Below are 53,993 nucleotides of genomic sequence, written 5' to 3'. Positions count from 1 at the left end.
GCGCATCCTGCCGGACGCGAACCTCGCCATCGTGATGCCGACCAACGGCGGGCCACGGGAGAGCTTCTACCAGAAGATCTTCACCGAGGCCTACGCGCGGCCCGGCACCGAGTTCCAGGTGAGAGCCGAGGACGGCGGGCTGCACCTCACCCTGACGCTGGACCCAAAGCAGGCGCGGTTCCTCGGCCGGCCGGAGCGGCTGCGATACGAACTGCTCCCGATCAGCGAGACGCACTTCCTGATGCCCGCCACCCATCCCCTCGAAGACCCGCAGACCGTCGCGATCTACGACTCCCACCACGGACGCGCCCAATACCTGCACACCAACTGCCGCGTCCACCCCCGAACCCCGGATGGTCTCTGACCCGGAACACCGTCATGCCCTCCCCTGAAGAACCCCGGCGCCTTAGCCTGGAGCTGCGACGCTCGGGGAGGGCAGGACAGATGGGCGAGGGCAGCGCGGCGGCTTTCGGTGATCGGCTGCGACTTCACCGCGAACGCGCGGGGATGAGCCGGCCGGTCCTCGGTGAACTGTGCGGACGTTCCGCGGAATGGGTCAAGGCCCTGGAACGCGGGCGGCTGCTGATGCCACGGATGCCGCTCCTGATCCGCATCGCCGAGATCCTCCAGATCGACGATCTCGCCGAGCTGACCGGCGAGCAGAAGCTGAGCACCGCCACCCACACCAAGAACCGGCACGACAAGGCCGAGCACATCGCCAAGGCGCTGATCACCTACCCGTTCGCCACCGACGACGGAGCCGTGGGCACCGCGGGCGAACTCGCCGCGGCCGTCGCCCAGGCGTGGCTGGTCTGGCACGGATCCTCGCACCAGCGCAGCGCGATAGCGGTCATCCTGCCCCGGCTGCTGGACGACGCCCGCACCGCCGCGCGCCGGCTCGAAGGCGCGGAACGGCGCCGGGCGCTCGTCTCGCTCGCGCAGGTCTACCACCTCGCCCAGCTTTACCTCTCCTTCCAGCCGGTGCCCGAACTGGTGCTGCTCACCGGAGACCGGGCGATGCAGGCCGCGCAGGACGCCGACGACCCGCACGCCATGGCGGCTGCGGCCTGGTACCTCAACCACGTCTTCCGCGACGCCGGCGAGCAGGCCGAGGCCCGGATCGAGATCGCTCGCCAGGCGGCACGACTTCTGCGTCCGGAGGAAAGCGAGCAGGACCGCAGGCTGTGGGGCCTGCAGCACCTGGCCATGGCGCTGTCGTACGCGAAGACCGGGCGCCGGGGTGACGCGGAGCGGCACTGGGACCAGGCCGACCGGGCCGCCCGGTCTGTCGACGGGCACCATCCGTGGCTGCTGTTCGGCCGCGCCATGGTCGACGCCTACGCCGTGACCATGTACGCCGACCTCACCGACGGACACGAGGCGGTCCGGCACGCCGACCGGATCAGTCTCGACATGCCATCGGCGACCAGGCGATCGTTCCACCTGATCGAGCAGGCACGGGCCTACCACCTGAAGCGCGAACCGCTGGCCGCCGTCCATCTGCTCGGCAAGGCGTATCAGATCAGCCCGGACACCATCGCCTACAACCTGTTCACCAGGTCGGCGGTGCTGGAGTTGACGGCGAGCGCGAACGTGACCGTCCGCGACGACGCGCGGGACCTGGCACACCGGTTGCGCCTTCTCGCGGTGGCCTGATCGACAGGTACAAGCCGTACCTCTCGATGTAGAGGCACGTCCTGTACCCCCGAACCCGCCGGCCTCCGCCTACGGTCACAGGCATGGATCACGTGGCGTCTATGATTCGTCACGCAACGGATACGGAAGGTCCGACCATGCCGCACCTGAATCCCATCGCCTGGCGCGTCTTCCGCAGCGACCACGGAAGGCTGTGGGCCACGCGCGAGCGAGTCTTCACCGGCGCCGCCCAGTTCGAGGGAGCGGCACGCACGGTCGACGGTGATGACCACCTCGCTCTCGCGCGGGCGATCGCCGAGCAGGAGAGCATCGCCACCCTGGTCGGGTGTGCTCCATGACCGCGAGGGTCACCGAGGGCTATGCCTACCACGGCCCTCATGTCCTCCCGGCCGGCGCCACCGCCGAGCGCGTCCAATGGCGGCCGCTCCGGCCGCGTGGCGAGCGTCACCGGGTGCTGCGCTGGACGTGCCGGTGCCGGTCGACCGTCTACTACCTGGTGGCCGGCGGCGGCCAGATGCACATCCGGCGGACCGGTCCGGGCGGCCGGGTCGAGACCGACCGGATGCGCCACGTCCATGCCCTGGAGCTGTGGCGACGCCTGCTGCTCGGCGACGCCGTCTAGCGCCTCTCCGACCCCCGGCCGGAGGCGACTCTCCACCCGTCCTCCGGCCGGGCCGGCGCCCTCTCATGGGGTGCCTCCCATGCCCGGCGGCCACCGCCGGGCCCGACAGAAGGGAGTCCTGATGGACCTTTACCAGCACGACCTGACCGGTACCGACTTCCGGCGCCGCTGCGGCGGCAACAACGGCACCGAGGGCGGCGAGGCGTGCGTCGAGCTCGCGCCGATCCCGGGCGTCGCCGACGCCTTCGCGCTGCGCGACGGCAAGCGGCCCGACGCGGGCGTCCTGCGGTTCACCGGTGACGAGCTGCGCGCCGCCGGGATGACCGTCTAGCCGATCCGGCCCGAGATGGGCGGCCCCTGCCCGCTAGCGACAGGCAGGGACCGCCCGTCCACTGTACGAGGAACGACCATGCACCTGCACTGCTACCGCTGGACCGGACGCGGCGCCGACCGCGCCCGGGAGAGCGAGCGGCGCCCGCCGCATCCGGCCTTTCCGGCGTCGCCGCTGCCGCCGATGCGGACCTGCGACTGGCTGCTGAAGCCGCGCACCCGGATCGACGCCTCGCCGGCCACCGTGGCCGAGGCGGTGGCCTGGCTGACCCGCCGGTACCGCTCGGCGGCGGAGTCGTTCCTGCATCCGGACGGCGAGGCCCGCATCGGTCTGGACCTGCGGCTCCACCTCGCCGAGGAGCACCTGGCCGGCGGGGTGGACGTGCAGTGGGGCATCTGGCTCCGCGGCGGCGACTTCATCACCGCCGCCGTCATCTGCTGCTCCCCGAACCGGCACGCCCCGCACCCCTGCCCGGCCGCGTCGTAGCCCGCCCGGCGGGCGTGAAGTTCAGCGGTGCCCCGGTCGCCGCGACACCTGCTGCCGGCTCGACGCCCGATCCGTCATCCGGGAGGCGTCCGTCGTTGCCGGGCGTAGTGGCGGGCGGCGCGGGCGCGGTTGCCGCAGCCGAGCGAGCACCACTCGCGGCGGGCGGTGTCGCGGATGAAGTGGAGCACGCAGCCGGGGCCCTGGCAGGCGCGCAGCTCGTGGCGCAGCGGTCCGCCGAACAGCTCGACGGCCTCCTCGGCGAGGGCGGCGAGCGCGGCGGAGACCGGTCGCCCCGCGGCGCGCAGCCGCGTATGCGGCTCAGGGAGGGCTCGCAGTTCCCGCCAGCGCGGATCGCGGGCGGCGTGGTGATTGAGCGTGGCCACCGCGTCCTGGTCGAGTGCCCGGCCGTCCACGGTGGCGGCGGCGAGGGCCAGGACGGTGTCGCGGAGCTCCCTGGCCGCCGCCAGATCGCCTTCGGTCACGCCGCGCAGGTCGGTGTCGGTGAGCGGGACCGCCAGGCGGGGACGCAGGTCACGCAGCCAGGCGGCCAGATGCTCGACGCTCAGCAGGCCGTCCATCGGCCGGCCGCGCGCCGCGTAGCGGGTGTTGCTCAGCTCGATCGGCGGCGGTTCGCCCAGGATCGGGGCACCGCCGCCCGCCAGGTCTGCCACATCCACGTTCTAACGATACCGCCCGCTTGACAGCGTTAGGAAAGGCGCGGCATTCTAACGATGGCAGCCACAATTGACCGTTAGGTCTCGGCCTTCGAGTGATGCCTTCTCGTCCGATCGCGAACTGGAGTCCTTGATGAGCACACCCACCCTGAGCACCGGGCACGTCGGCTTGAACGTGACCGATCTCGCGCGTTCGACGGCGTTCTACCGGCAGGTCTTCGACTTCGAGGTGCTCGGCGAGCAGGCCGAGGGCGATCGCGCCTACGCCTTCCTCGGCCGGGACGGCAGGCTCCTGGTGACGCTGTGGCAGCAGAGCGGCGGGGAGTTCGCCACCGACCGGCCCGGCCTGCACCATCTGTCGTTCCAGGTGGCGGACATGACGGCGGTCCGCCAGGCGGAGGCGGCCCTGCGCGAGCTCGGCGTGACGCTGTTCTACGACGGGATCGTCCCGCACGGCGAGGGCGCGTCCTCCGGCGGCGTCTTCTTCACCGACCCCGACGGCATCCGGCTGGAGATCTACGCCCCCGCCGGCGCCGAGACGGCCGCGGCGCCGACCCCGGGGGCGCCGACGTGCGGTTTCTTCTGACAGGGCCACCCGGCGGCCTGGCCGTCCGGGCCGGAGCCGGAGAGAGGACATCATGATCCATCAGGGTGAACGGCTGGTCCAGCGCCGGGCCGGTGTCATCGCCGACGACTACGGATCGGCCCGCGTGCGCGCGGCCGTCCCGCCGGTCGCCGCGGAGTTCCTGGGCAGGCAGCGCCTGGCGGTGATCGCGGCCACCGACGGCGCGGGGGCGGTCTGGGCGAGCGTGCTCACCGGCCCGCCGGGGTTCCTCGCCGCACCGGACGATCGGACGCTCATCGCCGAGCGGGTGCCGGGCACCGGTGATCCGCTCGCCGGGCGGTTCGACACCGAGCACCCGATCGGCATGCTCATGATCGAACCGGCCACCCGGCGGAGAATGCGGGTCAACGGCCGCGCCCGCCGGCATGGTGACCGGCTGGTGGTGCGCACCGACCAGGTGTACTCGAACTGTCCCAAGTACCTGCAGACCCGCACCTACCTGGAAGATCGTCCCTCGGTACGCCGGGTGGCGGCGGTCACCGACACCCTGACCGCCGAGCAGCAGGAGTGGATCGCCGGGGCGGACACGTTCGTCGTCGGGACCGCCGCCGCCGGCCTGGGCGCCGACGCGTCGCATCGCGGTGGCAACCCCGGCTTCGTCTCGGTCACCGATGGCCGGCGGCTGGCCTGGCCCGACTACGCCGGCAACTCGATGTACATGACGCTGGGCAATCTCGAACTCGACCCTCGCTGCGGCCTACTGTTCGTGGACTGGGAGAACGGGCGCACCCTGCACCTGACCGGGCGGGCCCGCACCGACTGGAACCCGGCCCGGGCCGCCACGGTCCCCGGCGCGCAGCGGCTGGTCGACTTCGACCTCGACCAGGTCGTCGAGATCGACGGCGGGCTTCCGCAACGCTGGTCGTTCGACGGCTACTCCCGATTCAACCCCACCGCGGCGCCGGCACCCGACAGAAGGCCATGACCTGAAGATCACCGCCGGGCTGCGGCGTATCTTCGGCCCTCGCCCGGAGACCGATCGCGCCTGGCCGCTCCCGCTCGCCTGATCGGTTGATCAATGTCAGCATGGGGGTGCTGATGATCGACGATCCAAGGCAGGCACTCTCGGCATGGAATTCTTCTGCTACCACCGTGACCGGTCCGACTCCGGGGCGCTGCGCAATGAGCTGGTGGAGGCGCACTGGTCCTACATGGACCGGTTCGCGGCGGGGATGATCGCCCGGGGTCCGGTCCTCGACCGCGCGGGCGACGCGGCCACCGGCAGCGTGCACATCGTCGACCTGCCGGACCTCGCCACCGCGCGGGCGTTCGTCTTCGACGAGCCCAACTACCAGGCCGGCGTCTACCGGGACGTGATGCTGCGCCGGTGGCGCAACCTGCTGGGGCGCACCATGTGGGACTTCCCCGGCGGCCGCGACGGCGGCAACCGCTATCTGGTACTGGGCCTCGGCTCCGGGGAGCCCGCCGACCTCGACCTGCCGCGGGACCGGGACGAGCTGATCGCGTACGGGCCGCTGCTGTCCGACGACGGCACCACCTGGCTGGGCACCGTCCTGCTGGTCCGCGCGCCGGACCCCGAGGCGGCAGGCGCCCTGCTGACCAAGGACCGCTACGCCGAAATCGAGGTCCACGACTGGGCATTCGGCGGCCGGCGCTAGGCGCCGCGCCTGGTTCTTGCTTGTGGTTCGGCGGTTCCGGCCGGAGTGGTCGGCCGGTCCGGGAGGGAGGGGCGCCGGCGGCGGCGTAGCCGGGCCAGGGCGGCGGTTGCCAGCAGGACGACCAGGATCGCCGCGAGGACGCCCGGGCCGGTGTCGTCCAGCAGGGTGGCCAGCCGGCGCTGGACGGCGGCGGCGGCGTCGATGATCGGGTCGCCGGTCGTGGCACCGCGCAGGATACGGATCTCGTACCAGCCGTACCAGGCCACGTAGCCGCCGGCGACCACCAGGACCGCGCCGCCGAGCCGGGAGAGCAGCGGTGCCGCGCGGCGCAGCCGGCGGAGCAGCCCGTCGCGGGCCAGCGCGACGGCCAGCGCGGCGACCATGACGATCAGCCCCATGCCGGCGGCGTACGCGACGAACAGCCCGATCCCGGCGACGATCGAGCCGGCCCGGAAGCTGGTCACCACGATCGCCAGGAACGGGGCGATCGTGCACGACAGCGACGCCGCGGCGTAGGCGGCACCGAACGCCGCCATCGACGGCAGCGACCGGCGCACCGCCGGGGCGCGCGAGACCACCGGCCGCAGCCCGGGAAGCCCGCGACCGGCCAGCAGCCAGCCGCCCGTCCCGACCAGCAGCACGCCCAGCACGACGGTGACCCATGGCAGGTGGCGCTGGACCGAGCCCGCCACCGGCGCCACGACCAGCCCGAACAGGCCGAAGACCGCGACGAACCCGGCGGTCATCGCGGCGCCGGCGGCCAGGGCCCGGGCCACGGCGGCACCACGTCCGGCCGAGCCGTCCCCGGCCACCAGCAGCGACAGGTAGGCGGGCAGCAGCGCGAACCCACACGGATTGACGGTGGCGAGCATGCCGGCGGCCACCGCCAGGCCCAGCGGTGCCTCGCCCATCTCAGCCGGCCAGCAGCGGGTCGAGTACCTCGGGCAGCTTGTCGACGTCGGCGTGCCCGCGCGCCACGATCTTGCCCGCCCGGTCGAGCACTACGAAGGTGCTCTGTTCGGTCATCTTGAACCGCTTCCAGACCACGCCCTGCTCGTCGGCCAGCTGCGGGAAGCCTTTCAGCTTGGCCATCCGCACGAAGTCGTGCATCGCCGGCACCTCGCCCAGCCCGGCCACCCCGACCGTGGTGATCCTGCCCTGGTACCTGGCCGCCAGTTCGGTGACCGGCCGCGCCTGCTGCAGGCAGGTGGGACACCAGGGCGCCCAGAACCACAGCAGCGCCGGCCTGCCGGCCAGGCTCCGGCCGTCGAAGCGGCCGCCGTCCAGGGTGGCGGTGGTGAAGTCGTAGCTGCCCGCCCCCGCGTCGGCAGATACCTTCGTGCCGGGTGCCTTCGTATCAGCAGGTGCCGCCGTCTCAACGGGTGCCGTCATGCCGGTGGGTGCGGTCGCCGGGCTCGCCGGCGCGCCCGCCGCCTGGTCGCCCGTGCCGTTCCCGCAGCCGGTCAGGAGCAGTGCCCCGGCCGCCGCCAGGGCGACGAGTGCCCGCCGTGCCTTCATCGGTGCTCCATTCGTCCGGCTCGGATGGTGTGATCTCCGCGGCGCGCGCCCATGGTCCGCTGCGACCGAAGGGGAGGCCGGTCGCGGTCAGGGGGTGCCGACCGGACGGTCATGGCCTCGCATCACGGATGAGGTCGCCTGCCCGGTACCTCGACCCTAGAAGATCGCGAAGTGTCACTGAAGTGGATAAATATGACGAGTCGCGAACGTACCGACCGGTAACTTCAGGTGGGCGTGCCGGCGTCCGCGGGCGCCCCTCCCGTGACCCCTACGCCGGCCCGGTACCGCGGTGACCCCGGCGATCGGATGGGCCGGTCGGCCGCCGCGCCGCGCCGATCACCTCGTCCACCACCTCGTCCACCGCCCGGGACGCATCGATGATCGTCGCGCCGAGGTCTTCGTAGATCGCTCGCGTCAGCGGATTCCACTTCAGGGCCGCGGCGAGCTCTTCGGGGTGCCGGCCGAACGGGTTCGTGGTGCGGGTCGCGAGGCGGTGGCGGAGGGTGTCCTCCTCGATCACCAGGCACACGATGAGATCGAAAAGGTCGCGGACTTCTTCCTCGTTCTCCACCGACCCGCACAAGAAGGCGGTTCGGTGGCGGGACTCCTCGGCGAGGGCCTCGACCCGCTCGCGGACGATCATCCACCCGTACCGATCCAGCCAGCCGGCGGGCACCGGATACGGCGGATCCGTCACGACCTCGCCGGTGGTCCGGTCGATCCAGCGGCTGAAGCCGTCATCGTCGGCGTCGAGCGCGAGATGGCCACGCCCCCGCAACGTTCCGCAGACCGTGGATTTACCCGCACCCGAATTGCCCGTCACCCACACCAGCGTCACGCCGCCATCGTAGGCGGGTAAGGCGACGTCCCAATGGCAGGCGCCCACTCCGATCCCTGAGCGGACCGGTGAACCCTGGACCGGTGATCCGGCGGCGTTGCCGTCGATCGATGGATCGAGGGTTGCATCCGGTACCCGGGTACAGGCCTACCGTCGGGATATGACACAAGATATACGCCTTGACCAGGCGTGGGTGCCGTCGGCGTGCACGTTGCCCACGGCCGAGCGGCCGCTGCGGGTGGCCGAATTCGACGCGCTGTTCGCCGAGGCGGTCCAGGCGGTCCGGCGCGCGGAGCCCGGCCGGCTGCGGCTGGACCTCGTCTTCACCTCCGGGAACGCGGCGCGGGCGGCCGAGCTGGCGGCCCGGGAGAACGGCTGCTGCTCGTTCTTCACCTTCACCCTCACCATCGCCGCCGGCGGCCTGGCGCTGGAGGTGACGGTCCCGCCCGAGCACATCGAGGTGCTGGACGCGCTGCAGGCCCGGGCCGGCGCGGCGCCGACGTCCGCCTGACCGGCCGGAGCCGGCGCTCGGGCGGCCGCCCGGTGCCCGCGACGGGCCCGAGCCGCGGCGGCCGGTAGCGTCGAAGCCGAATCCGCCGCCGTGACCGGCCAGATCGCGTCCCGCGCCGGTGGAGAGGCGCCGCGGGTGCCGTTCATCCGCACGAGACGAACGAAGGAACCCGGGAGTCATGAGCCGAGCCGTGGAGTGGTGGGACGAGCACCAGGTCCCGCTGTACCTGGCCGCGATCGCCTCCGGTGCGGTCATCGGGCTGGCCGCTCCCCGGTTCGCCCCCGCCCTGGAGCGGACGATCAACCCGGTGCTGGCGCTGCTGCTGTTCGCCACCTTTCTCGCCGTGCCGATGGTCGAGCTCGGCCGGGCCTTTCGCGACGTGCGTTTCCTCGCCACGGTGCTGGTGACGAACTTCGCCGTCGTGCCGGTGATCGTCTACGTCCTCTCCCGGTTCGTCGCCGACGACCGCGGCCTGATGCTCGGGGTGCTGCTGGTGCTGCTCACCCCGTGCATCGACTACGTGATCGTGTTCACCGGCCTGGCCGGGGGAGCCCGCGCCCGCCTGCTGGCGGCGGCGCCGCTGCTGATGCCGGCCCAGATGCTGCTGCTGCCCGGCTACCTGCTGCTCTTCGCCGGCTCCGACGTGCTCGCCGTGGTGGCGGTCGCCCCGTTCGTCGCGGCGTTCCTGATGCTCATCGCCGTCCCGCTGGCCGCGGCGGCGATCGTCCAGTCGCTCGCGCGCCGCCACCGGGCCGGCCGGAACATCGAGCACGTCATGGCCGGTGCCATGGTGCCGCTGATGATGGCCACCCTCGCCGTCGTCGTCGGCTCCCAGATCGCCGCGGTCGGCTCCCAGGTACTGGCGTTGGCCCGGGTGATTCCGCTCTACGCCGGCTTCGTGGTGCTCGCGGTGGCCGCGGGCAGGCTGGCCGCCCGATGGGCCCGACTGGATTTCGCGGCCACCCGGGCGGTGATGTTCTCCACCGCCACCCGCAACTCCCTGGTCGTCCTCCCCCTCGCCCTGGCGCTGCCCGCCACCCTCGACATCGCGCCGCTGGCGGTGGTCACCCAGACCCTGGTTGAGCTGGTGGCGATGGTGATCCTCGTCCGCCTCGTCCCCAGGCTCGCCCGCGAGCCGGCCGGCGCGTCCCCCGCGGCCGCGGCCCGCTGACCCGCCGTTGATCTCTCGCGCCTCTTGCCCCGCCCCCGCGATCGGGTGAGGCTGCGAGCGTGCACTCAGACGAGCGGGCGGCGCGGGCCGTCGAGGAGTTGAGCCGCCGGATCCACGCGGCGTCGCTGGATGGCGGCCTGGACGCCGAACCCGTCGTCGAGCTGGCCTGCCTGCTGTACGAACGGGGCGTTCACACGTCCGCCGTCCAGGAGCTGCTGGAACGTCCCGCCGCCGGCCTGGCCGCCCACGAGTTGATCCGGCTGGGTGAGGAAGTGCTCCGGGACGTCGGCTCTGAGGTGGGGGCGAGGTGGTGGGCGGCCCTGGAGCAGGCCCTGACGGTGGTGGCGCGCGACCTCGAGGCCGCCGGGATCGCCGGGACGCTCCGGCTGGTCATCCCGGACTGGGACGACAGCGGTCAGGCGTGGGTGGAGTTCCAGGGCGTCCATCACGGTAACGGCATTCGCCTCAGCGCCGGGAGCGACCCCCGGTGGGCGCTCGCGAGCGTGGCCGGCGCCACCCAGGAAGTGGTCATGGAGACGATCTGGCGCGTCTGGCCGGTCTGCGCCGAGCACGGTCTGGGCCTGCACGTCGAGCCGGCCGATGAGGTGGCCGACGAGGGAGTCGTCTGGCGCTGCGCGGGGGCTGGGGCGCACGTCGTCGCGCCGGTGGGCGAGTTACCGGTCGATCATCGAGCCGATCCGGCCCGGGTGACGAACAGGTCGGCGCGGCGACCCCGCGCCGACCGACCCGGCGGACGACGTTGACCCGCGGCCGCCTCCGCCGCGGACCGGGCCTTATGACCCCGGCCCCGGCGGCATGCCAACTTTTCCACCGAATGGCGCGTCTCACCGTTATGGGAACATCGCTGCGCGGCGCCGCGGCAGCCGTCGCCATTCTCGTCGCCGCCGGGCCGTCCACCTTCTTCGTCACCGCCGGGCCGGCCGCCGCCGGCGCCGAGGCATCGGCCGGTCAGTGGAGTATCGTCCGGAACGACCGCCGCGACTCCTACGACGCGGTGACGGTGACGCCGGGCGGGGCGGTCTGGGTCGCCGGCACCAGGCGCCCGAGCGGCGGGGCCGGTCGCGCCGAGTCGCTGCTGTTGAAGGGCGGCCGGTCCGCCTTCAAGCGGGTCACCGGCCCGGGATTCCGGGTGAAGCGGCTGGCCTCGGCGTCCGACACCAGGGTGTGGGCGTTCGGCGCGTCGCGGTACGCCCGGTGGAGCGGCAAGCGCTGGCAGGTCGAGCCCTGGCGCCACGGCCGGGTGGACCGGGCGTACTCCATCGGCGAGAACCTGTGGGTCATCGAGAACGCCAACGCGTTCCCCTCGGCCGGCAGGGCCGGGTGGCGGGCGCGGTCCACCCTGCGGCGCCTGGTCGGATCGAAGTGGCACAAGGTAGGCACGCCGATCGTGGTCAAGGGACTCGACGGCAAGTGGGCCGCGGGCTCGGTGCGAGGCAGGGCGGCCATGGCCCGCTGGAGCGGCAAGGCCTGGCGCGCGGTCGAGTTGCCCGCGGTGCCGGCGGCGCATCCGGGCCAGCTCTCGGAGCTGACGGACGTCGCGATGGACGGCGAGACCGGCCGGATCATGGCCGTCGGCTGGGTCGCCTGGCCGTGCGGCGGTGATAAGCGCCCCTTCTGCGGCCAGACGCTGCTGCTGTCCGGTTACCCCGGCAGCTGGAACTTCGAGGTCCGGGCCGAACCGGGCATCCAGCCGCGCGCCCAGGCCGAGCCGGACGGCAGAGGCGGGGCCTGGGTCGTCTACGACACCAAGGGCGGCAGCAGGTACCTGCACATCGGCCCGGAAAGTGTCGACGCGGGCGCCTTCCCGGCGCCGTCCGGCCAGACGGCGTCCGTCCGGGACCTCGCCCTCCAGCTAGAGAGCGGTTCGATCTGGGCGGCCGGCGCGGCGTCTCCGGGCCGCGGCGGGCTGATCTGGACCTACCGCCGCTGAACCGCTCCGGCGCGCGCCGGGTGGATCTCGAACTCGGCGAGACCCGCACCTTCGGCTCCAGAGTCGTGTTCTCCGTTGCCGCGTGCCGCGCTAGGCCGTGTCCTGAGGCGCGGGCGCCATGGCTCACCGGCCGCTGATCTCACGGTCGCAACGCCAGCTTGCCGGTGGTCGCCCGGGCCTCCAGTTCGGCGAGCGCCTTCGGACCGTCGGCTAGGTCGTACACCGTGGGGTCGGTCGGGCGGATCACCCCGGTGGCGATCAGGGTGAACAGCTCCCGCATGACCTCACCGAAGACGTGCGGGGCGGCCTGGATCAGGATGCCGAGGTTGAAGCCGATGACATGGACCTGGTGACGGTAGACCAGGTCCCGGTTGGTGACCGCCGCGTCGCCGCCGGCGGCGCCGAAGACCACGACCCGGCCGGTGACCCGCTTCGCCGACGCCAGGCTCGCCTCGAAGGTGGCGCCGCCGCCGATTCCAGCACCAGGTCGGCGCCGGCGCCGCCGGTCAGCCGCAGGACCTCGGCGGCGATGTCGGCGCTCCGCGCGTCCAGCACGTGGTCGGCGGCCCGCAGCAGCGCGTGCTTCTCCGGCGAGGCGGTCGCGATCACCGTCGCGCCGTAGTGCTTGGCCATCGTCACCGCCGCCTGGCCGGTCGCGCCCGCGGCCGCGTGGATGAGTACCGTCTGCCCGGCGGTGAGCCCGCCCAGCGGCCGCAGCGCGGCCAGCGCGGTGGGGTGGTTGACCGCCAGTCCCAGAGCCTGCTCGTCCGACCAGCCCGCCGGTACCGGCAGCGCCGCGGCGGCCGGCAGGACCATGGCCCCGGCGAAGGCGCCCAGGCCGGTGACGTTCGTCCCCACCACGTGGGCACCGGCCGCCAGGCCGGTCACCCCGTCACCCGTCGCGGTGACCTCGCCGGCCGCCTCCAAGCCCGCCAGGTAGGGCGGCCGCGGACCGTGCGCGAACGTGCCGCGTGCCTGCGAGATGTCGGCGAAGTTGACCCCGGCGGCGGTGACCCGGATGAGCACCTCGCCCGGTCCGGGGCTGGGCGTCGGGGCGTCGGTGACGAGCCGCAGGTCCGCGGGGCCGTTGAGCGAGGTCTGTCGTAGGGCGCGCATGTGGGACGGGTCCCTTCCAGGATTATTTGTCGAACGACAAAGAAATCGTTGCACGCCCCTCCGGGCCGGTCAAGCTATTCTGGATCGAACGACCAAGAATGGGAGGACGACGGATGGCCGCTCGTGGCAGGCCGCGCGGCTTCGACCCGGACGTGGCCCTGCGCAAGGCGCTGGAGGTGTTCTGGGAGCGGGGCTACGAGGGGACCTCGCTGAGCGACCTGGCCACCGCCATGGGAATCGCCTCGGCCAGCATCTATGCCTGCTTCGGCAGCAAGGAGGCACTGTTCCGCCAGGCCGTGACGCTCTACGGGACGCTCTCGGGGGAGGCGCCCCGCAGCGCGTTGCGCGGGCATCCGACCGCGCGCGCCGCCGTCGAGGCGATGCTCCGCGCCACCGCCGACGAGATCACCCGCCCGGACGCGCCGCCCGGCTGCATGCTCGTCCTGGCCGCGCCCACCGGCGCGGTGGAGAACCACGAGGTGCGGGAGTTCCTCGCCGAGCGGCGGCGCGGCCAGTTCGAGGCCATCCGCGCGCGGCTGGCCGCCGAACCGGCCGTGGCGGCGAGCGACCTGGACGCCATAGCGCGGTTCTACACCACCGTGGTGCAGGGGATGTCCATCCAGGCGCGGGACGGCGCCGGCCGCGCCGAACTCGAGGCGGTCATCACGTGCGCGATGGCCGGCTGGGAGACGCTCGTCGGCGGACAAGGCCCGCCGGCTTCATCGGAGCGTCCCATGACCGTCCGGCCTGGTGCATGTTCCGCAGGAATCACACCAATCCGCTCCGGTCCGGGCGACGAACACGTCATATGAGCCGTGATGCGGTCAGCCTGGCAGAAGTGATCATCAAGTACGGTCGTCGCTGGGACATCAGCGACTCGGCCGGCGGCGGCTGGATGGCGGTCCGCCGGCACGGCGTGTCGGGGCGGGCGCTCGATCGCGGCCTGTCCAACATCCGGTGCGCGGCCACCCTCGAACAGCTGGCCGGCTACCTGGCCGCCGAGACGGCGATCGAGGACGGCCGGACCATATCGGGCCTGCGTCGTCTCCGGTCCAGAGGAAGCTCGGCACCCGCCCGCTAGCGATCAGCGGACCGTGGACCGCAGCGGGCCACCGGACCGCGGCGGCACGGCGACGATCCCGTCCGGGCGTGACCGGATGGCGGTCGACCCGGCCGGAGCGGGACCCCACTAGCCGATGTCGACCACCCGTGCCCAGCCGGGCGGCGTGTCCGGCACGTACTCGGGGTCGCCCTCGCGGACTCGCCTGGGCCGGGCGAACAGCCCCACCACCATGCGGGCCGCCGGCCGTTCCCGCGGCCACGGGGTCTGCCCGTCGGTCAGCACCACGACGGCGTCCGGCCGCGGGCGCGCCCGCAGCGCCGCGGCGATGCCCGCACGCAGGTCGGTGCCGCCGCCGCCCACCAGCGTCAGCCCCTCGGCCCGGCACAGCGGGCCCGCGACCCGGGCCGCCGCGTCGCAGGACACGACGCTCACCAGGTCGCGCCGGCCGCCCACCGACCGGAGGATCGCGGCGACCTCCAGCAGCGCGCTCCCCAGCTCGGCGTCGCTGACCGACCCGGAGGTGTCGATGACGACGCCGACCCGCGGCGGCCGGCGCCGCAGGCTCGGCAGGACGACACCCGGCAGGCCGGCCGAGCGCCGCGACGGCCGGCCGTAGGTGTAGTCCTCGCCCACGCCGGGGCCGGACGCCGCCGAGCGGATGGCCGCGCCGAGTAGTTCCCGCCACGGCTGCGGCGGGTGGAAGGCCTCCTCCGCCCACCGCCGCCAGCCGTTCGGCGCGTTCCCCGGCCGGGCGTTGATGCCCTGCGCCACCCGGAACCGGACCGCCTCGCGCTCGTGGTCGTCCAGCCCGTTCGCGCCCGCCGGCCCGAGGTCCCACTCCCGGTCGAGCCCGTCGGCGCCGCTGCCGCAGTCCAGCCAGGCCAGCGCCTGCGTGTACGGCCCGAGCCCGAACCCGAGGTAGTCCTCCATCAGCTCGCCTTCGGGCAGCCCCAGCGTCTTCGGCTGGACGGCGCCCTCCGGCCAGGCCAGCCCGTCACCGTAGGTGTCGTCGTTGATCTCGAGGTCGGCGGCGATGTTCATCCGCAGCCGGTCGCCCGGTCCGGTGAGCCCGCGCCGCCGGGCGATCCGGTCGCTGCGGCCGTGATGGTCGCGCAGCAGGTGGGAGACCTCGTGCACCCACACGCTCGCCAGCTCCTCGACCGGGGTCCCGGCGACGAACGCCGGCGAGACGTAACACCGCCAGTGCCGGTCCACGGCCATCGTGGGCACGGACCGTGACTCCACCGGGTGCAGCGCGAACAGCGCCGTCGCGAGATACGGCCGGGCCCGCGCGGCGTACAGCCGGGCGGTGAGCAGCTTCTCCAGGTCCATCAGCGCGCCACCCGTGCCGCGACCTCGTCCGCCTTCCGGCCCAGGGAGATCACGCCGGCGAACCTCTCGATCGAGGCCGGGACCTGCCAGTCGGCGCGGCGCAGCGCGGCGAGCGTGGTGGCGGGCACGACCACCAGGTCCGGTGGGCCGGTCTCCAGCGCTCGCACCAGCAGGCGCCACGCGGCGTCCCACCTGCGCTGCTCCGGCCGCCGCCGGACGGCCGCGACCACCCCGTCCAGTACGGCCTGGCGCAGGTCACCGCGCTCGGGCAGCTCGGCCGCCGCCGGGTCGGCCAGCAGCGTCTCGGGGTCGGGGAGGTCCAGCCGATCCATGGCGGCGAGCAGCTCCAGCCCGGGCCCGTCGCCGACCGCCCCCCTGACCAGCATGGACAGCACTTCCTTGGCCGTTCCGGCCGCGGTGGCGAAGGCGGTCAGGCGCAACGCCATCTCCCAGCTGCGCGGCGAGGGCCACGGCCCGCCCCGGTGCGCCTCGCTGTTCGGCAGCCGGTGCACCAGGTCGGGGCGGGCGGTGAGCAGCCCGCACACCGCCCGCCGGGCGAACGTCACCGCCTCCGGCAGCCGCTCCGGGTCCAGCCACGGCAGGTTCGCCCGCGGCCAGGTCCCGCCGAGGCCGCGTACCACGACCTCGTGATCGTGGCGCCACTGCAGGTGGACGAACCGGTTCGCGAGCGGCGGGCTCAACTCCCAGCCGTCGGCGGCGGAGGAACGCGGGTTGGCGGCCGCCACGATCCGGACGCCCGCCGGGAGCCGCAGCGCGCCCACCTGCCGCTCCAGGACCAGCCGGAGCAGCGCGGCCTGGACGGCGGGCGGCGCGGTGGACAGCTCGTCCAGGAAGAGCAGCCCCTTACCCGTGCGCGCCAGGCGCACCGCCCAGTCCGGCGGCGCCATCGGGACACCCTGTCCGGCCGGGTCGTCGCCGACCACCGGCAGGCCGGAGAAGTCGGACGGCTCGTGCACGCTGGCGATCACCGTGGTGAGCGGCAGGTCGAGCGCCTCGGCGAGTCGCCGGAGCGCCGCGGTCTTGCCGATCCCCGGCTCGCCCCACAGCAGGACGGGCAGGTCGGCCGCGACCGCCAGTGTCAGCGCCTCCAGCTGCGGGTCGGTACGTGGCTCGGTGGTGGTGTCGCCGAGCAGGGACAGCAGATCGCCGGCGACGTCGAGGCGCGCGGCATGAACAGCAGAAAGCATGATGAATCACCTTGGGGTTCGAGAAGGAGGTCAGCGGTAGGTGGCGTGGCGGGGGCGTGCCCGCTCCTTGCGGGAGCGGCGGTCCGGCCGCTCGCCCGGCCCTCGCCCCGCCCCGAGCCCGGCGCGGAACAGGCCGTGGTCGATCAGCCGCCGTCCCTCGCCGTCCAGCACGTCGCGCAGCGGGCCGTCGGGCAACCGCGCGGCACGGCCGAGAAGGGCGTCGACGGTGGCCCGAGCACCGGCGGCGTCGCCGTGCTCCAGCCGCGCGCGGACCTCGGAGAGGCACTCCGGGGAGCGGTGGGCCTCCCCGATCAGCCGCAGGCAGGGCAGCGGGGTGCCGGTCAGTTCGGCCAGCAGCTCCTCGCGCCGGATCTCGGCCGGGTCGTGATCCAGTGCGACCAGCACGCCGTCCACCAGCGCGATCCGGTGCCGGGCACCGCGACACTCGACCAGTCGCAGGCCGTTCTCGCTTGGCTCGGCGCCCGGCTCGGCGCCCGGTGGACGGCCGGGGACCAGTGCCGCGGCGACGAGCGGGTGCAGCCGGCCGGCCCCGATCAGCCCGGCCCGCAGCAACGCCAGGTCGGGCAGCACCCAGGTCGCCGCGTCGGGCAGGATCGGCGGCGGCGCGGGCCCTTCCCCGCCGCCGCCGGCCGCCTCCACCTGGACGATCACCTGGCGCCGCCCGCCGACCCGGACGGCGACCCTGCGGTCGTCCCGTCCGTCGGCGTCGAGAAGCGCCCGGGCCTCGGCCGGCCACCGATCGACGGCCCAGCCCCGGGCGTGCGGCGCCGTCTCCGAACGCGCGCGCAGCTCGCCGGCCCGGCGCGCGTCCCACAGGTGGCGATGCAGATCGAGGCGGAAGCGCCGATTCGGATGGGGATGCGGGTGCGGCGGCCCGGCCCGGGAACCGTCCCAGAGCGCCAGGCTGAACCGCTGGCCGGCATCCGCCCAGGCCGGCGGGGTCCTGGCCACCAGGTGGACGGGGCTGCCGCCATCGCCGTACCGGGCCAGCGAGATGGTCAGGCCCGGGCGCAGCAGGCCGCCGGGCGCGATCCTCGGCAGGTGCCAGCGCAGCAGGTCAGGGGCCAGATGACGGAGGTCGGCCCGCAGGTGGGTGACCAGTTCCCGGCCGTGGCGGCGCGCCGTGCGGCGCAGGTCGAGATCGACGTCCACGTGTGCGGCGGCGCACGCCGCCGCCCAGTCGCCGGCAGTACGGCGGGCGGTCGCTGACTCGATCATCGGGGGTGGCACGGCGAACTCGCGCACGTGCGACCACATGAGCAGGCGGGCATCCTCGTTCGAGGGCGAGTGCGGCATCAGCACTCACCTTGCGTGAACGGGGCCCCCAATCTGATCTCAGAGAGATTCATCGTGATCAGCTTAGCGCCTCCCGGCCGGCGCGAGAAGAGCGACGGCCGGACGGGCCGGGCCGGCGTCAGATCGTGGCGTCGTTGGCGAGCAGGGCGATCTGCACGCGGTTGTTCAGGCCGAGCTTGACCAGGATCCGGGAGACGTGCGCCTTGACGGTCGGCATGCCCATGAACAGCTCGGCGCAGATCTCGGCGTTGGATCTGCCCTGTCCCACGGCGTAGGCCACCTCGCGTTCCCGGTCGGTGAGCAGGGACAGGGTCTGCCGGGCCCGGGCCCGGCGGTCGTCCGCGCCGGAGCCGGCGACATAGGTGATGAGGGACCGGGTCACCGACGGCGACAGCACCGGTTCGCCGGCGGCGACCGCCAGTACCGCGGTCACGATCTGTGCGGGCGGGGTGGCCTTCAGCAGGAAACCGCTCGCACCCGCCCGCAAGGCTCGCAACACGGTCTCGTCCGCCTGAAAGGTGGTCAGAATGAGCATCTCCGGCGGGTCGGGCAGGCTGCGGGCGCGTACGGTCGCCTCGATGCCGTCCATCCGCGGCATCCGGATGTCCATCAGCACCACCCGGGGCGAGAGCGTGCCGACCGCGCCGACCACCTCCGCGCCGTCGGCCACCTCGCCGACGACCTCGATGTCCGGCACCCCGCCGAAGATCATCTTGAGTCCGGATCGGACCAGCGCGTCGTCGTCGGCGATGAGCAGCCGCACCGGACCGGTCGTACCGCTCACCGATGCCACGGAAGCCACGCCTCCAGCCGGAATCCGCGGTCGGCGGTGGGCGCGTGGGTCAACCTCCCACCGGCCAGCCGGACCCGCTCGTCCAGACCGAGCAGGCCCATGCCCGAGCCGGGTGGGACAGGCACGGGTGCCGGGGTGATGCCGGGACCGCTGATCACCTCGACCCGGATCCCCTGCGCCTCGTCGCCGCCCACCGTCACCATGACCTCCGCGCCGGGCGCGTGCCTGCGAGCATTCGTCAGTCCCTCCTGGACGATCCGGTAGATGTCGCGCCCGGTCGTCGCGGGCATCGCGGCCGTCTCCGGCAGCCGGTTCGCCAGCCGCACCGGCATACCGGCGCGGCGGCACTCCTCCACCAGCGCGGGAAGGTCGGCCGGTGCCGGCTGCGGGCGGGCCGGCTCCACAGGCGGCCGGTCGCCGGGCGACTCGGCCGACTCGGCGGTCTCGTCGGCGCGCAACAACCCGATGATCTCCTGAAGGTCCGCAAGGGCCTGGAAGGCGCTCTGCCGGATCACCCCGGCCGCCCGGCCGATCTCCTCCGGTGGCGCGTCCGGCCGGAACTCCAGGGCGCCCGCGTGCAGGCTGAGCAGCGACATCCGGTGCGCCAGCACGTCGTGCATCTCGCGGGCGATCCGCGCCCGCTCCAGCCGCCGGGCCTGCCGGACCCGGTCGCGCTGTTCGGCCTCGGCCCGCTCGGCCCGCTCCACCAGCGTCTGCACCCGATGCCGGCGATGCCGCAGGACCATGCCCCACCCGGCCACGCCCACGGTGACCACCAGCCCGGGCAGCAGGGCCGCCGGGTCCAGCCGCCCCCACGGTTGCCGCCAGATATGCAGCGGCAGCATGGCCAGGTAGAGCGCGCCGGCGCCGGCGACGACCGGCCATCGCCGGTGCGCCGCGACGGTGAACCAGGCGACCAGCGCCGCCCCGGTGCACAGCAGCGAGACGGCGACGAGCGGCCCCATCGCGATCAGCACGCCGGCCGGATGGCGCCGCCGCCAGACCAGCAGCGCGCACGCGGCCAGACCCGCGCCCACATTCAGCGCCAGCAGCCGGGCCGAGGCACCCCCGCGGTCCATCGCCGCACCGAACGCCACCACGGTGACCAGGCCGAAGAGCACGCAAGCCGCGTCGGAGACCCGTGCGCGCAGGAGAGCCGCCGCGGCCGGATCGCTCATGGCCGCCAGCGTATCGAGGCCGGACTCCCACCGGGACAGACCAAAGTCTGTCCCGCGGGCCGACTTTCCCCTATCCGGAAACGTTCGCCGGTCCGACGCGGCACGCGCCGCCACGACGGCAGGCTCGTCGGGTGATCAACGTAGAGAACCTGACAAAACGCTACGGAAAACACACCGCGTTGGACGACGTGTCCTTCGAGTGCCGGCCCGGAACGGTCACCGGCTTCCTCGGCCCGAACGGCGCCGGCAAGTCGACGACCATGCGGATCATCTGTGGCCTCACCCCGCCGACCGGCGGCCGCGCCACCGTTCTCGGGTCGCCCTACCGCCGGCTCGGCAATCCCGGCGCCCGCGTCGGCGTCCTCCTGGACGCCTCGGCCCAGCACGGCGGGCGCACCGGGCGGGAGGTGCTCCGGCTCTCGGCCCGGATCCTGGGCGCCGACCCCGGCCGGGTCGAGGAACTGCTTGGGCAGGTGGGTCTCGGGGACGCCGCGGCGAACCGCCGGATCGGCGGCTACTCGCTCGGCATGCGGCAACGGCTCGGGCTGGCACACGCCCTGCTGGGCGACCCGTCGGTGCTGATCCTCGACGAGCCCGCCAACGGCCTGGACCCGGAGGGCATCCACTGGATGCGCCACCTGCTGCGCCGGTTCGCCGAAGCGGGCGGCACCGTCCTGCTCTCCTCTCACCTGCTGCGCGAGGTCGAGGCGGTGGCCGATCGGCTGGTGCTGATCGGCTCCGGCCGGGTGGTCGCCCAGGGCACCCTCGACGAGCTGGTCGCCTCGTCCGGCGTTCGCGTCCGGGCGACCGACACGCTCGCCCTGCGGGCCGCCCTCACGGCCGCCGGCATCGACGCCGAGACGGGCGCGAACGGGCCTCTCCTCGCCCACGCCGAGGCGGAACGGGTGGGGCGCGCCGCGGCCGCCGCCGGGGTGGCCCTGGTCGAGCTCAGACCGGCCGACGACGGCGGCCTGGAACAGCTGTTCCTCTCCCTGACCACCGGAACCACCGACGACGGAAAGGGCGTCCGATGATCGCCATCGACCGCAGGCCCGGCACATCACGGGCCAGCCGCCAGGCCTCGATCTGGTGCCTGACCACCGTGGAACTGCGCAAGACCTCCGACACCAGGGCCGGCACGGCGCTGCTCGCCGCGATCGCCGTGGTGGCCGCGGGCCGGCTGGTGGCGCAGTTGTTCATCGGCGAGGCGGCGGACCGCGATCTCACCGGCTTCTTCCACGCCGCGATGCTGCCGGTGAGCCTGCTGTTGCCCGTCCTTGGCATCCTGCTGGTGACCAGCGAGTGGTCGCAGCGTACCGCCCAGACCACCTTCACCCTGGTCCCGCACCGGGGCCGGGTGGTGCTGGCGAAGGCGGCCGCGGCGGTCCTGCTCACCGTACTGGCCGTGGCCGTGTCCCTGGCGCTGGCGGCGCTGGCCAACGCCGTCGCGGCCCCGCTGGTGGAGGCCGACGGGTCCTGGGCACTCGACATGCGCACCCTCGCCTACGGACTGCTCTACCAGCTCGTAGGGGTATGCGTCGGCCTCGGGGTCGGCATGCTGTTGCTGAACTCGGCCGCCGCGCTGGTGGTCTACTACATCCTGCCGACCGTGTGGAGCCTGGTCGCCGGCCTGGTGGAGTCGCTGAAGGCGGCGGCGCGGTGGCTCGACCTCACGGTCACCACGCAGCCGCTGCTGGCCGGCGAGATGACCGCTGAGGCGTGGCGGCGGCTGGGCACCTCGTTCGCCCTCTGGGGACTGCTGCCGCTGGTACTGGGCACGATCCGGCTGCTGCGCAGCGAGGTCAAGTAGGTCGCCGGCGCTCAACGCCGGGTCCGGCGGCGATACAGCCAGGCGGCCGAGGTGAAGGAGCAGACGAGCAGGCCGACGCACCAGGCGAGCGCGATCCGGCCGGTGCCGCCGGTCGGCGTCCCGGTCAGCAGGCCCCGGACCGTCTCGATCACCGGGGTGATCGGCTGGTTGTCGCTCACCGCGCGCAGGAACGACGGCATGGTGTCGGTCGGCACGAACGCGCTGCTGAGGTAGGGCAGGAACAGCATGAGGAAGCTCAGCGTGCTCGCCGACTCCACCGACTTGGCGATCACGCCGAGCCCGGCCGCCAGCCAGGACAGCGCGAGTACGTAGAGCAGCAGCAGGCCGGCCGCCTGCATCCAGTCCGTGATCGTCGCATTGGGGCGGAAGCCCATCGCGACGGCCGCCCCGACGACGACGGTGGTGGACAGCAGGTTCCGGGCGACGCTGGCGGTGACGTGGCCGGTGAGGACGGCCGAGCTGCGGATCGGCAGCGAGCGCAGCCGATCGATCATGCCGCTGGTCATGTCGTGCGCGACGGACATCGCGGTGGACGCGGCGCCGTAACCGGTGCACAGCAGGATGATGCCGGGCACCACGTAGTTGATGTACCGGGTGCCGGTGTCGATGGCCCCGCCGAAGACGTAGACGAACAACGACATCATCAGCAGCGGCAGGACGATCGACATGACCAGCGTGTCGGCGTTGCGGCGGCCGAGCCGGACGCTGCGGCCGATCATGGTCAGGGAGTCGCTCACGGCGTTACGGGCGCCGCCGTGCACGGCGGTGGTGGTCATCTCATGCTCCTTCGGAGAGCCGGCTCAGGCCGGGATCGCGGTCCGGCCGGTGGCGGTCAGGGAGAGGAACACGTCGTCCAGCGTGGGCCGGTGTGCCGACACCTCGGCCACCGGCACGTCCGCGAGCCGAAGGTCGTCCAGCACCCGGTGCAGGTGTGCCGCGCTGCCGTCGGACGGGACGCTCAGGACGAGCGGGTCGGTGCCGTGCGGCACGCCGAACAGTGCGGCGGCCCGCGCCAGGTCGGCCGCCCCGGTGAACCGCAGGTCGAGCCGGCTTCCACCCACCTGGGACTTCAGTGCGTCAGCCGTGCCGGACGCGGTGACCTTGCCCTGGTTGATCAGCACGATCCGGTCGGCCAGCCGGTCCGCCTCCTCCAGGTACTGCGTGGTGAGCACGATCGTCGTCCCCGACGAGACCAAGTCCCGGACGGCGTCCCACATCGTGGTCCGGCTGGCCGGGTCGAGTCCGGTGGTCGGCTCGTCCAGGAAGATCACCCTCGGTTGAGAGACCAGGCCCATCGCCAGGTCCAGCCGGCGGCGCATGCCGCCGGAGTACGTCTTCACCCGCCTGTCCATGGCGTCCACCAGGCCGAACCGTTCCAGGAGGCCGGCGGCACGGCGGCGGGCGGCGGCTCGGCCCAGGTGCATGAGCCGTCCGATCATGACCAGGTTCTCCCGGCCGGTCTGCTGGTCGTCCAGCGCCACGTACTGGCCGGTCAAACTGATCACGCCGCGTACCCGGGTCGCCTCGCGTACGACGTCGTAGCCGGCGATCCGCACGCTGCCGAGGTCGGGTCGCAGCAGCGTGGTCAGCACGCGGATGGTGGTGGTCTTCCCGGCGCCGTTCGGGCCCAGCAGCGCGGTGACCGTACCCTCCGCGACGTGCAGGTCCACTCCGTCCAGCACCTTGGTGGATCCGAAGGCCTTGTGCAGGCCGCTCACCTCGACGATCATCCTCGCTCCTTCGCGGTGGCCACATTATTGCGTATGAACTACGCCAAATAGCGTAGCCCATACGCATCGGGGTGCAAGGTTTGTTCCTAGACTGTGGCCGTGCTCGCGATGAAAGAGACCGGATGACCGACGAGACCGAACTGCCCGGCCAGGTGGCCCTGCTCTGGGGGCTGCGCGAGACCGTGCGGCGCGGCCGCAAGCCGTCCCTCACCGTCGCCGACATCGCCCGGGCCGCGGTCGAGGTGGCGGACGCGGAAGGGCTGGCCGCGGTTTCGATGGCCAAGGTCGCCGCCCGGCTCGGGAACTCCACGATGGCCCTGTACCGCTACGTGAAGAGCAAGGACGAGTTGCTCCTGCTGATGTCGGACGAGGCCATGGCCGAACGACCGGACCTACCGGACGGCCTGGACTGGCGGACCGCCCTGACCCTGTGGACACAGGGCCTGCTGGCCGGCCTGCGACGGCACCCGTGGACCGCGCAGATCCCGATCAGCGGGCCGCCGGTGGGACCCAACAACCTTTGGTGGTTCGACCGTGCGCTCCGCGCGCTGGGTGACACCGGCCTCGACGAAGGCGACAAGGTCGGCGTCGTGATGGGCCTGATCACGTTCCTGCACGGGCGGCTCCGGCTGGGCATCGAACTGTCCGCGGGCTACGCGGAGAACCCCGAGGCCTTCGGCGGCCAGTACGGCCGGGCGCTCACCCGGGTGGCGGACGCGCACCGTTACCCCGCGCTCAACAAGGTGATCGCCGCCGGCGTGTTCGAGGGCGACGTCGGGTACGACGAGGAGGCCGACGGGGCGTTCGGGCTGGGCCTCTACCTGGACGGCGTCGCCGCTTTCATCGAACGCAGGACCGTCGGCCCGGAATGACGGTCGACCCGCGCGCCGGCCATCGGCAGCGCGGAATCGTGCGGCCCGGGGAGCTGCGACGTCAGCGTCGGTCTTGGATCACGTGCCTGAGGCGATGGGCGGTCATCGTGTTCGCTGCCTTCAGAGGTTGAATGTGCGACCGATATTCACACGGCCCTATCACAGTTCAAGAGCGATCGGATCACATCCGGTGGTCACGGCCGTCGGCTCTTACTTAACGTGTCCATATGCGGCGCACATTTGCAGTGATGCTGATTACGGTCGGGATCGCGAGTACCACGAGTTGCAGCCTGTCACGGCCGGGATGGCCGGAGTGAGCGTTAATGCCCAAGGACGCTCGGTCATCGTGCTGGCCTGGTGCGGGGAAGCGGCGCCCGAGAGTGTGAACGTCTCACATTACGAGGACTCCTCGGGTGCGTTGGCCACCTGGCCTGGTCCTTCATCGACTGCGACGGTCGCGGACGACGTCACCTTCATCGCCCCGCCACTCGACGGAAAGAGCGCATCCGTACCGCTGGACGCTCCCCGTGACGGTTGGACGGTGAAACCGAAACCTTTCGCACTGCGTCCCGGAGTGCTCTACACCGCCTTCGGATACCAGGGGAAGGGTTACGACCAGTGGACCACCGAGCACGTCAGTTTCTCCGCCGAAAGCGTGGCGAAATTGACGCCCGGGTCGGTGCTGGTCCAGCGATACGACGTGAGTGCCGGCCATCAGCGCGACACCGTGATCACACGTCAGGAATTCGACCGACAGGGCCGGGATCCGGCCACCTGCCAATCCTGAGTGGAGGATGCGCGACTTTGGCGGGAAAGGTCGACCGATAATCTATTTTCGGCATCACACTCGCGCATCGGGCCGCTGCCGCCTTATTCCTTTTCCTGGTCGTGTCGGAACTCACGCACCACTTCGATGGCGCCGACGATATGGGCGTTGAACTCATCCAGGTCTTCGGCGGGCACCCAGAGTTCAAGAATCGTCTCACCGCCGGCCTGCTGGATCGGGTACCGGGTCAGGAAGTCGCTTCGCACCTGGAAGCGGGTCACATAGCCCACCCCGGAATGGGGGGCGTTCCAATCACGGGCGATCCGGACGGCGTAGTCCTCGTTGAGCACCGGGTAGAAGATCGGCTGCTCGGGCAACCGCGGCGGCCAGGCCCGCCAACCCGATTGCCTTACCAACTCCAACTCCTCTGGCCCGGTCGGCCGCCACAAGGTGGTCAACTCATCCGGCATGTCGCCTCCCCTCGTGAACCACCAACCTAATCGGCAGGGCGCTGCGAGGCATCCGGAAATAGCGGAACGGAGCAACACACCGATACCGCATGCGTAGGCTCGGACGCTCGCCGAGAGCCGTAGGCGTTATCAAGAAGCGCACTTACGTACTGGCCGCGACAAGCGCGGCCGGCTGGCTCGTGGTCGTGCCCGGACGCTATCTGCTATGGCCAGAGTACTACGACCGGATCCTCGAGCAGATGATCATGGGTGTCGCGTTCATCCTGGCCGTCATCTTCACCGGGTGGTGGATCGCCCGGATCATGCGTCACCGTAGCGGAACGCTGGGTCACGTCGCGGTAGGGGCGACCGTCATCCTGTGTGCCGCCCTCCTGCTGCTGCCCTGGAACGGGATTTTCGGCCGCACGTGCGTCGGCTGGACGCGAACGGCCGGGCGTCCCATCGGACGCCCGGCCGCCACCAGGTGGCCGATCGCTCAGAGCTCGCAGTTCTCCTCGGTCTCGCCGGTGCAGGTGTCGATGTCGGCGCCGCCGTCGGTCGTGTCGTTTCCGCTACGACCGTTCAGGAAGTCGTTGCCGCTGCCGCCGACGAGGACGTCGCGGCCGCTGCCGCCCCAGAGGGTGTCGTTCCCGGCCGAACCGAAGATCTCGGCGAACCGGTTGACGGTGTCGTTGTTGACGATGTCGTCACCCTGGCGCATGTTCACCGTGATCGTGCTGGCGTTCTTGCAACTGACCCCGCCGGAGATCGGCTGGCAGTCGGTGTCACTGGAGGTGACGCCCACCCCGGTCACCTTGATGGCGCCGCCCGTGCCTTCGGCCAGGGTGATCAGGTCGGATCCGGTCGTGCCGGTGACCGACAGGCCACCTAGGCTCACGGTCACGGTGATCGGCGAAACCGCCTGGGCAGGAGCCGACAGCGACACCATGCCGGCTGCCCCGGCGATGGTGAGGGCGAGGGCGGCGATGTGACGACGCATTCTCATTCAGTCCTTCGATTCGGTGACCCGGCCCCCGTCGGGCCGATACCCCAAGGAAAGCGTCTCGCCCCCCCTCCGGTCTGTGCTGAAATGCACGTCCGGCACCGGTACAAGTACCTGCCGGAAGGCGGCACCATGCCGGCATGACGAGAGAGCCGCCGATCACCGGCCTTGCCGTGTGAAGGCGTAAGCCTGATCGGGTCAAAGATGCTCGGCGGGTATCTCCTCGTATTGCTTGCGCAGTGTGTCGAATATCGGGTGTTCGCCGGGTAGCTCAAGGTCGTCGATCGCGCGGATGGGGCGGACACCGATGGCGGTATTGGTGGCGAAAGCGGCGTGCATGTGGGGCAGATCCTTCATGGCGACCGGGATGGTCATCGTGTCGTCGTACACCTGCTTGATCAGGCGCATGGTGACGCCGGTCAGCACCGGGGCGCTGGGCCACACGACGCGCTCGCCGTCGAAGAATCCGACGTTCCAGGTGGCGCCTTCGGCGACGAACGACGCGGAGTCGACGAAGAGGGCGTCGTCGTAGCCGTTGAACTGGGCGTTTCGGCGGCTGAGTACGGCGCCGAACAGGCCGACGTGTTTGACCTCGGGCAGTTCGCGGCTGTAGGTGACGGTCTGCACGCGCATGGGGGACGGCGGCCACTGGCCGGCTCCCCGGGTGGTGACCAGCACGGCGGGAGCGGCCGCTTCGCTCGGGTGGCTCAGTTCCATGCCCGGGTCGAACACGGTGACCCGTACGACGAAGACCCCGCTCATGTCGGCGATGGCTTTCCTGATGTAATGCCGCACACGTTCCCGGTCCAAATCGACATCGAACAACACGCGGCAATCGTGGGCGAGCCGGTCGAGATGGTGCGAAAGGCCGCGCACGGCTCGGCCATCAACACGCATGGAGGTGAAGTGCCCATAATTCAGTAGCCCTAGTGCTTGCAGGGCATCCGGAGCAACCGGTGAACCATTGAGTTCCGCCACGCGGCAAGTGTCGCATGAAGTGTGGTCGGCGCCTTGCTCTGATCGAACCATAAAGAGGATGCCGGTTTCCGTCGATCCTTTCGAATGAAAGAAGCCAGACCTGGCGTGGGCGGGGTCGTCCGTAGCGCTGCGCGCAGGTGAGGTCCAGGCCGGCGAACGATGTCGGGCGCTCTGGGATGGCTGAGGCCATGTCGTCCGCGGCGCCGTACTCCCGTGGCATTCGTCACATATGTTCCATCGCCATGATGTGCCATCATGGGAGTGTCGTCACTTCGACGATAAGGGGGGTTGTGAACGCGCAGCGCCATCGCGGGCTGATCCTCGCCGCGGCGCCGGCCGCCTCTTCCCCGACGGGAGCGCTTACACCACCGCCGCGGTGCTGGTCGGCATCGGCGCCATGGCGATCACGACGCCGGCAGGCCTCGCTCTCGCCCGCCGGCGCTCGTCCGAGACCAATCGGTAAGTCAGCTGCACTCATCCCAACACCGGAGGTTCCATGCCCAAGGGCTACTGGGTCAGCGTCTACCGCACCATCTCCGACCCTGAGAAGCTGGCGGCTTACAACAAGCTGGCCGGTCCGGCCGTCAAGGCCGGGGGCGGTCGGACCTTCGCTCGTGGCGGTCGGGTCGTGGCGCATGACGCCGGAATCGCCGAGCGCACCGTCCTGATCGAGTTCGACAGCTTCGAGCAGGCCGTCGCGGCGCGCGAGAGTGCGGCCTACCAGGAGGCGCTGGCCGTCCTCTCCGACGGCGTCGAGCGCGACTTCCGCATCGTCGAAGGCATCGACTGACCGAGGTCGATACCATTTTTCGACAGGTTCGCTGCTTACCGGAATACCTTCATGGTGCGACGAAGTCGTCAGTGTCACTCATTCTTGCGATCATCGGCGCATGGACTGGAAGACTATGAGTGCGACTCTGCTGCCTCTGCTGGGGGTGCTGCTTGGGACATGCGGCACGCTACTCGGCCAATATTTAGGCACCCGTATGGACTCCAAACGTCTAGCGTATGAAAAGCGGATGGCAGAACGCGCTGAGCGGAAATCTGCCATCTTGTCATTTCTTGAAGCAGCTCAGCGCGTAGAAATGATCCTTGACGGGCAATCCGAGTCCGGCGTGTCGACTGTTTCGCCCAACACGGAAGAAGCCCTTCATCAGCTTTGGCTTGCCAAAAAGGGTGTCGAACTCTTCTGTTCGCCTATTCTGGCTCAGAATGCGCACGACTACACTCGCGCTTTGCATGTCAATCTTAAGAGATCTGCGGGTGTCATCATCGACCCGACCGAAAAGCGACTGTCTCGCTATCGCATGATGGAATCCGCCAGAGACGACCTAGGTGTTACCGGAGATCCTCTTCTACGTGAGGTCTCCCTGAGACAAATACCTGAGGCAGATGATGCCTAGCCTCGACCTTTCGCGTCCGTCCGGTGGCTGGTTGAGCGATTCGGCTGGAGTGTGAATTCGCAGTCGTGGTCAGCGCGCCGGCCCGGCTGTCGCGCCGGGTGGGCGGGGTTCCACGGGCCCGCTGGATGTCCTTTCTGATTGTCGGGGCGGTTGGTGCTGGTCAGGTCGGTGCCGGGAGCGCTTGGAGCCGGGTGATGGCGGCTGTCGGTTGGCCGGCCAGAGCCAGGACGCGGGCACTCGTAGGCGCAGGCGCCGTCCGCCGCGGATCAGGCGTGCGGCGACGGCGAACAGGCTAAGCCGCTGAAGGCCCACAACGCTTCACGGCCGCGGCATAGGGCGGCCGATCGGCTTCCGCTCGCGCGACTGCACGATCTACGGCGTGTCCACGCCGCCACGCTGCTTCTGGCCGGCGTGCCCGTGCACGTGGTGGCCGCTCGGCTCGGGCACGCGGATCCGGCGATCACCCTGAGGGGGTACGCACACGTGATCCGCTCGGCGGAGGCCCCGGCCGCCGACGTGTTCGCGACGGCGTTGAGTCCGTCGACGTAGGCACTTGTTAGCAAGGCCGTTGGCGAACACCCCCGGACGGGCGCCGTCGCGGGGGTGTTTTCGCAGGTGGGCCGCCAGGGACTCGAACCCTGAACCTACGGATTAAAAGTCCGCAGCTCTGCCATTGAGCTAGCGGCCCGGTACAGATTGCAGGGTACTGAGCGTACCGCCCATCGCGCGACCGCCTTCCCCCTGCGGGCACCCTTCGGTATCCCGGGCGTCCCGCCTAGGTGGTTCCCTGCCGAGGGCGGGCTCAAGCGGCGCGAGGGCGTCCGGGGGCGACCAGGGTCGGGCCAGGGGTAATCCCGATGTGCGCGGCCGGTGGGCGGGGGCAGAGTGGAGGCATGAACGAGATGAACACCGGCCACATCCCGGCCAAGGAACTCCGCCGCACCCGCGAGGGCAGGATCATCGCGGGCGTCTGCTCGGGAGCCGCCAGGTTCCTCGGCATCGACGCGAACATCCTGCGGCTGGCGCTCGCGGTGGCCAGCTTCTTCGGCGGCATCGGCGTCGGCATCTACGCCGTCGCCTGGCTGCTGATCCCCGAAGAGGGAAGGCAGGGTTCGATCCTGCAGGATCTGATCAACAAGCAGCAGAGCGACCCGAACTCGACCTGGCACCAGGCGTCGTCGCACTGGCGGCAGCCGGCCGACGGTCAGCACTCGGCGGAGCAGCGACCGTACGCGGGCCCGCCGCCGGCCTACCCGCCGCAGACGCCGCAGACGCCGCAGGACCGGCCGCAGGACCAGCCCGGTGGCGCCCGCCCCCAGTCGCCGACGGACGAGCCGCCGACGACCATCTAGGTCACCTGCGTGCGGACCTTGGTGATTATCTCGGCACGCGACTCGGTCCAGAGCATCGCCAGCAGGACGGCGACGGACAGCCCGGCCGCTCCGGCGAGGGCGACCACCGGCTCTGGACCGAGTATCTGCGCGGCGGCGCCGCCGGCCAGGATGCCGATGCCCTGGGCGGCGAGCAACCCTGACTGCACCAGCCCGAATGCCTGGCCGCGGCGGGCCGCCGGGACCAGGCGGACGAACGCGGCGTTGGCCGCGAGCTGGTAGGCCCCGCCCATTCCGGCGAGGATCCACAGGCTCAGGACGACGGCCAGCGGCGGCCGCACGGCGCACGCGATGAGCGGGGCGCAGCTGAGCATGGCCATCCATCCCATGCCGCGCAGCCTTCCGGCCGGCGTGACGAGCCGGCTGTACATGAAGGCGCCGATCACCGTCCCGGTGGGCATGGCGGCCATGAGCAGGCCGCTGATCAGGGTGACACCGCGCGGATCGTCGCTCAGCGTGGCGGCGTACGGCACCGCGATGCCTTCCGGCAGGACGTAGAACCCGCACAGCCAGGCGAAGAGCACGAGGGTGCGCAGCCGCCGGTCTCCGAAGACGAGCCGCACCCCGGTCCTGGTCATGGACCACAGCGACGCCTGGACGTCGTCCTCGGCGGGCGGGGACGGACGCCGGCGTACCCCGATGACCAGGATGAGCGCCGAGCAGAGGAAGGTCAGCGCGTCGACCGCGAGGCCCCGGTGCGCGCCGATGGTCGCGATCATGCCGGCGCCGGCGGCGAACCCCAGCATCTGGACGCCCTGGTTGGTGATGTTCTGCAGCGCGGACCCGGCGACGTACCGGTCGCCTTCCAGGATCTCGGGCAGCAGGGCGGCCCGGGCGGCGGTGAAGGGCGAGCTGAGCAGGACCACCGAGAAGACCAGCCCGCACAGCAACGGGAAGGGCACTCCTGGCACGGCCATGAGCCCGACCAGGGCGGCCCGCAGGAGATCGCACACGATCATCACGCGCCGGCGCGCGTACCGGTCGGCCAGTCCGGCCAGCAGCGGGCCGCCGAGGATGGGGGGGAGGTAGGTAAGCGCGTAGACGGCGGCGGTGGCGAAGGGGGACCCGGTCCGGTCGAAGACCAGCAGGGCGAGCGCGATCTGGGCGAGCTGGTCGCCGAGCAGGGAGAGACACTGTCCGGCCCACAGCGCACGGAACTCGCCGATGGCGATGACCTCGGTGTAGGTCGCCTGGCTCTCCGGTGACCGGCGATGCCGCCCGGGCGGCCGGCCCGGTCTGGTGGCCGCCATACGCCTCCGCGTGGCTCGAAGGTCATTGACAGAACGTGTTCATTATGTCACCTAGAGTGCTCACGGGGGACGTGTTCATGGTTTCCCGGTCATGGAGGCCGGCAGCAGGCCACCTCTCAGAAATCAGGTGCCCGGTTCACCAGCCGAGTTCGTGCAACCTCGCATCATCGATGCCGAAATGGTGGGCGATTTCGTGGACGACCGTTATCTGAACTTCGTCCACTACCTCCGCCTCGGAGCCGCACATTGAGCAGATCGGATTCCGATAGATCTCGATGCGGTCCGGCAGCACGCCGGAGTACCAGTCACCCCGCTCGGTCAGCGGGATGCCGGTGTAGAGACCGAGGAGTCCGGGTTCCGGAGGGTCGTCCACCACGACGATCACCACGTTCTGCATCATCCTGGCCAGCTCCGGCGGGATCGTGTCCAGCGCCTCCGCCACCAGTTCTTCGAACTTCGGCCGTGAAACCTCTATCACCCGGCCATCGTGTCACCGCCCGGGATCGGGCGACAGCGCACCCGGCCGCACCGTGACATCGAACGACTGCGCGCGGTGCCATGAGTGAGCCCGCGGATTCGGGTAGGCAAGGTGGTGATGAACCTGAACCGCTGGAAGGAAGCCGGCCGGCGCCTGCGCGAGCGCCGCGCCGCACGCCGGACCGCCGGCGTACTCATGATCGGCGTCGTGGCCCTGGCCGGGGCGTGGCTGGGCATCGCCACCGGCGCGCACGTCAGCACCGCGGTCGGGCCGGCGCAGATCGGGATGAGCCTGCGCCCGTCCTGGAGCGGCCAGACCGTTATGGACGTCCGCCCGCTGGGCACGCTGAGATTCGAATCGCACCGCGGCCCGATCCGGCTGGACCTCAGCCTGGACGGCATCCACGCCGATGTGGCCCAGCGGTTGCTGGAGAGCCCGAGATGGGCGGAGAGCCTGCCCGGCCTCATCGAGGCCGACCTGCAGGCGGGCCTGCGCGACCTGGCCCTGCGGGCCGCCCTGTGCGCGATCGTCGGGAGCCTGCTGGGCGGCCTGATCGTCTTCCGGTCGTGGCGGCGGGCGCTGTGGACCGGGCTCGGCGGCCTCACCGCCGTGGGCGTGGCCGGCGCCGTGGCGGTCGCCACCTTCAACCCCAAGTCGATCGCCGAGCCCCGGTACACCGGCCTGCTCACCGGCGTGCCCTCGCTCATCGGCAGCGCGGAGTCGATCGTCTCGCGCTTTTCGGAGTACCAGGGGCAGCTCGCCAAGCTCGTCACGAACGTGTCCCAGCTCTACCAGGCCGGTACGACGCTGCCGGTCTACTCGCCCGATCCCGACACGCTGCGGGTGCTCCACGTCTCCGACATCCATCTCAACCCGGTCGCCTGGAGCACCATCCGTTCGCTGCAGGAACAATTCAAGATCAACCTGATCATCGACACCGGGGACATCGCCGACCACGGCACCAAACCGGAGAACAAGTTCGTCGAGGAGATCGGCAAGCTGGGCGTCCCCTACGTGTACGTCCGGGGCAATCACGATTCGCAGTCCACCCAGCGCGCCGTCGCCGCGCAGAAGAACGCGATCGTGCTGGACGGCGGGGAGAAGACCGTGCAGGGCCTGCGCATCTACGGCATCGGCGACCCGCGGTTCACCCCCGACAAGACGGTGGACGTGAAATCGGACGCGCAGATGCTCACCGAGCTCGGCCGCACGCACGCGGCGCGGCTGGTGCCCACCGGCGGTGGCCCGAAGGCGACCGCGGACCGGAGCTCTCCCGCGCCCTCGCCGAGCCCCGGTACGGCGGTCGCGGTCGCCCGTGACCCCGCCGCCCGGATCCCCGTCGACGTGGTGGCGGTGCACGACCCCACGGTGGGCCGGGCGTTCGACGGGGCGGCGCCCCTCGTCCTGTCCGGTCACGTCCACGCCCGGTCGACCGAGAAGCTGGGCTCCGGCACCCGACTCATGATCGAAGGGTCTACCGGCGCCGCCGGGCTGCGCGGCCTCGAACACGACGAGCCGACCCCCGTCCAGGCGTCGGTTCTCTACTTCGACCGCAAGACCCACCGGCTCCAGGCCTGGGACGACATCACGGTGGGCGGACTCGGGGAGCAGTGGGTACAGATCCAGCGTCATCTGGAGAGCGAGCCGGGTCGTACAATTTCCTCGGAGCCGTCGCCCGCTCCGTCCCCTGCGGAGACGGAGGAGGACGCCGGCACCACGACGCCACCGCAGAGGTAACCGCTTTGGCATCGGGGCGCTACGTCCCCTATGCTTCAGAGGTCCCCGACGGAAGGCGTCATGGATCCAGGACGCAAGTCCTGAGCCCCCATCGTCTAGCGGCCTAGGACACCGCCCTTTCAAGGCGGCGGCACGGGTTCGAATCCCGTTGGGGGCACGCGTGAGCGTCAAGCTCACCGGCAAGACGGAAGGTCAAAGACCTCCGAGGAGCTGGTAGGCTGAGCAAGCGCGAAGGCCGGAAGCCACGGCTTACGGCAAGCAAGGTCCTGTAGAGCAGTTTGGAGTGCTCGCCACCCTGTCAAGGTGGAGGTCGCGGGTTCAAGTCCCGTCAGGACCGCTCTGGTAGGTGCTACATCACCAGCCGGGTCAGGTAGCTCAGTTGGTACGAGCGTCCGCCTGAAAAGCGGAAGGTCGGCGGTTCGACCCCGCCCCTGACCACCCCACCTGAACAGCCAAAACGCCCCGAGCCACTATGGTCCGGGGTGTTTTTCTTGTGGCTTGACGACAACACTGACGACAACGCGCTTTCATGAATGGCCGACAGCTCTTGTGACGTCGGAAGTCCTCCCCGGGACTCCAGGCCCGCGTCGAAGGAGTGGTAGCGGATCTCTCAGTCCGGGCTGAGAATGGCCTCCAGCACCGCCATGGATCGGCACAGATCGCGGAGCATTGGGCGTCGGGCAACAGCCGGGCCACCTCGCGAGCGGTCATGCTCTCCATCCAACCGGATACTGGTGACGGCCTAGGTAATGCCTTACGTGAACCGCAGGGGAATTCGCACCGCGGTCTCAGCGGCCGGACACGCCAACCGGGCCGAGTACACCGCTCGTCCGCGGTCGCCTAAAGACGATGGCGGTCCATTGGCGCGATAGATCGCCTCGCCGGAATCACGATCTGGTAGAGCCGGCTACGGCCCGGATCGGCGTCGAGCTCCTGATCCCCATTAAAACACCCCGTGGCCGAATGCCTCGAGGCGCCTTTGCTGTTCGGTGGGACGGGCAAGCGTCTTCTCAACCGGCAACAGACGGATAGCGGGACGCCGCGATGTCCTCGGTGAGGTCTTTCATGGTGAGGTCGGCGTTCAGTGCGCTGACCACCGTCTGCGTCAGCGGGCGGAGGGCGTAGACGTGCCCTCGGCCTTTCCGGGGTTGCGGAATTCGTCGGCCGACGACAACTCGCTCGACATCCGGGGTGGAAGAGCACCGGCGGAGCACGCGCGCCGCCGTTCGACCCTCCGGACGGCTCTTCGAACCGGCGTCGATCGGTGGGGTCCGCCGGTCCTTTTCGGCAGGCAGTGACAAGCGAGTCTGCCGCCTTTGAGTTACGACCTGGTGATCTGGGAAGGCGAATGACCCGCGGACGGTGAGGCAGCCGGGGCTGAGCGGGAAGTCTTCATGGAGGCCGTACCGGTCTCGCCTCCCTGGTCCAGCAAGGCGTTGATCATCTCCTGGAGCCGGGTGCGTCCGACGGTGCCGAGCGCGCCGGTGAGGGCATGGGCGAGTTTGTCGAACGGGTCGTCCATCGGCAACTCCTTCACTTTCTCGGACAGTTCCTCCACGCTCCACAGCCCGTCTTTGTGGATGTGGCCGCCGAGGGACCAGCCGCGGTTGACCGCGACCGTCCCGCCCCGCACCGACAGCACCTGGCCGGTGAGCGGGCAGGCTGAACTGGCCAGGTAGGCGGCGACAGGCGCGCTGGCAGCGGGGTGCAGGGGGTCGAAACGGCCCGCCGACGGTTCCTGAGTCATGCCGGGAACGGCGAGGGTGAGCCTGGTGCGGGCCATCGAGGGCGAGATGCAGTTGACCCGCACGCCGTACCGGCCGAGTTCGAGGGCCGCCACTGTGGTCAGCGCCGCGACACCCGCGTTCCCCGCCGCGTAGGAGACCTGCGCGGGCAGCGGATTGAGCAGTCCGGAGCCGGAGGAGGTGTTGACGACGGCGCGGTCGGCGTGGACACCTGCGTGGAACTGGTCGCGCCAGTGGCGGGCCGCCCAGTGCGTCACCGCGAAGGTGCCCTTGAGCTTGACGGTCAGGACGTCGTCGAAGTCCTCCTCCGACAGGTCGGCCAGGCCCATGTTCCGTTCGATGGTCGCGTTGTTGACCACTACATGCAGGTCGCCGAAGGACTGTAGTGCCGTCTCCACCATGCGGCGGGCACCGTTCCAGTCGGCGACGCTGTCGACGTTGGGCACGGCCTGCCCGCCGCGGGCAGTGATCTCCTCGACGACCTTCGTCGCCACGCCGGCATCGCCGGCGGTGCCGTCGATGGCAACGCCGGGGTCGTTGACGACGACCTTGGCGCCTTCGCCGGCGAAGAACAACGCCTCCTCTCGCCCGATTCCGCGCCCGGCTCCGGTGATGAGGACGACGCGCCCGTCCAGACTTCCCATGATGACCATCCTTAAGTGACTGCAGTCTCTGTACATATTCATAGTATGCATCGATTCGTAAGATGCAATAAACTGCCCCGTATGGTGGAGAAACTCGGACTGCGGGAGCGTAAGAAGCAGCGCACCCGGCAGGTACTGATCGAGGCGGCGGTTCGCCTGTTCGAGGACAAGGGCTACGACCACGTGACCGTGGCTGAGATCGCGGACGCGGCGGAGGTGTCCCCCCGCACCTTCTTCCTCCACTTCCGGGCCAAGGAGGACGTGTTACTGGCCAATGCCGACGTTCGCGTCGACCTGGCGCTACAGACGATCGCCGAGCGCCGTGCCGAGGAACCGTTGCCCGAGTTGCTGGTACGGGCAATGGACCAGATGATCGCCAACTCCTGGGACAGTGACCTCGCAAGCGGACTGGCAGCACTTCGGACACGGCTGGCGGCCTCGGTGCCGGCACTGCAGGCCCGGCTGCTGCAGCGTTACCTCACCGCGCAGGCCGAACTCGCGCGGGCGCTGCAGCGGGCATTCCCTGACCGGCTCGACGCGATCACAGCCGCCGCCTTGGTCGGCGCGATGGTGGGCGCGGTCGGCGCGTCCGCCTCGACAGCGCTGCAGCGCGGCGACGGACCCGCCGAGGTACGGAACGCCATGCGGGAGGCCATGGCCCTGGTGGCGCGATCCGTCACCTGATCACTCCGGGGCGTACGCCGCAATTCCGCCGTCCAGCGGCTCGCCCCGCGGGCAACGGGCTGCCTCGGCCAGACTCCGGCCGAGCTCCAACCGCCGCAGCAGGCGCACTGGAGAGTGCTCAACCGGGCGTCTTCGGACTCAGGTACGGCCAGTCGGCCGATCCTTCGCCCGACAGTCGACGCGCCTCACGCGGGCGCGGGACGGAAGGTGTGGACGTGTGCGCTCGGCGTTCAGCAGGGGCGGTCGGCGAGCAGGAGGGTGGCGGCGCGGTGGAGGGCGGCCGCGTCGGCGGGTGTGGGGGTGGCTCCGTCGCGGAGCGTGCGGCGGGCCACGGCGTAGGGCAGGTCGACCACGGCGAGGATGAGGTCGGGCAGCGCGATGCCGGTGGCGGCCGCCGTGGCGGTCAGCGCGGCGTCGAGGGCCTGCCGGTCGGCCTCGGCGCGGGCGGCGAGGGCGGGGGAGATGTCACCGCGTAGCAGGTCGCGCAGCGAGTGGCGTAGCAGCAGGGCGGCGTCCTCGGGGTGCGCGCCGCACCAGGTGAGCACGGACACCGCGGCGTGCGCGGCAGCTTCGGCGCTCGCGGGTTCCAGCGCGTCCAGATAGGCGTGCAGGAAGCGGTCCTGGGCGCGCAGCCAGGCCGCCGCGACCAGGTCGTCGCGGCGCGGGAACCGGTGGTAGACCGATCCGCTGGACGCGCCGGTGGCCTGGCAGACGGCCCGGGCGGACGCGGCGGCGGGACCGCCGGCCAGCACCAGGGCGCGGGCGGCGTCGAGCATGGCCTCGATGGAGTGCTTGACCGGCTGCGGCATGAAGTAGAGACTATCCTCTACATGAACTAGAGAGACCTCTCTAGTTGCAAGGGATGCCCAGGAGGCGGCCAATGGTGCACAACGTCCACGAACGGCGGCTGCCGGTGCCGGCCGCGGCGGCCGGCGAGTTGATCGATTCGCTGGCGGGTCCGGACGACCGGTTGTGGCCACGCCATCGGTGGCCGGCGATGCGGTTCGACCGGCCGCTCGGCGTCGGAGCGGCCGGCGGGCACGGCCCGGTCCGCTACACGGTCGAGGAGTACCGGCCCGGTGGGTGGATCCGGTTCCGGTTCAGCGCGCCGGCCGGTTTCCACGGGTACCACGAGTACGAGGTGATCCCCGAAGGAGATCGCGACTGCCGGCTGCGGCACCGCATGGAGATGACCATGGGCTGGCCGGCCTGGATCACCTACCCGCTGTTCTACCGCCCGCTGCACGACGCCTTGATCGAGGACAGCCTGGACGTCGCCGAGGCCGGCGTGGCGCTCGCCCGGGCCAGGCCGCGGCGCCTGGGAAGGACGGTACGTGTTCTGCGGTCGATGGCCGGTGTCCTGCGGGGGCGGGTGCCGGCGCGTTCCGCGAGTCACTACGTGAAGGCGGATCCGTCGCACGGAGGGCGATGACCGGGAAGGGCGACCGGAAAGGGGAATGCCCGCGCCTTTCCACTCTCAAGCTATAGCGCACCAGGGGGCTTGCGGCAAGGCCCCGGTCATGCCGCAGAATCGTCGGCCGAAGGCCGGAACCTGGGAAGGCGGGGGCGTTAAGTGCGGGTGTTGTCATCGATGAACGGGCCGGGCGGGCCGATGGAACGGGGAGCTCGGTGGTCGCGGGCGTCCGGTGCGGCGGCGGGGGCCCGGCCCGGCGAGGATCTCCTGGGCCGGGGTCGGCGGTACCGTGACCTGGGCGCACCGAGCGGTGACCGTCGCCTGACGCGGCCGTCCCCGGCCGCGAACCGCCGCCTGACGGGGCCGTACCCGGCCGCGGATCGGAGCCGATGACATGAGTCCCGTGACCACCAGCGCGTTCGACCTGCCCGAGCGCCTCTCACGCAAGGCCGACCCGGCCCTGATCGCCGACGACGAGCGCCGTTTCGCGGCCATCGCGGAGAGCATGGCGGCGTCGATCGCCGACCTGTCCGACCGGCTGGACGCCGCGCGCAAGGCGCCCGGCGGCCGGGGACGGCAGGCGATGGACCGTGACCTGGAGGTCCACCGGCTGTCCGGCCGGCTGCGTGCGCTGCGCCGGTTCGGCCTGGACCTGTGCCTCGGCCGGATGGTCGCCGCGGACGGCGCCGAGCCGGTGTACGTGGGACGGCTCGGTTTCACCGACGCTTCTGGACGCCGGCTGCTCGTCGACTGGCGATCGCCCGCGGCCGAGCCGTTCTTCGGCGCGACGCACGCCAACCCGATGGGCCTGGTGAGCCGGCGCAGGTACCGGTGGGCGCGCGGCCGGGTCAGCGACTACTGGGACGAGGTGTTCACTCCGGAGGGGATGACCGGGCACGCCGCGCTGGACGACCAGTCCGCGTTCATCGCGAGCCTGGGCGCCGGGCGCTCGGGACGGATGCGCGACGTGCTGGGCACCATCCAGGCCGACCAGGACGCCATCATCCGCGCCGGATCCGGCGGCGCGCTGGTCGTCGACGGCGGTCCGGGCACCGGGAAGACCGTCGTCGCGCTGCACCGGTCGGCCTACCTGCTGTACTCCGACCCGAGGCTCGGGCACCGCCGGGGCGGCGTGCTGTTCGTCGGCCCGCACCAGCCCTACCTGGCCTACGTGGCCGACGTGCTGCCCAGCCTCGGCGAGGAGGGCGTGCGGACCTGCACGCTGCGGGACCTGCTTCCCGAGGGGGCCACGGCGGAGGTGGAGGCGGACCCGGAGGTGGCCAGGCTGAAGTCGTCCGCGGACATGGTGGAGGCGATCGAGCCGGCCGTCCGGTTCTACGAGAACCCGCCGGCCGAGGGGATGACGGTGAAGACCGACTGGTCGGAGGTCTGGCTGGGTCCCGAAGACTGGGCCGAGGCGTGCCAGGCGGCGGAACCCGGCACCCCGCACAACGAGGCGCGCGACAAGATCTGGGAGGAACTGCTCGCGATCCTGGTGGACCGGCACGACGACGAGGTGCCGGCCGAACTGGTCCGCCGCTCGCTGCTGCGCAACCGGGCACTGATCACCACGTTCAACCGCGCGTGGCCGGTGATCGACCCGGCCGACCTGGTCGGCGACCTGTGGACGGTCCCCGCCTACCTGCGGATGTGCGCTCCCTGGCTGTCCCCGGACGAGGTCCGGCGGTTGCGGCGCGCGGACGCCCAGGCCTGGACGGTGTCGGACCTGCCGCTGCTGGACGCGGCCCGCCTCCGGCTCGGCGACCCGGAGGAGTCGCGGCGCCGGCGCCGGCGGGCCGCCGATGTCGCCGCCCGGCGCGAGCACCTGGCCAAGGTCATCGAGGACACGCTCGCGGCCGACGACGACGGCGAGGGCGCGGTGACAATGCTCAGCGGGCAGGACCTGCAGGACGCCCTCATCGAGGAGGACGCCGTCCCCCGTACCGAAGCGGACCTGCTGGCCGGCCCGTTCGCGCACGTCGTCGTGGATGAGGCCCAGGAGCTCACCGACGCCGAGTGGCGGATGCTGCTGGCCCGCTGCCCGTCCCGGAGTTTCACCATCGTCGGAGACCGAGCCCAGGCCAGGCGCGGGTTCACCGAGTCGTGGCGGGAACGGCTCGGGCGGATCGGTCTGGACCGGGTGGAGCTCGCCTCGCTGAGCGTCAACTACCGGACGCCGGAAGAGATCATGACGGTGGCCGAGCCGGTCATCCGGGCCGTGCTGCCGGACGCCAACGTGCCGACCTCGATCCGCCGCGGCGGCGTCCCGGTCGGCCACGGATCCGCCGCCGAGCTCGGCTCGATCATCGACGGGTGGCTCGCCGAGCACGCGGAGGGCGTCGCGTGCGTCATCGGCGACCCGGCGTTCCGGCCGGTGCCCCGCGTCCGGTCGCTCACGCCGGAACTGGCGAAGGGGCTGGAGTTCGACCTGGTGGTCTTGGTGGATCCGGAGAGGTTCGGCGAGGGCGTCGAAGGAGCGGTCGACCGCTACGTCGCGATGACCCGGGCGACCGGGCGGCTCGTCATCCTCACCTGACCCTGACCTGCGGCTCCGGTCGCCGCCGCGCTTCCCCTGCCCGGTGGTCCCGGTGCCGGGGCTCGTCGTCCTTCTTATCGGCCGGGGCGGTCGAGGACGAAGCCGACCTCGCCGTCCCGGGCCGGCAGATGCTCGGCGGCGATCTCGGTGGACCGGATCGGCTCGCCGGCGGTGAGGAGGGTGAGGCCGGCCGCCAGGCCGGAGGCGGTGGTGGTCAGCGAGGTGACGGCGAGGCCGGCGGTGGCGCCCTCCCCGGTGAACGCGAGGTCGACGGCGAAGCCGCCGGTGGACGCGCCGGGCAGCCTGGCCGCCATGGCGTCCAGGGCCCGGGCGCGGCAGGCGGCGAGCCCGCCGGGGCCGCCGCGCAGCACGTAGACGGCCCCGGGTGTGTCCGGCGCGCCGACGGCGACGTCCGCGTACCCGTCGGCGTCCAGGTCGCCGGTCGCCAGCGCCGCGCCGAACCGGCCGACGCCGGGCGGGCCCGCCGGCATGCCCGCCGAGCCGGGACCGATCGGCTCGGCGGGTCGGAGTCCGCCTGGTGACCCGCGGCTCACCGTCACCCGGCCGGCCGGATCCCCGGAGTGTCCCCAGGGGATGCCCGCCACCACATCGCCGTGGCCGTCACCGTCCAGGTCGGCGATCGCCACATCCGCCACGTCCCAGCCGGGGAAGGTGCCGCGGATCCGGCCGGCCGGGCCGGCCGGTGACCCCCGGTACACCACACCGGTGCCCTCGTCGGCCGGATCGTCCGCCGAGTAGGTGACGGCCAGGTCGGCGAACCCGTCCCCGGTGACGTCGCCCGCCGCCAGCGGCCCGACCGCGACGGCGGCACCGCGCCGCAGTACCGGCCGCCAGGTCGCCCGGCCGGCCCGGACACCGGCGCCGCCGCCGGCCACCCACACCGTGGCGCCGGCGCCGGTCACCGCGAGGTCGTCGTCCCCGTCGCGGTCGAAGTCGCCCGTGGCGAGCGCGTGGCCGGCGGGCCCGCCCGGGACCGCGGGCAGCGTCACCTGGCGGTCGGACAGGCCGCCGCGGCCACCGAGGACGACGGTCAGGCCGGCGGTGCGGCCGCTGCCGGCGACCACGAGATCGGCCCGGCCGTCACCGTCGAGGTCACCGGTGGCCGTCGCCCGGCCGAACCGGCCGCCCGGCCCGGTGACGACCTGCCGCCGTCCGGCGGCGATCCCGTTCGCCGAGCCGTACCGGATCTCCACCCGCCCGGCGCCGGGCAGGCCGGCGGCGAGGTCGGCCCGGCCGTCACCGTCGTAGTCGTGCCCGCGGACGTCACCGGCCGCCACCGGGACGGGCGGCGGGCGGACGGCGCTCGACGGGCAGCCGGCGGCCGGACCCGTCCAGGCAGGCGCGGCGGGTGGCGGCCCGGCGCAGGCCGCCACCAGTACCACGAGCAGGACGCTCGCGGCCCTGCCGGAGAACGCCGGGATCATCTCGCGACGATATCCGTGCCTCGCGGATCCCCGCCGGCAGGGTGAGGTCCTTCGCGTGCGGCGAGGTTCGCCAGGGCGCGCCGGACCCGTCGAGGCGGGCATCCGGCCGGCCGGACGGGGCCGGCCCGGACCAGGCCGTCCGGGTCCGAGGCCGTCCGGTCCGAGGCCGTCCGGGTCCGAGGGGCGCGCGGGTCCAACGGTCGCGGGTGCAAGGGGCGCGCGGGGCCGAGGTCGTCCGGGTCTGCGGTCGTCCAGGGCTGAGGGTGGTCCAGGGCTAAGGGGCGGCAGGGCCGGCCTGGTCGGGCCGGCCCGGTGGCCCGGTCAGGGGGTGTAGATCTCCTGGAACTTCACGATCTTGCCCCGGTACACGGTGATGAGGCCGGGACGGTGGCCCCGCTTCAGCAGGGCGGTGGCCGCCTTGGCCGAGCAGCGCCGGGCGCCGAGCCCCCTGCGGTCCACGGTGAGCTTGCTGCCGGTGCAGGCGAGCGCGCTGTAGTAGGCGAGCTTCGGCGAGACGCGCGACGCGTACGCCATGACGTCGCCCTGCTTCGGACCGGTGAACCAGCCCTCGGTGTTGCCGGACCGGTCCTTCACCCACTTGATCGGGGTGTACTCGGCCACACCGGCGCGGTAGTGGGTGACCCAGCCGCGGAGGATGCCGTCATGGCGGGAGCTGATCCCCCGGGTGAAGTCGTGGTGCGGGTCGGCCTGGAAGGACGTCCCGAAGATCGCGGGCTCCTTGAACTTCGGGACGGCGGCCGCGCCGGCGGGGACCGTCCCACCGGCGACCGTGGCCGCCGCCACGGCGACGACGGCCATACCGCGGATCAGGGCGCGGCGGGGTGTCGAGTGCTTCGCGGAAGTCTTCATGTCTGAAGAGACTGGCGAATCCACCCGCCGGTTGTCCTGATCTTTACCGGAAGCGGGACGCGTTGCGGGCGGTCAACCCGAGACGGGCACCCGGGCACCGGTGGCGAGCTGCTCCAACTGGGCGCAGAACCTCGCCGGAACCTCCTTGTGGTCGGTCACCACCAGGACGAAGCCCTTGCCGTTCCGCGGGGTGACCTTGTATCCCATGATGGTCTCCCGGGTGACGCCGAGCGAGGGGATCGCCTTGGGCGCGCGCTTGCGCGTGATCGCGGCGACCTCGGGCCACGGCAGCACGGTCGCCGCGCCCTTCCGCACCCGGACCAGCCCGCCGGGGTGCAGGGAGTAGTGCTGGGCTCCCTGGACGGCCGTCTTGACGCTGAACGCGAACATGGTCAGCCCGCCGACGAAGGTCAGTAGGCCCAGCACGCCCAAGGTGCGGACGTCGGCCGCGGTGCCCGCCCACATGAGCAGCACCCCGGCCACGCACGCGGCGATACCGAGGATCACCGCGAACCTGGCTCCGGAGCCACCGGTCGCCGGGCGGTGCTCGATGATCCGCGGGCCGAGATTCCTTTCGACCTCCGGATCGAGAACCACCATCGAATTGGACATTTTTCCCCCGTTCTCCGACGCAGAACCCGAGGATCTTACTGTTTCGCCTGGAAAAGGCGCAGAAAAACTGACAATTCACCTGGATCTGCTGCCGTAGTACGCGGCGGCGGACCGGGCCGGATCCGGCCCGGTCCGCTCAGGGTCACGCCGCGCGCAGGAAGACGGTCCGCAGGTATCCGCCATGGGAGGAGCAGACTCCCGAGCGGCCGCCGGACATGCTCACCTGCTCGTCCTTGCACATGACCAGGTATCCGCGGCCGGTGTCGTAGGACGGAATGCAGGTGAAGACCGCACACGCCGCCCGGTCCGGCGCCGTCTGGAGGCGTCCGGTGTCGCAGAACGTGTAGCCGGCCGGGTTCACGGGGGCGCCGCAGAACGCGTCCGGGGTCGGGGTGGTACCCGGCTCGGTGATCGAGGGATCCGGAGTCGGGGTCGGGGTCGGGGTCGGGCCGTCGGACGGATCGGGCGTCTCGGTGGTGCCGGGGGTCGGGGTGGCCGTCACGGTCTCGGTGACGGTGACCGCGGGCGTGGCGGTGACCATGGCGGTCGCGGTTTCGGTCACTGTCGCGGTCACTGTCGCGGTGGCGGTCGCGGTGGCCGTTTCGGTCACTGTCGCGGTGGCGGTCGCGGTGGCGGTCTCGGTGACCGTGGCCGTGGCGGTGGCGGTCCGGGTGGCCGTCACGGTCGCGGTGGGGTGGGCGGTCGGAACGGCGGTGCGGGTGACGGTGACGGTCGGCGCGGGGGTGGGGCTGGGCGTCGACGGCGCCGCCACCGAGACCGTGTGCTTGCCGCTCTTGTAGTGGACGGCCTTACCCAGGTGCTTGTTCTGCCACGACGTCCGCTGCCCGGCGACGGTCATGGTGGCGGTGATGGTGCGGCAGGACTTCTTGCTCACGCAGACGCGCTGCTTGACGGTGAACCGCTTCGTGGTGCCGTACCGGTTGGTGACCTGGACCCGCAGGTACGACCGGCCGCTCGCCCTGATCGCCGAGGTGGTCACGGTGTACTTCTTCGCGCTCGCTGCCACCGGCGTCACGCCGGCGGCCGGACCGGCTCCCGGCGACATCGCCCACAAAATCATGACAAAGGCGATAAATGTACCGGCAGCCGCCAAAGTGGGAGTTAGGTGCTTTATCGACTTCAGCATGGTTCATCCTGGATGTTGCCCTAGATCCGATATGACATCGGTTTTCCTATCACCTTTGCCGGTAGCACGGTGGCCGGTCCGGTAACAGGCAGGCCGCGATCCCGCCAGGGCCGCCACGGCCCCCGCCGGGGGCCCGGAGGGTGGCGATCGCGGATCCTCCGGGGAACGGCGGTAACGTCCGGGCGCGCCGGACCACTTCCTGGTGTCGGATGAACGGCATCCGGGAGTGAAGGGGAAGTGGCGGTGGCGGATGATACGCAGAGATTCACCACCATGTACGACGAATGCCGACAACGGGTCTGGGCCTACGTGGTCAGCCGGGCCGGCCGGCAGGTGGCGGACGAGGTGGTGAGCGAGACCTTCGCGATCGCCTGGCGGCGGCTGCCGGACGTGCCACGGCCCGCGCTGCCCTGGTTGCTGGGCGTGGCCCGCAACGTGCTGCGCGACAGCGTGCGCGCCGAGGCCAGGCGCGAGGCGCTCGCCGCCGAGATGCGCACCTGGACGGTGGGCGACGTCGGCGAGCAGGTCACCGAGCGGCTCGGCGTGCTCTCGGCGCTGGCCCGCCTGGCGGAGGACGACCGGGAGGTCCTGGTGCTCGTCGCCTGGCAGGGCCTGTCCCCGCGGGACGCCGCGGCCGTCGTCGGCTGCTCGCCGGCGACCTTCCGGGTGCGCCTGCACCGGGCCCGCCGCCGGCTCGCGCGGGCGATGGACACCGCCGACGTCGCGGACCCGGCGGGCGGCACGGACAGGGGGACGATGACGGACGCGGCCGAGCGTCCCCGGTCCCGGAGCACACGTCTCAGCGAGGAGTGGTCATGAACCCGATCGATCAGCTGCGGGCCGCGCGCCCGGCCCACCTGGCGGACACCCGGGTGGACGAAGGCACCCGGGCGGCCGAACTGGCCCGCGCCATGGCGACGCCGCGACCGGCCCCGGCGCGCCGGCGGCCCGCCGTCCGGCGCGGATGGGGATTCGGCCTGGCCGGTGCGGCCGCCACGGCCACCGCGGTGGCCGTGGCGGTGTCCGGCGGCGGGGGAACGGCGCCGCGGGCCCCCTCGGACGGGAGTCTCGCGGCCTCGCGGGCGCCGTCGGCGGACGCGTCGGCGCCTCCGGTGCGGCTGTCGGCCCGCGCGGTGCTGCTGGCCGCCGCCGAGCGGGCCGCCGGCACTGCGGACGAGGTGGGCGCGTACTGGCACACCGTGACGGTGAGCGGCAGCGTGTTCGCCGCCAAGGGCGGCGGGTACCGGATCGTGCACCGCCAGCGCTCCGAGCAGTGGACGCCGTCCGCGACCGGCGGCGAACAGATCGGCCGCTCGCAGACTCTCGGCGCCCGCCCGCTGGCCGCCGAGGACGAGGCGGCGTGGCGCCGGGCCGGATCACCGGTGGAGATACCGGTGACCGTGGCCGGCAAGCCGAAGCCGATGACACTGTCCACCCGGCCGGGTGAGGTCCAGGACAGCCGGGCCCCGCTGGTGGACGGGGACAAGGTGTTCTGGCTCGGCCGCAACGTCACCTTCGCCGAGCTGCGCGGCCTGCCCGACGATCCGGGCCGGCTGAAGGCGTGGCTGCTGCGGTCCTACGACGGCCATGACACCGAGTCGTCGGGCATTCCCATGTCGTCGGACGCGTGGCTGTTCGCCGTCACGAACGGGCTGATCCTCGACATGCCGGTCACGCCGGCGGTCCGTGGCGCCGCCTTCCGGATGCTGGCCGAGCTGAAGTCCATCAAGGTGGCCGGGGAGGTGGCCGACGGAGAGGGGCATACCGGCACCGCGGTGGCGATCACCGAACCGGCCCTCAAGGACGGGAGCCGCCTGGAGAGCCGGTTGATCTTCGACGAGGCCACCGGCCGGCCCCTCGGGGCGCAGCGCGTCGTGGTGCGGTCCGGCGGTTCGGTGGCCGGCCTGCCGCCGGGCACGGTGTGGAACCGGCAGGCGGTCATCTCCGCAGGCTGGACCGACGAGGCCCCCGGTGACTCCGGCGGCCCGGACTCCGGGGACCGGCCCGCCACCGAGGCGGTTCCGGCCCCCTGACGCCGACCCGGCGCCGGCCCGGCGATGGTGCGCGAACCGGCATTGACCGGGCATGGCCCGCTGCCCTTTCATGGAGCAAAGTGATCATCGAAGGGCCGCCTCCCGGCACGAGGTCCGTGCCGGGAGGCGGTGTTCGGAGCCGGCGCCGTCCCGGGCGCCGGCGAGAGGTGGGTGATCCAGATCACCGAACGTGCCGCGGGCGCCGCACTGGACGTGTCCGCCGACGCATGGGTGGGCGCGGGCCGGGGGCTGGTGGCGGCCGCGGACCTCCTGGCGGGCGAGGTGGACGCCTACTGCGCGGCGCTGGCGGACGCCGGGCACTGCTACGGGACCGACGCGCTCGGGTACGCCGCAGCCGAGGGTGGCCCCCGGACGCCGGGTCTCCGCCCGGTGCTGGACGAGACATTGCACGAGCTGGCGGGTGCGGTGACGGCGCTGCGGCGCGCGGGAGCCGGGTTGGCGGCCGGTGGACACGGCTACACCGCCGCCGAGTCCGCCGTATCGGCCATGCTGCGGGGCGCGCCGGCCGGTCGGCCGGTGCCGGACGGTGCCGGGCACCTGGTGGTGGCGGACTACCGGCCGCCCGTCACCGGGGCGGGCATGGTGCGCGCCGTGCCGCCGCCGGACGGATGGCGGCAGGCGATCGCGCTGGTGCAGATCGTCACGGTGGGCTGTGAATGGCCCGACGGGGACGGCGACGCGCTCCGCTCGGCGCGGGACGCCGCCGGCGCACTGGCCGGGACGGTGCGGTCGGTGCGGGCCGACGCCGCCCGGCACGCCGCGGAGGTGCTCGCCGGGACAGGGGCGGCCACCGACCGGTTCGGCGCGGTGTGGCAGGAGCTGGACCGGCGGCTCGATCAGCTGGCCGTCCGCTGCGGAGAGATCGCCGGGCGCTGTGAGATGATCGCGCGCACCATCGACGCCGCCCGGCTCCAGTTCGGGCTCACCGTGGTGTTCGTCCTGGTGACGCTCGCCGCGGCACCGGTGGCGGGGATAGGGGAGATCGCGCTGCTCCGGCTGGTCGCCGTGCAGGGCGCGCGGTTGCGGGCGGTACTGGTGGCGGCGCGGCAGGCCCTGCTCGGCGCCTGGCTCGCCATGGGGTCGGACGCCATCGGCCAGTGGGCGCACATCCACCACGGCCTGCGGGACGGGTTCGACGCCCGCGAACTGCGCGCGGCCGGCGGGTACGGCGCGCTCGGCGGCCTGGTCGCCGGGGCTGGGCGGGGCGCGGTCGCGGCCCTCGGCAGGCGGTTCACCCCGCTCGCCCCGCTGGCGCCGCTGATGCGGGAGAGTTCCGCGGCCGGGTACGCGGCCCGGTTCGGCGTCGACGGCACCAGCGGGACCGCCGCCGTCCTGGCCGGGCAGGCGGTCTCCGGGGAATCACCGGACGTCCTGGCGGCGGTACGGCTCGGCTACGGCTCGGCCCTGGTGAACACGGCGGCCGACGCCGCGGTCCCGGTGCGCGGCTTCGTGCGCGGGCAGGACATCGAGGTGAGCACCTGGAACATCGGCGGTGGCCGGACCATCCGATCGACAGGCCGGTTCGACTACGTTCCGGGCGAGAACCTCACCCCGTTCGCCGAGGCGCTGGCGGGTGGCCCGCACGCCACACCGCCCGGCTCCCGCGGCACGCCGGCGGGCGGCCGGGCGGCGCGCGTCGTGATCCTGCAGGAGTCCCACGTGTCGCGGGACGGTTCCGGGGCGTCCATCGCCGAGAAGCTCGGCACGGTCCTCGGCCTGCCGCACGTCGCCGAGACCCGGATGTGCCCGTCGCACATCGATCCCGCCAGTGACTTCGCCCTGGCCGTGCTGGCCGACGGGCCGGTGACCGGCCACACCGTGCACAAGCTGCCGGACCCGGACTTCCCGCTGCGCATCAACGGTGCGGGCGATCCGGTGGTGCCGCTGAACCGCTCCCTCCAGGTCGCCGAGCTCGCGGCCGGGCCGGGACAGGGCCGGGTCTTCGTCGGGAACACGCATACCTGCCCGCTGGACTACCTCGGTCATCCCGGCGGGTACGAGAGCGGGCCGGGTGTCGGACATGCCCGGGACATCGAGCGGCTGCTGCTGGAGGCGCTGCCGCGCGACCGGCCGCTGCTGCTGGCCGGTGACTACAACACCGACGACCTGCTGCGGGTGTATCCGGAGCTGGCGAAGGCGCTCCACCTGCGCGAGGCGCTGGAGGTGCCGGCCACCGTCCCGTGGGGCGGCACGCCGGACCACCTGCTTTACTCGCCCGCCTTCCGGGTGCGCGAGGTGGCGGTGACGGTCCCACCGACCGATCATTACCTGTCGCGGGTCACCTTGCACTACCGGCCGTGGCGGCAACTGCTGGTCCGGTTGTTCGGCAGATGAGCGGTGCGGCCGCGCCGTCCGGCCGGGGCGGTGCCGCCGTCAGCCGCACGAGCCGTCGTCGCCGGCCGGGATGAACGTGCGCACCATCTCGCGGGCGGAGGTGGTGGACTCGGTGCGCAGCCGCCGCTCGGCCCGGCCGTTCACCACGAGGACGAGGTTGAGAGTGATCTTGCACACCTTCGCCCCGCGGCACAGCGCGTTCTGGATGCCGGTGGCGCCGTCCACGGTGTAGGGCGAATTGTGCTGGTATCCATGGTTATAAGTGGGGCTGCGCACCGCGACGATGTTGTGGTTGCGGGTGCCGTTCCCCTCGTGGCTGTGGATGTCGCCGGCCGCGGCCTCCTCGCCCGGATCGGGGATGCTCGCCCGCAGACCCTCGTCGCCGCCGTCGCCTGGCACGCGTTGCCCGCCCGTCCCGGCGCAGAGCGTGGTGCCGCTCGCCGGCGGCCCGGCGACGAGCGCCGACACCGCCGCGGCCCCGGCCACCAGGCGGGCGGCCCGCCGCCCGCCGCGTCGTGCCGTCCTCGTGCCCGCCCGCTCCATCGCCGCCCCCACCCCGGCCGGCGGGCGCCGTCCGCCCGAGCCCCGGTCCGCCCGCAGCCTACGGCCGGGACGGCGTGGCCGGCCGCCGGCCGGCCACGCCGCGCGCCACCTCATTGCCCGGCCATTGCCGGATCCGGTGAATGTGACGGCTCGCCATCACCCGCTCGATACCCACATCTTCTGCCGGATGGAGCACACCCGGTGCTTGCGGCGGCACATTCCGGCCTGGGTCGTCGATCGCCCGTTGACGCTGGCGTTCTGCATCGACTGGAAGCCGTAGCTCTGGGTGGGGCTGATGATCGAGGAGTAGTTCACGTTGTACTTGCCGTTGCCGAGCCGGGTGTACAGCCGGTTGCCGTGCGGCGGATACGGCTCGCGCGGCCGGGCGGCCGGGACGGCGGTGGCAGCGGCGGAGGCGGGCACGGCCAGCACGCAGGCGGGCGTGCCGGCCAGCAGAAGCGCGGCGAGCAGGTCGCGTGCCCTGGCGGCTCGGCTCGCGGGCCGGTGATCGGTCATGTCGGTGGGCACCTGCCCTTCTTGTGGGAGCACCCCCGGCGGCGCTCCGCGCCTCCTCATGGCGGCGACATGGAGTCCGTACCCCGGCGCCAGGCCCCGGCCCCGCGCCGGGCCGATCGGCGACCGGATGATCGACGGCCTTTTACCAGGGACGGCGGCGGGCCGTCATCCCGCGGGCGGCGGGGCGGGCGCGGACTCGCGCCCGCCGGGACCGGTGCTCTCTTCGCGGGCGCGCATGGTGGCTTCGGTGCTCTCGGTCAGGAACCGCCTGATCAGCGCCCGCTCCTCCTCGGAGAACCGCTCGAGCACCGCCGACAGCTGGCGGGCGAGCGGGGCGAAGAAGCTGCCGGCCAGGGTGACCGCCTGCTCGTGCAGGCTGAGCTCGACCTTGCGCCGGTCGGTGGTGCTGCGGCTGCGCTCGATGTGCCCGGCCTGCTCCAGCCGGTTGAGCAGCGCCGTGGTCGCCGGGGCGCTGAGGTTCAGTTGGGCGCCCAGTGCACCCGGGCTGAGCGGCCGGTCCTGGCGGGCGGCGTCCATGATGACGACGACCGCGTTGAGGTCGGTGCGGTGCAGGGCGTGGCCGACCGCGAACCCCTCCACGAAGCGGTCCAGCTCCACGTTGAGGCGGCGCAACAGCGTCATCAGCTCGAAGGGCGTCGTGTTCTCGTCACCCGGCGGGTCCGCGCGCAACTACTGCCTCCCTCGTGTTGCAAAACCAGACGACCGTCCCATATCTTTCCACCACCGGAAATATTCTACTATGGAAAGAATTTTGATGAGACGAGCTGAGCATAGTAGGCGGGCCGCGCTGTGGGGGCGGCGCGGAAAGTGGCTCACCGTCGCGCTGGCGATGGTGTTCTCCGGTCTGGCCCTGGCGTTCGGCGGCAGCGCCGAGGTCAGCACCGATCCGGCGGCGGCGCTTCCCAAGGGGGCGGAGTCGGCCACCGCGCTGCGGCTGCAGAGTCAGCTGCCGAGCGGCCAGCTGATGCCCGCGCTGGTCGTCTACAGCCGCGACGGCGGCCTGACCGAGCAGGACCGGTCCGCGATCACCGCGGACGCCGAGCGCCTGGCCGCCCTCGCACCCGGTGACCGCCTGCCGCCGCCGCGGTTCGCGCCGCGGAACGACGTGGCGCTGGTCACCATCCCGCTCGCCGGGTCGATGGGGAACACCGAACTGACCGAGGCGGTGGGCAAGATCCGGGCCGAGGCGCGGGCCGGCCTGCCCGACGGCGCCAAGGCCGAGGTCACCGGCCCGGCCGGTTTCCGGGTGGACCTCGCGTCGGTCTTCGACGGCGCCAACATCACGCTGCTCGCGGTGACCGCCGGCGTGGTGGCGCTGCTGCTGCTGATCACCTACCGCAGCCCGTGGCTGTGGCTGGTGCCGCTGAGCGTGATCGGGATCGCCGACCAGGTGGCCGCCAAGATCGTGGCATTCCTGACCCGCACCACCGGCCTCAGCGTGGACGACTCCACCCTCGGCATCACCTCGGTGCTGGTCTTCGGGGCCGGCACCAACTACGCGCTGCTGCTCATCGCCCGATACCGGGAGCAACTGCGGCTGCACGAGGACCGCCACCTGGCGATGTCCGGCGCGGTCCGCTCGGCCGGCCCGGCCATCCTGGCCAGCTCGGCCACCGTGACGCTCGCCCTCGGCACGCTGGTGTTCGCGCTGTCGCCGTCCAGCCGCAGCATCGGCCTGGCCGGCGCCATCGGCATCGTCACCGCGGTGGTGTACGCGCTGATCGTGCTGCCCGCCGCCATGGTGCTGTTCGGCCGCGGGCTGTTCTGGCCGTTCGCGCCGAAGGTCGGCCAGGCCGACCCGACCCGTACCGGCCTGTGGTCCAAGGTGGGCGGCGCGGTGTCCCGGCGCCCGGCCCTGTCGGCGCTGCTGAGCGTCGTCGCGCTGGCCGCCCTGGCGTCCGGGATCATCGGAGTGCAGAGCGGGCTGTCGCAGACCGAGCAGTTCCGCGACCGGGTGGAGGCGATCAGCGGCCAGGAGACGCTGAGCGGCGCCTTCCCGGCCGGCAGCGCGCAACCGGTCACCGTGATCGCGCGCACCCCGCTCGCCGAACAGGTGCGTGCCGCGGCCGCCGGCGTCCCGGGCGGCCCTCAGGTCAACGTCACCGACCGTACCGCCGAGTACACCCGGCTGGACGTGGTGCTCGGCGTCGAGCCGGGCACCGAGCGGAGCTTCCAGGCGATCCGCGACCTTCGGACGGCGGTGGCCGCGGTGCCGGGCGCGTCGGCGGTGGTCGGCGGCCAGGAGGCGACCGACCTGGACGAGCGGGAGGCCGCCGTCCGCGACCAGTGGGTCATCATCCCGATGGTGCTGGCCGTGGTGCTGCTCGTCCTGCTCCTGCTGCTGCGCTCGGTGGTGGCGGCGATCCTCCTGGTGCTCACCGTGGTGGCCAGCTTCGCCGCCAGCTTCGGGGCCGGATGGTTCGCCTTCAAGCACTTCTTCGGCTTCCCGGCGCTCGACCTCGGTGTCCCGCTGCTGAGCTTCCTGTTCCTGGTGGCGCTCGGCGTCGACTACAACATCTTCCTGACCACCCGGGCCCGGGAGGAGGCGGCCCGGGAAGGCACCCGGGGTGGCATCGTCACCGCCCTGGCGGTCACCGGCGGCGTGATCACCAGCGCGGGCATCCTGCTCGCCGCTGTCTTCGCGGTGCTCGGCGTGCTGCCGCTGATCACCCTCACCCAGATCGGCGTCATCGTCGGGTTCGGCGTGCTGCTCGACACGCTGCTGGTCCGCAGCGTGCTGGTCCCGGCCCTGGTGACGCTGCTCGGCGACCGCTTCTGGTGGCCCGGCTCGCCGGCCCACCCCCGGCACGCGCGCGAGAGCGGAGCGCCGGCCGGGGCGGCTCAGGAGGCGCCGGTCAGGTAGCGCTGGAAGGTGGGGCCGAGCCAGTCGACGATCTCCTCGGGGGTCAGCGCGACCACCGGCGGCAGGTGGATCACGTACCGGCACAGGGCCAGCCCGAGGGCCTGGGTGGCGACCAACCCGGCCCGCCGCGCCCCCTCGGCCGGGTCGCCGGCCAGCCGCCCGGCCACCGGGCCGAGCTGGCCGGCGAAGATCTGGCGCATCCGCTCGGCCGCGTCCTGGTGGGTGACACCGGCCCGCATGAGGATCATCAGCCCGTCGTCCTCCTCCCAGCGGCGGATCAGATGCGCGGCCAGCGTCGTGCCGACCCGGTCGGCCGGCACGGCGGACAGATCGGGCAGCCGCAGGTCGAAATCGGCGGCGGCGGCGAAGAGCTTCTCCTTGCTGCCGAAATAGCGCATCACCATGGCCGGATCGATCATCGCGTCCGCGGCGATCGACCTGATGGTGGCCCGGTCGTAGCCGTCGGCCGCGAAGCGCTCCCGCGCGGCGGCCAGGATCGCGTCCTTGGCGTCCTGTGATGTTCTACGCACATCAACGAGTGTAGGCCAACAAGCGTTGACAACGCATTCTTCGTGACGCATCCTGAAGTCAACGCCCGTTGGCCAACAAACGTTGACGCGGTTGCTGAGCAAGCCGTCCAAACCCCGCTAGCCCAACCCAGCCGGTTC

59 protein-coding genes and 4 tRNA genes are annotated in these 53,993 nt (G+C 72.0%); 34 read left to right on the top strand and 29 right to left on the bottom strand.

Annotated features, from left to right (window positions below):
* The first annotated feature begins 31 nt into the window (after positions 1-31).
* The 6 genes from Sru01_RS12340 to Sru01_RS12315 all read left to right on the top strand — a co-directional run bounded on the left by Sru01_RS12340 (position 32) and on the right by Sru01_RS12315 (position 3,095).
* Complete coding sequence (locus Sru01_RS12340; protein ID WP_203984400.1) at positions 32-364, top strand: hypothetical protein; 333 nt, start codon at positions 32-34, stop codon at positions 362-364.
* A gap of 80 nt (positions 365-444) precedes the next feature.
* Positions 445-1,656, top strand: a complete 1,212-nt coding sequence (locus Sru01_RS12335; protein WP_203984399.1) for a helix-turn-helix domain-containing protein — start codon at positions 445-447, stop codon at positions 1,654-1,656.
* Between the two features lie 137 nt (positions 1,657-1,793).
* Positions 1,794-1,994 carry a hypothetical protein gene (locus tag Sru01_RS12330; RefSeq protein ID WP_203984398.1) on the top strand — a complete coding sequence of 67 codons (201 nt, stop codon included), beginning with the start codon at positions 1,794-1,796 and terminating at the stop codon, positions 1,992-1,994.
* On the top strand, positions 1,991-2,278 hold the full coding sequence (locus Sru01_RS12325) for a hypothetical protein (RefSeq protein ID WP_203984397.1): 288 nt from the start codon (positions 1,991-1,993) through the stop codon (positions 2,276-2,278). Before Sru01_RS12330 ends, Sru01_RS12325 begins: the two co-directional genes overlap by 4 nt.
* A gap of 121 nt (positions 2,279-2,399) precedes the next feature.
* On the top strand, positions 2,400-2,609 hold the full coding sequence (locus tag Sru01_RS12320; protein ID WP_203984396.1) for a DUF397 domain-containing protein: 210 nt from the start codon (positions 2,400-2,402) through the stop codon (positions 2,607-2,609).
* Between the two features lie 78 nt (positions 2,610-2,687).
* Positions 2,688-3,095, top strand: coding sequence for a hypothetical protein (locus tag Sru01_RS12315; RefSeq protein ID WP_203984395.1), 408 nt, complete (start codon positions 2,688-2,690; stop codon positions 3,093-3,095).
* Between the two features lie 74 nt (positions 3,096-3,169).
* Here the strand turns inward: Sru01_RS12315 and Sru01_RS12310 are convergent, their stop codons facing one another.
* On the bottom strand, positions 3,170-3,772 hold the full coding sequence (locus Sru01_RS12310) for an ABATE domain-containing protein (RefSeq protein ID WP_239137351.1): 603 nt from the start codon (positions 3,770-3,772) through the stop codon (positions 3,170-3,172).
* A gap of 130 nt (positions 3,773-3,902) precedes the next feature.
* Between Sru01_RS12310 and Sru01_RS12305 the strand changes: the two genes are divergently transcribed.
* From Sru01_RS12305 to Sru01_RS12295, 3 genes are all read left to right on the top strand, one after another.
* The gene (locus Sru01_RS12305; RefSeq protein ID WP_203984394.1) at positions 3,903-4,355 is read left to right on the top strand and encodes a VOC family protein; all 453 of its coding nucleotides are present in this window, start codon (positions 3,903-3,905) and stop codon (positions 4,353-4,355) included.
* A gap of 52 nt (positions 4,356-4,407) precedes the next feature.
* Positions 4,408-5,319, top strand: coding sequence for a pyridoxamine 5'-phosphate oxidase family protein (locus Sru01_RS12300; protein ID WP_203984390.1), 912 nt, complete (start codon positions 4,408-4,410; stop codon positions 5,317-5,319).
* 145 nt (positions 5,320-5,464) lie between these two features.
* A complete protein-coding gene (locus tag Sru01_RS12295) occupies positions 5,465-6,013 on the top strand; it encodes a YciI family protein (protein ID WP_203984387.1) in 549 nt (182 codons plus the stop codon).
* Here the strand turns inward: Sru01_RS12295 and Sru01_RS12290 are convergent.
* The 3 genes from Sru01_RS12290 to Sru01_RS12280 form a co-directional block, all read right to left on the bottom strand.
* The gene (locus tag Sru01_RS12290) at positions 6,010-6,924 is read right to left on the bottom strand and encodes a cytochrome c biogenesis CcdA family protein (RefSeq protein ID WP_203984386.1); all 915 of its coding nucleotides are present in this window, start codon (positions 6,922-6,924) and stop codon (positions 6,010-6,012) included. The two genes, Sru01_RS12295 and Sru01_RS12290, sit on opposite strands and share 4 nt — an antisense overlap.
* 1 nt (position 6,925) lies before the next feature.
* Complete coding sequence (locus Sru01_RS12285) at positions 6,926-7,531, bottom strand: redoxin family protein (protein ID WP_203984385.1); 606 nt, start codon at positions 7,529-7,531, stop codon at positions 6,926-6,928.
* 268 nt (positions 7,532-7,799) lie between these two features.
* Complete coding sequence (locus tag Sru01_RS12280) at positions 7,800-8,369, bottom strand: AAA family ATPase (RefSeq protein WP_203984384.1); 570 nt, start codon at positions 8,367-8,369, stop codon at positions 7,800-7,802.
* A gap of 160 nt (positions 8,370-8,529) precedes the next feature.
* On the opposite strand from Sru01_RS12280, the gene Sru01_RS12275 reads away from it, so the two are divergent.
* From Sru01_RS12275 to Sru01_RS12260, 4 genes are all read left to right on the top strand, one after another.
* Positions 8,530-8,880 (top strand): hypothetical protein, encoded by a 351-nt coding sequence (locus Sru01_RS12275; RefSeq protein WP_203984381.1) that lies wholly within the window; start codon positions 8,530-8,532, stop codon positions 8,878-8,880.
* 178 nt (positions 8,881-9,058) lie between these two features.
* A complete protein-coding gene (locus Sru01_RS12270) occupies positions 9,059-10,051 on the top strand; it encodes a bile acid:sodium symporter (RefSeq protein ID WP_203984371.1) in 993 nt (330 codons plus the stop codon).
* A gap of 59 nt (positions 10,052-10,110) precedes the next feature.
* The gene (locus Sru01_RS12265) at positions 10,111-10,815 is read left to right on the top strand and encodes a hypothetical protein (protein ID WP_203984365.1); all 705 of its coding nucleotides are present in this window, start codon (positions 10,111-10,113) and stop codon (positions 10,813-10,815) included.
* An 89-nt stretch (positions 10,816-10,904) separates the two neighbouring features.
* Positions 10,905-12,002 (top strand): hypothetical protein, encoded by a 1,098-nt coding sequence (locus tag Sru01_RS12260; protein WP_203984363.1) that lies wholly within the window; start codon positions 10,905-10,907, stop codon positions 12,000-12,002.
* 139 nt (positions 12,003-12,141) lie between these two features.
* Here the strand turns inward: Sru01_RS12260 and Sru01_RS35540 are convergent, their stop codons facing one another.
* Together Sru01_RS35540 and Sru01_RS12255 are read right to left on the bottom strand one after the other, a co-directional pair.
* Positions 12,142-12,414: a zinc-binding dehydrogenase gene (locus tag Sru01_RS35540; protein ID WP_239137350.1), complete on the bottom strand. Its 273-nt coding sequence runs from the start codon at positions 12,412-12,414 to the stop codon at positions 12,142-12,144.
* The gene (locus Sru01_RS12255; RefSeq protein WP_239137349.1) at positions 12,315-13,118 is read right to left on the bottom strand and encodes an alcohol dehydrogenase catalytic domain-containing protein; all 804 of its coding nucleotides are present in this window, start codon (positions 13,116-13,118) and stop codon (positions 12,315-12,317) included. Before Sru01_RS12255 ends, Sru01_RS35540 begins: the two co-directional genes overlap by 100 nt.
* 113 nt (positions 13,119-13,231) lie before the next feature.
* On the opposite strand from Sru01_RS12255, the gene Sru01_RS12250 reads away from it, so the two are divergent.
* Positions 13,232-13,930, top strand: coding sequence for a TetR/AcrR family transcriptional regulator (locus Sru01_RS12250; protein WP_203984361.1), 699 nt, complete (start codon positions 13,232-13,234; stop codon positions 13,928-13,930).
* 26 nt (positions 13,931-13,956) lie between these two features.
* Entirely contained in the window at positions 13,957-14,199 is a 243-nt protein-coding gene (locus Sru01_RS12245; protein ID WP_203984359.1) for a hypothetical protein, read from the top strand.
* Between the two features lie 108 nt (positions 14,200-14,307).
* On the opposite strand, the gene Sru01_RS12240 is transcribed toward Sru01_RS12245, so the two are convergent.
* From Sru01_RS12240 to Sru01_RS12220, 5 genes are all read right to left on the bottom strand, one after another.
* Complete coding sequence (locus Sru01_RS12240) at positions 14,308-15,513, bottom strand: vWA domain-containing protein (protein WP_203984357.1); 1,206 nt, start codon at positions 15,511-15,513, stop codon at positions 14,308-14,310.
* Positions 15,513-16,721, bottom strand: a complete 1,209-nt coding sequence (locus tag Sru01_RS12235; RefSeq protein WP_203984355.1) for an AAA family ATPase — start codon at positions 16,719-16,721, stop codon at positions 15,513-15,515. Before Sru01_RS12235 ends, Sru01_RS12240 begins: the two co-directional genes overlap by 1 nt.
* A gap of 30 nt (positions 16,722-16,751) precedes the next feature.
* Positions 16,752-18,038 carry a hypothetical protein gene (locus Sru01_RS12230; protein ID WP_203984353.1) on the bottom strand — a complete coding sequence of 429 codons (1,287 nt, stop codon included), beginning with the start codon at positions 18,036-18,038 and terminating at the stop codon, positions 16,752-16,754.
* 118 nt (positions 18,039-18,156) lie between these two features.
* Positions 18,157-18,822, bottom strand: a complete 666-nt coding sequence (locus Sru01_RS12225) for a response regulator transcription factor (protein WP_275412158.1) — start codon at positions 18,820-18,822, stop codon at positions 18,157-18,159.
* A complete protein-coding gene (locus tag Sru01_RS12220; RefSeq protein ID WP_203984350.1) occupies positions 18,819-20,009 on the bottom strand; it encodes a sensor histidine kinase in 1,191 nt (396 codons plus the stop codon). The genes Sru01_RS12225 and Sru01_RS12220 overlap by 4 nt, the downstream gene beginning before the upstream one ends.
* A 131-nt stretch (positions 20,010-20,140) precedes the next feature.
* On the opposite strand from Sru01_RS12220, the gene Sru01_RS12215 reads away from it, so the two are divergent.
* Positions 20,141-21,043, top strand: coding sequence for an ABC transporter ATP-binding protein (locus tag Sru01_RS12215; RefSeq protein WP_203984349.1), 903 nt, complete (start codon positions 20,141-20,143; stop codon positions 21,041-21,043).
* Positions 21,040-21,819, top strand: coding sequence for an ABC transporter permease (locus tag Sru01_RS12210; protein WP_203984348.1), 780 nt, complete (start codon positions 21,040-21,042; stop codon positions 21,817-21,819). The genes Sru01_RS12215 and Sru01_RS12210 overlap by 4 nt, the downstream gene beginning before the upstream one ends.
* 11 nt (positions 21,820-21,830) lie before the next feature.
* On the opposite strand, the gene Sru01_RS12205 is transcribed toward Sru01_RS12210, so the two are convergent.
* Positions 21,831-22,616, bottom strand: a complete 786-nt coding sequence (locus Sru01_RS12205; protein ID WP_203984347.1) for an ABC transporter permease — start codon at positions 22,614-22,616, stop codon at positions 21,831-21,833.
* A gap of 24 nt (positions 22,617-22,640) precedes the next feature.
* Positions 22,641-23,570, bottom strand: coding sequence for an ATP-binding cassette domain-containing protein (locus tag Sru01_RS12200; RefSeq protein ID WP_203984346.1), 930 nt, complete (start codon positions 23,568-23,570; stop codon positions 22,641-22,643).
* 122 nt (positions 23,571-23,692) lie between these two features.
* On the opposite strand from Sru01_RS12200, the gene Sru01_RS12195 reads away from it, so the two are divergent.
* A complete protein-coding gene (locus Sru01_RS12195; protein ID WP_203984345.1) occupies positions 23,693-24,442 on the top strand; it encodes a TetR/AcrR family transcriptional regulator in 750 nt (249 codons plus the stop codon).
* 313 nt (positions 24,443-24,755) lie between these two features.
* A complete protein-coding gene (locus Sru01_RS12190) occupies positions 24,756-25,229 on the top strand; it encodes a hypothetical protein (RefSeq protein ID WP_203984343.1) in 474 nt (157 codons plus the stop codon).
* A gap of 83 nt (positions 25,230-25,312) precedes the next feature.
* Here the strand turns inward: Sru01_RS12190 and Sru01_RS12185 are convergent, their stop codons facing one another.
* The 3 genes from Sru01_RS12185 to Sru01_RS12175 form a co-directional block, all read right to left on the bottom strand.
* A complete protein-coding gene (locus tag Sru01_RS12185) occupies positions 25,313-25,678 on the bottom strand; it encodes an ADP-ribosylation/crystallin J1 (protein ID WP_203984342.1) in 366 nt (121 codons plus the stop codon).
* A 475-nt stretch (positions 25,679-26,153) separates the two neighbouring features.
* Positions 26,154-26,663: a calcium-binding protein gene (locus tag Sru01_RS36195; RefSeq protein WP_203984341.1), complete on the bottom strand. Its 510-nt coding sequence runs from the start codon at positions 26,661-26,663 to the stop codon at positions 26,154-26,156.
* A 195-nt stretch (positions 26,664-26,858) separates the two neighbouring features.
* Entirely contained in the window at positions 26,859-27,638 is a 780-nt protein-coding gene (locus Sru01_RS12175; protein ID WP_203984340.1) for an aminotransferase class IV family protein, read from the bottom strand.
* A gap of 496 nt (positions 27,639-28,134) precedes the next feature.
* Between Sru01_RS12175 and Sru01_RS12170 the strand changes: the two genes are divergently transcribed.
* The 3 genes from Sru01_RS12170 to Sru01_RS12160 all read left to right on the top strand — a co-directional run bounded on the left by Sru01_RS12170 (position 28,135) and on the right by Sru01_RS12160 (position 29,590).
* Positions 28,135-28,428 (top strand): DUF1330 domain-containing protein, encoded by a 294-nt coding sequence (locus Sru01_RS12170; protein ID WP_203984339.1) that lies wholly within the window; start codon positions 28,135-28,137, stop codon positions 28,426-28,428.
* A gap of 100 nt (positions 28,429-28,528) precedes the next feature.
* Positions 28,529-29,041 (top strand): hypothetical protein, encoded by a 513-nt coding sequence (locus Sru01_RS12165; protein WP_203984338.1) that lies wholly within the window; start codon positions 28,529-28,531, stop codon positions 29,039-29,041.
* Positions 29,042-29,341: 300 nt separating this feature from the next.
* Positions 29,342-29,590, top strand: coding sequence for a tyrosine-type recombinase/integrase (locus Sru01_RS12160; protein WP_275412164.1), 249 nt, complete (start codon positions 29,342-29,344; stop codon positions 29,588-29,590).
* Between the two features lie 67 nt (positions 29,591-29,657).
* Here Sru01_RS12160 and Sru01_RS12155 read toward each other — a convergent pair.
* Positions 29,658-29,729: transfer RNA gene (locus tag Sru01_RS12155), tRNA-Lys, on the bottom strand.
* A 205-nt stretch (positions 29,730-29,934) separates the two neighbouring features.
* Between Sru01_RS12155 and Sru01_RS12150 the strand changes: the two genes are divergently transcribed.
* Positions 29,935-30,393 carry a PspC domain-containing protein gene (locus tag Sru01_RS12150; protein ID WP_239137348.1) on the top strand — a complete coding sequence of 153 codons (459 nt, stop codon included), beginning with the start codon at positions 29,935-29,937 and terminating at the stop codon, positions 30,391-30,393.
* On the opposite strand, the gene Sru01_RS12145 is transcribed toward Sru01_RS12150, so the two are convergent.
* On the bottom strand, positions 30,390-31,682 hold the full coding sequence (locus tag Sru01_RS12145) for an MFS transporter (RefSeq protein ID WP_203984337.1): 1,293 nt from the start codon (positions 31,680-31,682) through the stop codon (positions 30,390-30,392). The genes Sru01_RS12150 and Sru01_RS12145 overlap by 4 nt on opposite strands.
* 136 nt (positions 31,683-31,818) lie before the next feature.
* Positions 31,819-32,160 carry a metallopeptidase family protein gene (locus Sru01_RS12140; RefSeq protein WP_203984335.1) on the bottom strand — a complete coding sequence of 114 codons (342 nt, stop codon included), beginning with the start codon at positions 32,158-32,160 and terminating at the stop codon, positions 31,819-31,821.
* Positions 32,161-32,277: 117 nt separating this feature from the next.
* Here Sru01_RS12140 and Sru01_RS12135 point away from each other — a divergent pair, with 117 nt between their 5' ends.
* The 4 genes from Sru01_RS12135 to Sru01_RS12120 all read left to right on the top strand — a co-directional run bounded on the left by Sru01_RS12135 (position 32,278) and on the right by Sru01_RS12120 (position 34,335).
* On the top strand, positions 32,278-33,897 hold the full coding sequence (locus tag Sru01_RS12135) for a metallophosphoesterase family protein (RefSeq protein WP_203984334.1): 1,620 nt from the start codon (positions 32,278-32,280) through the stop codon (positions 33,895-33,897).
* An 84-nt stretch (positions 33,898-33,981) separates the two neighbouring features.
* Positions 33,982-34,054 (top strand) — tRNA-Glu (locus tag Sru01_RS12130).
* 105 nt (positions 34,055-34,159) lie between these two features.
* Positions 34,160-34,234: transfer RNA gene (locus tag Sru01_RS12125), tRNA-Asp, on the top strand.
* A 27-nt stretch (positions 34,235-34,261) separates the two neighbouring features.
* Positions 34,262-34,335, top strand: a tRNA-Phe gene (locus Sru01_RS12120).
* A gap of 883 nt (positions 34,336-35,218) precedes the next feature.
* Here the strand turns inward: Sru01_RS12120 and Sru01_RS12115 are convergent.
* Positions 35,219-36,295 carry an SDR family NAD(P)-dependent oxidoreductase gene (locus Sru01_RS12115; protein WP_239137347.1) on the bottom strand — a complete coding sequence of 359 codons (1,077 nt, stop codon included), beginning with the start codon at positions 36,293-36,295 and terminating at the stop codon, positions 35,219-35,221.
* Positions 36,296-36,367: 72 nt separating this feature from the next.
* Between Sru01_RS12115 and Sru01_RS12110 the strand changes: the two genes are divergently transcribed.
* A complete protein-coding gene (locus Sru01_RS12110) occupies positions 36,368-36,970 on the top strand; it encodes a TetR/AcrR family transcriptional regulator (protein ID WP_203984333.1) in 603 nt (200 codons plus the stop codon).
* Between the two features lie 230 nt (positions 36,971-37,200).
* Here the strand turns inward: Sru01_RS12110 and Sru01_RS12105 are convergent, their stop codons facing one another.
* Positions 37,201-37,779 (bottom strand): TetR/AcrR family transcriptional regulator, encoded by a 579-nt coding sequence (locus Sru01_RS12105; protein ID WP_203984332.1) that lies wholly within the window; start codon positions 37,777-37,779, stop codon positions 37,201-37,203.
* A 71-nt stretch (positions 37,780-37,850) separates the two neighbouring features.
* Between Sru01_RS12105 and Sru01_RS12100 the strand changes: the two genes are divergently transcribed.
* Together Sru01_RS12100 and helR are read left to right on the top strand one after the other, a co-directional pair.
* Positions 37,851-38,402 (top strand): SRPBCC family protein, encoded by a 552-nt coding sequence (locus Sru01_RS12100; RefSeq protein ID WP_203984331.1) that lies wholly within the window; start codon positions 37,851-37,853, stop codon positions 38,400-38,402.
* A gap of 376 nt (positions 38,403-38,778) precedes the next feature.
* On the top strand, positions 38,779-40,920 hold the full coding sequence (gene helR / locus Sru01_RS12095; RefSeq protein ID WP_203984330.1) for an RNA polymerase recycling motor ATPase HelR: 2,142 nt from the start codon (positions 38,779-38,781) through the stop codon (positions 40,918-40,920).
* A 74-nt stretch (positions 40,921-40,994) separates the two neighbouring features.
* Here helR and Sru01_RS12090 read toward each other — a convergent pair whose 3' ends face one another.
* The 4 genes from Sru01_RS12090 to Sru01_RS12075 all read right to left on the bottom strand — a co-directional run bounded on the left by Sru01_RS12090 (position 40,995) and on the right by Sru01_RS12075 (position 44,874).
* Positions 40,995-42,365: an FG-GAP and VCBS repeat-containing protein gene (locus Sru01_RS12090; RefSeq protein ID WP_203984328.1), complete on the bottom strand. Its 1,371-nt coding sequence runs from the start codon at positions 42,363-42,365 to the stop codon at positions 40,995-40,997.
* A 321-nt stretch (positions 42,366-42,686) separates the two neighbouring features.
* The gene (locus Sru01_RS12085) at positions 42,687-43,235 is read right to left on the bottom strand and encodes a hypothetical protein (RefSeq protein ID WP_203984326.1); all 549 of its coding nucleotides are present in this window, start codon (positions 43,233-43,235) and stop codon (positions 42,687-42,689) included.
* Between the two features lie 72 nt (positions 43,236-43,307).
* The gene (locus tag Sru01_RS12080; RefSeq protein ID WP_203984324.1) at positions 43,308-43,835 is read right to left on the bottom strand and encodes a hypothetical protein; all 528 of its coding nucleotides are present in this window, start codon (positions 43,833-43,835) and stop codon (positions 43,308-43,310) included.
* 154 nt (positions 43,836-43,989) lie between these two features.
* Positions 43,990-44,874 (bottom strand): hypothetical protein, encoded by an 885-nt coding sequence (locus Sru01_RS12075; protein WP_203984322.1) that lies wholly within the window; start codon positions 44,872-44,874, stop codon positions 43,990-43,992.
* 393 nt (positions 44,875-45,267) lie between these two features.
* Here Sru01_RS12075 and Sru01_RS12070 point away from each other — a divergent pair, with 393 nt between their 5' ends.
* The 3 genes from Sru01_RS12070 to Sru01_RS12060 all read left to right on the top strand — a co-directional run bounded on the left by Sru01_RS12070 (position 45,268) and on the right by Sru01_RS12060 (position 49,382).
* Positions 45,268-45,813 (top strand): RNA polymerase sigma factor, encoded by a 546-nt coding sequence (locus tag Sru01_RS12070; protein ID WP_203984321.1) that lies wholly within the window; start codon positions 45,268-45,270, stop codon positions 45,811-45,813.
* Positions 45,810-47,027: a CU044_5270 family protein gene (locus tag Sru01_RS12065; protein WP_203984319.1), complete on the top strand. Its 1,218-nt coding sequence runs from the start codon at positions 45,810-45,812 to the stop codon at positions 47,025-47,027. Before Sru01_RS12070 ends, Sru01_RS12065 begins: the two co-directional genes overlap by 4 nt.
* A gap of 171 nt (positions 47,028-47,198) precedes the next feature.
* Positions 47,199-49,382 carry an endonuclease/exonuclease/phosphatase family protein gene (locus Sru01_RS12060; RefSeq protein WP_203984317.1) on the top strand — a complete coding sequence of 728 codons (2,184 nt, stop codon included), beginning with the start codon at positions 47,199-47,201 and terminating at the stop codon, positions 49,380-49,382.
* A gap of 39 nt (positions 49,383-49,421) precedes the next feature.
* Here the strand turns inward: Sru01_RS12060 and Sru01_RS12055 are convergent, their stop codons facing one another.
* The 3 genes from Sru01_RS12055 to Sru01_RS12045 form a co-directional block, all read right to left on the bottom strand.
* The gene (locus Sru01_RS12055) at positions 49,422-49,925 is read right to left on the bottom strand and encodes a hypothetical protein (RefSeq protein ID WP_203984316.1); all 504 of its coding nucleotides are present in this window, start codon (positions 49,923-49,925) and stop codon (positions 49,422-49,424) included.
* Between the two features lie 156 nt (positions 49,926-50,081).
* Complete coding sequence (locus tag Sru01_RS12050) at positions 50,082-50,453, bottom strand: hypothetical protein (RefSeq protein ID WP_203984315.1); 372 nt, start codon at positions 50,451-50,453, stop codon at positions 50,082-50,084.
* A gap of 153 nt (positions 50,454-50,606) precedes the next feature.
* Positions 50,607-51,131, bottom strand: a complete 525-nt coding sequence (locus Sru01_RS12045; RefSeq protein ID WP_203984314.1) for a MarR family winged helix-turn-helix transcriptional regulator — start codon at positions 51,129-51,131, stop codon at positions 50,607-50,609.
* 85 nt (positions 51,132-51,216) lie between these two features.
* Between Sru01_RS12045 and Sru01_RS12040 the strand changes: the two genes are divergently transcribed.
* Positions 51,217-53,325 (top strand): MMPL family transporter, encoded by a 2,109-nt coding sequence (locus Sru01_RS12040; RefSeq protein WP_203984313.1) that lies wholly within the window; start codon positions 51,217-51,219, stop codon positions 53,323-53,325.
* Here Sru01_RS12040 and Sru01_RS12035 read toward each other — a convergent pair.
* Positions 53,304-53,855 (bottom strand): TetR/AcrR family transcriptional regulator, encoded by a 552-nt coding sequence (locus Sru01_RS12035; protein ID WP_203984312.1) that lies wholly within the window; start codon positions 53,853-53,855, stop codon positions 53,304-53,306. The two genes, Sru01_RS12040 and Sru01_RS12035, sit on opposite strands and share 22 nt — an antisense overlap.
* Positions 53,856-53,993: the final 138 nt, after the last annotated feature.

The sequence above is a fragment of the Sphaerisporangium rufum genome (assembly GCF_016863395.1).
Taxonomy (GTDB): Bacteria; Actinomycetota; Actinomycetes; order Streptosporangiales; family Streptosporangiaceae; genus Sphaerisporangium; species Sphaerisporangium rufum.
Note: the sequence above shows the minus strand (reverse complement) of the source record. Positions and strands in the feature narration are given on the sequence as shown.

Coding starts and splice junctions, on each gene's coding strand:
- Sru01_RS12270 (WP_203984371.1), top strand. CDS start 9,059: ATGAGCCGAGCCGTGGAGTGGTGGGACGAGCACCAGGTCCCGCTGTAC.
- Sru01_RS12335 (WP_203984399.1), top strand. CDS start 445: ATGGGCGAGGGCAGCGCGGCGGCTTTCGGTGATCGGCTGCGACTTCAC.
- Sru01_RS12325 (WP_203984397.1), top strand. CDS start 1,991: ATGACCGCGAGGGTCACCGAGGGCTATGCCTACCACGGCCCTCATGTC.
- Sru01_RS12320 (WP_203984396.1), top strand. CDS start 2,400: ATGGACCTTTACCAGCACGACCTGACCGGTACCGACTTCCGGCGCCGC.
- Sru01_RS12135 (WP_203984334.1), top strand. CDS start 32,278: ATGAACCTGAACCGCTGGAAGGAAGCCGGCCGGCGCCTGCGCGAGCGC.
- Sru01_RS36195 (WP_203984341.1), bottom strand. CDS start 26,663: ATGAGAATGCGTCGTCACATCGCCGCCCTCGCCCTCACCATCGCCGGG.
- Sru01_RS12100 (WP_203984331.1), top strand. CDS start 37,851: ATGGTGCACAACGTCCACGAACGGCGGCTGCCGGTGCCGGCCGCGGCG.
- Sru01_RS12330 (WP_203984398.1), top strand. CDS start 1,794: ATGCCGCACCTGAATCCCATCGCCTGGCGCGTCTTCCGCAGCGACCAC.
- Sru01_RS12150 (WP_239137348.1), top strand. CDS start 29,935: ATGAACGAGATGAACACCGGCCACATCCCGGCCAAGGAACTCCGCCGC.
- helR (WP_203984330.1), top strand. CDS start 38,779: ATGAGTCCCGTGACCACCAGCGCGTTCGACCTGCCCGAGCGCCTCTCA.
- Sru01_RS12065 (WP_203984319.1), top strand. CDS start 45,810: ATGAACCCGATCGATCAGCTGCGGGCCGCGCGCCCGGCCCACCTGGCG.
- Sru01_RS12080 (WP_203984324.1), bottom strand. CDS start 43,835: ATGGTGGTTCTCGATCCGGAGGTCGAAAGGAATCTCGGCCCGCGGATC.
- Sru01_RS12115 (WP_239137347.1), bottom strand. CDS start 36,295: ATGGTCATCATGGGAAGTCTGGACGGGCGCGTCGTCCTCATCACCGGA.
- Sru01_RS12250 (WP_203984361.1), top strand. CDS start 13,232: ATGGCCGCTCGTGGCAGGCCGCGCGGCTTCGACCCGGACGTGGCCCTG.
- Sru01_RS12085 (WP_203984326.1), bottom strand. CDS start 43,235: ATGAAGACTTCCGCGAAGCACTCGACACCCCGCCGCGCCCTGATCCGC.
- Sru01_RS12090 (WP_203984328.1), bottom strand. CDS start 42,365: ATGATCCCGGCGTTCTCCGGCAGGGCCGCGAGCGTCCTGCTCGTGGTA.
- Sru01_RS12210 (WP_203984348.1), top strand. CDS start 21,040: ATGATCGCCATCGACCGCAGGCCCGGCACATCACGGGCCAGCCGCCAG.
- Sru01_RS12200 (WP_203984346.1), bottom strand. CDS start 23,570: ATGATCGTCGAGGTGAGCGGCCTGCACAAGGCCTTCGGATCCACCAAG.
- Sru01_RS12290 (WP_203984386.1), bottom strand. CDS start 6,924: ATGGGCGAGGCACCGCTGGGCCTGGCGGTGGCCGCCGGCATGCTCGCC.
- Sru01_RS12230 (WP_203984353.1), bottom strand. CDS start 18,038: ATGCCGCACTCGCCCTCGAACGAGGATGCCCGCCTGCTCATGTGGTCG.
- Sru01_RS12055 (WP_203984316.1), bottom strand. CDS start 49,925: ATGGAGCGGGCGGGCACGAGGACGGCACGACGCGGCGGGCGGCGGGCC.
- Sru01_RS12185 (WP_203984342.1), bottom strand. CDS start 25,678: ATGCCGGATGAGTTGACCACCTTGTGGCGGCCGACCGGGCCAGAGGAG.
- Sru01_RS12305 (WP_203984394.1), top strand. CDS start 3,903: ATGAGCACACCCACCCTGAGCACCGGGCACGTCGGCTTGAACGTGACC.
- Sru01_RS12220 (WP_203984350.1), bottom strand. CDS start 20,009: ATGAGCGATCCGGCCGCGGCGGCTCTCCTGCGCGCACGGGTCTCCGAC.
- Sru01_RS12170 (WP_203984339.1), top strand. CDS start 28,135: ATGCCCAAGGGCTACTGGGTCAGCGTCTACCGCACCATCTCCGACCCT.
- Sru01_RS12275 (WP_203984381.1), top strand. CDS start 8,530: ATGACACAAGATATACGCCTTGACCAGGCGTGGGTGCCGTCGGCGTGC.
- Sru01_RS12145 (WP_203984337.1), bottom strand. CDS start 31,682: ATGGCGGCCACCAGACCGGGCCGGCCGCCCGGGCGGCATCGCCGGTCA.
- Sru01_RS12295 (WP_203984387.1), top strand. CDS start 5,465: ATGGAATTCTTCTGCTACCACCGTGACCGGTCCGACTCCGGGGCGCTG.
- Sru01_RS12300 (WP_203984390.1), top strand. CDS start 4,408: ATGATCCATCAGGGTGAACGGCTGGTCCAGCGCCGGGCCGGTGTCATC.
- Sru01_RS12285 (WP_203984385.1), bottom strand. CDS start 7,531: ATGAAGGCACGGCGGGCACTCGTCGCCCTGGCGGCGGCCGGGGCACTG.
- Sru01_RS12040 (WP_203984313.1), top strand. CDS start 51,217: ATGAGACGAGCTGAGCATAGTAGGCGGGCCGCGCTGTGGGGGCGGCGC.
- Sru01_RS12240 (WP_203984357.1), bottom strand. CDS start 15,513: ATGGACCTGGAGAAGCTGCTCACCGCCCGGCTGTACGCCGCGCGGGCC.
- Sru01_RS12205 (WP_203984347.1), bottom strand. CDS start 22,616: ATGACCACCACCGCCGTGCACGGCGGCGCCCGTAACGCCGTGAGCGAC.
- Sru01_RS12195 (WP_203984345.1), top strand. CDS start 23,693: ATGACCGACGAGACCGAACTGCCCGGCCAGGTGGCCCTGCTCTGGGGG.
- Sru01_RS12110 (WP_203984333.1), top strand. CDS start 36,368: ATGGTGGAGAAACTCGGACTGCGGGAGCGTAAGAAGCAGCGCACCCGG.
- Sru01_RS12070 (WP_203984321.1), top strand. CDS start 45,268: ATGTACGACGAATGCCGACAACGGGTCTGGGCCTACGTGGTCAGCCGG.
- Sru01_RS12260 (WP_203984363.1), top strand. CDS start 10,905: ATGGGAACATCGCTGCGCGGCGCCGCGGCAGCCGTCGCCATTCTCGTC.
- Sru01_RS12105 (WP_203984332.1), bottom strand. CDS start 37,779: ATGCCGCAGCCGGTCAAGCACTCCATCGAGGCCATGCTCGACGCCGCC.
- Sru01_RS12255 (WP_239137349.1), bottom strand. CDS start 13,118: ATGCGCGCCCTACGACAGACCTCGCTCAACGGCCCCGCGGACCTGCGG.
- Sru01_RS12165 (WP_203984338.1), top strand. CDS start 28,529: ATGGACTGGAAGACTATGAGTGCGACTCTGCTGCCTCTGCTGGGGGTG.
- Sru01_RS12315 (WP_203984395.1), top strand. CDS start 2,688: ATGCACCTGCACTGCTACCGCTGGACCGGACGCGGCGCCGACCGCGCC.
- Sru01_RS12235 (WP_203984355.1), bottom strand. CDS start 16,721: ATGCTTTCTGCTGTTCATGCCGCGCGCCTCGACGTCGCCGGCGATCTG.